Origin of the sequence: Nostoc sp. CCY 9925 (assembly GCF_963920935.1) — a bacterium.
GTDB lineage: Bacteria > Cyanobacteriota > Cyanobacteriia > Cyanobacteriales > Nostocaceae > Nostoc.
In genome coordinates this window covers 1-57,671 of sequence record NZ_CAWUDO010000020.1, presented here as the reverse complement: position 1 = coordinate 57,671, position 57,671 = coordinate 1, and the positions used below count along the sequence as shown (strand labels likewise).

General features: G+C 42.3%; 52 protein-coding genes, 1 tRNA gene and 1 pseudogene (1 of these 54 running past the window's edge). 24 read left to right on the top strand and 30 right to left on the bottom strand.

The genetic code is table 11. The features are described from left to right. Positions 1–286, top strand: partial view of a PEP-CTERM sorting domain-containing protein gene (locus ACM0OY_RS13245; RefSeq protein WP_414569305.1) — the 3' portion only. 284 nt of this gene lie to the left of the window's left edge; 286 of the gene's 570 nt are visible here — the last part of the coding sequence; its start codon lies beyond the left edge, outside the window; its stop codon occupies positions 284–286. Positions 287–657: 371 nt separating this feature from the next. Here ACM0OY_RS13245 and rsgA read toward each other — a convergent pair whose 3' ends face one another. From rsgA to grpE, 5 genes are all read right to left on the bottom strand, one after another. Next, a complete protein-coding gene (gene rsgA / locus ACM0OY_RS13240; RefSeq protein ID WP_414569304.1) occupies positions 658–1,785 on the bottom strand; it encodes a small ribosomal subunit biogenesis GTPase RsgA in 1,128 nt (375 codons plus the stop codon). Further along, positions 1,782–2,039, bottom strand: coding sequence for a sulfurtransferase TusA family protein (locus tag ACM0OY_RS13235; protein ID WP_099068110.1), 258 nt, complete (start codon positions 2,037–2,039; stop codon positions 1,782–1,784). Before ACM0OY_RS13235 ends, rsgA begins: the two co-directional genes overlap by 4 nt. After that, on the bottom strand, positions 2,039–3,172 hold the full coding sequence (gene dnaJ / locus ACM0OY_RS13230; RefSeq protein ID WP_414569303.1) for a molecular chaperone DnaJ: 1,134 nt from the start codon (positions 3,170–3,172) through the stop codon (positions 2,039–2,041). Before dnaJ ends, ACM0OY_RS13235 begins: the two co-directional genes overlap by 1 nt. A 599-nt stretch (positions 3,173–3,771) precedes the next feature. Beyond that, on the bottom strand, positions 3,772–5,730 hold the full coding sequence (dnaK, locus tag ACM0OY_RS13225) for a molecular chaperone DnaK (RefSeq protein ID WP_414569302.1): 1,959 nt from the start codon (positions 5,728–5,730) through the stop codon (positions 3,772–3,774). 326 nt (positions 5,731–6,056) lie between these two features. Beyond that, positions 6,057–6,806, bottom strand: coding sequence for a nucleotide exchange factor GrpE (gene grpE, locus ACM0OY_RS13220; RefSeq protein ID WP_414569301.1), 750 nt, complete (start codon positions 6,804–6,806; stop codon positions 6,057–6,059). Positions 6,807–7,428: 622 nt separating this feature from the next. Between grpE and ACM0OY_RS13215 the strand changes: the two genes are divergently transcribed. The 4 genes from ACM0OY_RS13215 (at position 7,429) to ACM0OY_RS13200 (ending at position 12,771) form a co-directional block, all read left to right on the top strand. Further along, the gene (locus tag ACM0OY_RS13215; RefSeq protein WP_414569300.1) at positions 7,429–9,441 is read left to right on the top strand and encodes a GspE/PulE family protein; all 2,013 of its coding nucleotides are present in this window, start codon (positions 7,429–7,431) and stop codon (positions 9,439–9,441) included. A 143-nt stretch (positions 9,442–9,584) separates the two neighbouring features. Further along, the gene (locus ACM0OY_RS13210) at positions 9,585–10,712 is read left to right on the top strand and encodes a type IV pilus twitching motility protein PilT (protein WP_414569299.1); all 1,128 of its coding nucleotides are present in this window, start codon (positions 9,585–9,587) and stop codon (positions 10,710–10,712) included. A 95-nt stretch (positions 10,713–10,807) separates the two neighbouring features. After that, complete coding sequence (locus ACM0OY_RS13205) at positions 10,808–12,031, top strand: type II secretion system F family protein (protein ID WP_414569298.1); 1,224 nt, start codon at positions 10,808–10,810, stop codon at positions 12,029–12,031. Positions 12,032–12,210: 179 nt separating this feature from the next. Beyond that, a complete protein-coding gene (locus ACM0OY_RS13200) occupies positions 12,211–12,771 on the top strand; it encodes a hypothetical protein (protein WP_414569297.1) in 561 nt (186 codons plus the stop codon). 79 nt (positions 12,772–12,850) lie between these two features. Here the strand turns inward: ACM0OY_RS13200 and ACM0OY_RS13195 are convergent, their stop codons facing one another. From ACM0OY_RS13195 to pilM, 6 genes are all read right to left on the bottom strand, one after another. Then, complete coding sequence (locus ACM0OY_RS13195) at positions 12,851–13,255, bottom strand: type II toxin-antitoxin system VapC family toxin (RefSeq protein WP_414569296.1); 405 nt, start codon at positions 13,253–13,255, stop codon at positions 12,851–12,853. Further along, the gene (locus ACM0OY_RS13190) at positions 13,252–13,494 is read right to left on the bottom strand and encodes a DUF2281 domain-containing protein (protein ID WP_414569295.1); all 243 of its coding nucleotides are present in this window, start codon (positions 13,492–13,494) and stop codon (positions 13,252–13,254) included. Before ACM0OY_RS13190 ends, ACM0OY_RS13195 begins: the two co-directional genes overlap by 4 nt. Before the next feature lie 153 nt (positions 13,495–13,647). After that, positions 13,648–16,050 carry an AMIN domain-containing protein gene (locus tag ACM0OY_RS13185; protein ID WP_414569294.1) on the bottom strand — a complete coding sequence of 801 codons (2,403 nt, stop codon included), beginning with the start codon at positions 16,048–16,050 and terminating at the stop codon, positions 13,648–13,650. A 176-nt stretch (positions 16,051–16,226) separates the two neighbouring features. Next, complete coding sequence (locus ACM0OY_RS13180) at positions 16,227–16,997, bottom strand: pilus assembly protein PilO (RefSeq protein ID WP_414569293.1); 771 nt, start codon at positions 16,995–16,997, stop codon at positions 16,227–16,229. Next, positions 16,994–17,770 (bottom strand): PilN domain-containing protein, encoded by a 777-nt coding sequence (locus ACM0OY_RS13175; protein WP_414569292.1) that lies wholly within the window; start codon positions 17,768–17,770, stop codon positions 16,994–16,996. The genes ACM0OY_RS13180 and ACM0OY_RS13175 overlap by 4 nt, the downstream gene beginning before the upstream one ends. A gap of 155 nt (positions 17,771–17,925) precedes the next feature. Beyond that, entirely contained in the window at positions 17,926–19,032 is a 1,107-nt protein-coding gene (pilM, locus tag ACM0OY_RS13170) for a type IV pilus assembly protein PilM (protein WP_414569291.1), read from the bottom strand. A 230-nt stretch (positions 19,033–19,262) separates the two neighbouring features. Between pilM and ACM0OY_RS13165 the strand changes: the two genes are divergently transcribed. Next, a complete protein-coding gene (locus ACM0OY_RS13165; protein WP_414569290.1) occupies positions 19,263–20,561 on the top strand; it encodes an ABC transporter substrate-binding protein in 1,299 nt (432 codons plus the stop codon). A gap of 101 nt (positions 20,562–20,662) precedes the next feature. On the opposite strand, the gene ACM0OY_RS13160 is transcribed toward ACM0OY_RS13165, so the two are convergent. The 3 genes from ACM0OY_RS13160 to ACM0OY_RS13150 form a co-directional block, all read right to left on the bottom strand. Further along, on the bottom strand, positions 20,663–21,976 hold the full coding sequence (locus ACM0OY_RS13160; RefSeq protein WP_414569289.1) for a bifunctional folylpolyglutamate synthase/dihydrofolate synthase: 1,314 nt from the start codon (positions 21,974–21,976) through the stop codon (positions 20,663–20,665). A 193-nt stretch (positions 21,977–22,169) separates the two neighbouring features. Further along, the gene (locus ACM0OY_RS13155; RefSeq protein ID WP_073638940.1) at positions 22,170–22,295 is read right to left on the bottom strand and encodes a photosystem II protein Y; all 126 of its coding nucleotides are present in this window, start codon (positions 22,293–22,295) and stop codon (positions 22,170–22,172) included. Between the two features lie 237 nt (positions 22,296–22,532). After that, entirely contained in the window at positions 22,533–23,060 is a 528-nt protein-coding gene (locus ACM0OY_RS13150; RefSeq protein ID WP_414569288.1) for a gamma carbonic anhydrase family protein, read from the bottom strand. A 302-nt stretch (positions 23,061–23,362) separates the two neighbouring features. On the opposite strand from ACM0OY_RS13150, the gene ACM0OY_RS13145 reads away from it, so the two are divergent. The 4 genes from ACM0OY_RS13145 to ACM0OY_RS13130 all read left to right on the top strand — a co-directional run bounded on the left by ACM0OY_RS13145 (position 23,363) and on the right by ACM0OY_RS13130 (position 28,332). Further along, a complete protein-coding gene (locus ACM0OY_RS13145) occupies positions 23,363–23,875 on the top strand; it encodes a TIGR02652 family protein (protein WP_414569287.1) in 513 nt (170 codons plus the stop codon). A 121-nt stretch (positions 23,876–23,996) separates the two neighbouring features. Beyond that, positions 23,997–24,425 carry a VOC family protein gene (locus ACM0OY_RS13140; protein WP_414569286.1) on the top strand — a complete coding sequence of 143 codons (429 nt, stop codon included), beginning with the start codon at positions 23,997–23,999 and terminating at the stop codon, positions 24,423–24,425. Positions 24,426–24,738: 313 nt separating this feature from the next. Then, positions 24,739–27,501 (top strand): M16 family metallopeptidase, encoded by a 2,763-nt coding sequence (locus tag ACM0OY_RS13135; protein WP_414569285.1) that lies wholly within the window; start codon positions 24,739–24,741, stop codon positions 27,499–27,501. 306 nt (positions 27,502–27,807) lie between these two features. Next, complete coding sequence (locus ACM0OY_RS13130) at positions 27,808–28,332, top strand: plastocyanin/azurin family copper-binding protein (protein ID WP_414569284.1); 525 nt, start codon at positions 27,808–27,810, stop codon at positions 28,330–28,332. A 66-nt stretch (positions 28,333–28,398) separates the two neighbouring features. Here ACM0OY_RS13130 and ACM0OY_RS13125 read toward each other — a convergent pair whose 3' ends face one another. The 3 genes from ACM0OY_RS13125 to ruvB form a co-directional block, all read right to left on the bottom strand. Further along, positions 28,399–29,691, bottom strand: coding sequence for a glycosyltransferase (locus tag ACM0OY_RS13125; RefSeq protein WP_414569283.1), 1,293 nt, complete (start codon positions 29,689–29,691; stop codon positions 28,399–28,401). Positions 29,692–29,805: 114 nt separating this feature from the next. Further along, positions 29,806–30,612 (bottom strand): tetratricopeptide repeat protein, encoded by an 807-nt coding sequence (locus ACM0OY_RS13120; RefSeq protein ID WP_414569282.1) that lies wholly within the window; start codon positions 30,610–30,612, stop codon positions 29,806–29,808. A gap of 157 nt (positions 30,613–30,769) precedes the next feature. Continuing rightward, positions 30,770–31,870: a Holliday junction branch migration DNA helicase RuvB gene (gene ruvB / locus ACM0OY_RS13115; RefSeq protein WP_414569281.1), complete on the bottom strand. Its 1,101-nt coding sequence runs from the start codon at positions 31,868–31,870 to the stop codon at positions 30,770–30,772. 294 nt (positions 31,871–32,164) lie between these two features. Between ruvB and hisF the strand changes: the two genes are divergently transcribed. The 6 genes from hisF (at position 32,165) to ACM0OY_RS13085 (ending at position 37,204) form a co-directional block, all read left to right on the top strand. Then, complete coding sequence (hisF, locus tag ACM0OY_RS13110; protein WP_414569280.1) at positions 32,165–32,935, top strand: imidazole glycerol phosphate synthase subunit HisF; 771 nt, start codon at positions 32,165–32,167, stop codon at positions 32,933–32,935. Positions 32,936–33,037: 102 nt separating this feature from the next. Then, a complete protein-coding gene (locus tag ACM0OY_RS13105; protein ID WP_096535022.1) occupies positions 33,038–33,229 on the top strand; it encodes a hypothetical protein in 192 nt (63 codons plus the stop codon). Between the two features lie 92 nt (positions 33,230–33,321). Then, positions 33,322–33,394 (top strand) — tRNA-Ala (locus ACM0OY_RS13100). Between the two features lie 587 nt (positions 33,395–33,981). Continuing rightward, positions 33,982–34,587, top strand: coding sequence for a DUF3038 domain-containing protein (locus ACM0OY_RS13095; protein ID WP_414569279.1), 606 nt, complete (start codon positions 33,982–33,984; stop codon positions 34,585–34,587). A gap of 230 nt (positions 34,588–34,817) precedes the next feature. Next, complete coding sequence (locus ACM0OY_RS13090; protein ID WP_414569278.1) at positions 34,818–36,476, top strand: DUF4335 domain-containing protein; 1,659 nt, start codon at positions 34,818–34,820, stop codon at positions 36,474–36,476. Positions 36,477–36,919: 443 nt separating this feature from the next. Further along, complete coding sequence (locus tag ACM0OY_RS13085; protein WP_414569277.1) at positions 36,920–37,204, top strand: YiaA/YiaB family inner membrane protein; 285 nt, start codon at positions 36,920–36,922, stop codon at positions 37,202–37,204. A 254-nt stretch (positions 37,205–37,458) separates the two neighbouring features. On the opposite strand, the gene ACM0OY_RS13080 is transcribed toward ACM0OY_RS13085, so the two are convergent. The 4 genes from ACM0OY_RS13080 to ACM0OY_RS13065 all read right to left on the bottom strand — a co-directional run bounded on the left by ACM0OY_RS13080 (position 37,459) and on the right by ACM0OY_RS13065 (position 39,249). Continuing rightward, positions 37,459–37,920 (bottom strand): ferredoxin, encoded by a 462-nt coding sequence (locus ACM0OY_RS13080; protein WP_414569276.1) that lies wholly within the window; start codon positions 37,918–37,920, stop codon positions 37,459–37,461. Then, complete coding sequence (locus ACM0OY_RS13075) at positions 37,920–38,306, bottom strand: DUF1257 domain-containing protein (protein WP_414569275.1); 387 nt, start codon at positions 38,304–38,306, stop codon at positions 37,920–37,922. The genes ACM0OY_RS13080 and ACM0OY_RS13075 overlap by 1 nt, the downstream gene beginning before the upstream one ends. Before the next feature lie 39 nt (positions 38,307–38,345). Continuing rightward, positions 38,346–38,555, bottom strand: a complete 210-nt coding sequence (locus ACM0OY_RS13070) for a DUF2997 domain-containing protein (protein ID WP_073643060.1) — start codon at positions 38,553–38,555, stop codon at positions 38,346–38,348. A 496-nt stretch (positions 38,556–39,051) separates the two neighbouring features. Next, a complete protein-coding gene (locus ACM0OY_RS13065; protein ID WP_414569349.1) occupies positions 39,052–39,249 on the bottom strand; it encodes a type II toxin-antitoxin system PemK/MazF family toxin in 198 nt (65 codons plus the stop codon). Between the two features lie 12 nt (positions 39,250–39,261). Here ACM0OY_RS13065 and ACM0OY_RS13060 point away from each other — a divergent pair, with 12 nt between their 5' ends. Together ACM0OY_RS13060 and ACM0OY_RS13055 are read left to right on the top strand one after the other, a co-directional pair. Next, on the top strand, positions 39,262–39,507 hold the full coding sequence (locus ACM0OY_RS13060) for a DUF4160 domain-containing protein (RefSeq protein WP_414569274.1): 246 nt from the start codon (positions 39,262–39,264) through the stop codon (positions 39,505–39,507). After that, a complete protein-coding gene (locus ACM0OY_RS13055; RefSeq protein ID WP_414569273.1) occupies positions 39,479–39,742 on the top strand; it encodes a DUF2442 domain-containing protein in 264 nt (87 codons plus the stop codon). The genes ACM0OY_RS13060 and ACM0OY_RS13055 overlap by 29 nt, the downstream gene beginning before the upstream one ends. Before the next feature lie 117 nt (positions 39,743–39,859). On the opposite strand, the gene ACM0OY_RS13050 is transcribed toward ACM0OY_RS13055, so the two are convergent. The 4 genes from ACM0OY_RS13050 to ACM0OY_RS13035 all read right to left on the bottom strand — a co-directional run bounded on the left by ACM0OY_RS13050 (position 39,860) and on the right by ACM0OY_RS13035 (position 42,000). Further along, complete coding sequence (locus ACM0OY_RS13050; RefSeq protein WP_414569272.1) at positions 39,860–40,108, bottom strand: DUF4926 domain-containing protein; 249 nt, start codon at positions 40,106–40,108, stop codon at positions 39,860–39,862. A 90-nt stretch (positions 40,109–40,198) separates the two neighbouring features. Beyond that, positions 40,199–41,266 (bottom strand): PIN domain-containing protein, encoded by a 1,068-nt coding sequence (locus ACM0OY_RS13045; protein ID WP_414569271.1) that lies wholly within the window; start codon positions 41,264–41,266, stop codon positions 40,199–40,201. Between the two features lie 304 nt (positions 41,267–41,570). Continuing rightward, positions 41,571–41,825, bottom strand: a complete 255-nt coding sequence (locus tag ACM0OY_RS13040) for a DUF6887 family protein (protein ID WP_414569270.1) — start codon at positions 41,823–41,825, stop codon at positions 41,571–41,573. Next, the gene (locus tag ACM0OY_RS13035; RefSeq protein ID WP_414569269.1) at positions 41,812–42,000 is read right to left on the bottom strand and encodes a DUF6888 family protein; all 189 of its coding nucleotides are present in this window, start codon (positions 41,998–42,000) and stop codon (positions 41,812–41,814) included. Before ACM0OY_RS13035 ends, ACM0OY_RS13040 begins: the two co-directional genes overlap by 14 nt. A 231-nt stretch (positions 42,001–42,231) precedes the next feature. On the opposite strand from ACM0OY_RS13035, the gene bioU reads away from it, so the two are divergent. The 4 genes from bioU (at position 42,232) to ACM0OY_RS13015 (ending at position 46,877) form a co-directional block, all read left to right on the top strand. Further along, complete coding sequence (bioU, locus tag ACM0OY_RS13030; RefSeq protein WP_414569268.1) at positions 42,232–43,236, top strand: (S)-8-amino-7-oxononanoate synthase BioU; 1,005 nt, start codon at positions 42,232–42,234, stop codon at positions 43,234–43,236. 643 nt (positions 43,237–43,879) lie between these two features. Then, entirely contained in the window at positions 43,880–44,164 is a 285-nt protein-coding gene (locus ACM0OY_RS13025) for an HU family DNA-binding protein (protein WP_015111786.1), read from the top strand. 26 nt (positions 44,165–44,190) lie between these two features. Beyond that, positions 44,191–45,318, top strand: a complete 1,128-nt coding sequence (cobD, locus tag ACM0OY_RS13020; RefSeq protein ID WP_414569267.1) for a threonine-phosphate decarboxylase CobD — start codon at positions 44,191–44,193, stop codon at positions 45,316–45,318. Between the two features lie 104 nt (positions 45,319–45,422). Then, a complete protein-coding gene (locus ACM0OY_RS13015) occupies positions 45,423–46,877 on the top strand; it encodes a dihydrolipoyl dehydrogenase family protein (RefSeq protein WP_414569266.1) in 1,455 nt (484 codons plus the stop codon). A gap of 383 nt (positions 46,878–47,260) precedes the next feature. Here the strand turns inward: ACM0OY_RS13015 and ACM0OY_RS13010 are convergent, their stop codons facing one another. The 3 genes from ACM0OY_RS13010 to ACM0OY_RS13000 all read right to left on the bottom strand — a co-directional run bounded on the left by ACM0OY_RS13010 (position 47,261) and on the right by ACM0OY_RS13000 (position 51,173). After that, positions 47,261–48,427 carry a hypothetical protein gene (locus ACM0OY_RS13010; RefSeq protein WP_414569265.1) on the bottom strand — a complete coding sequence of 389 codons (1,167 nt, stop codon included), beginning with the start codon at positions 48,425–48,427 and terminating at the stop codon, positions 47,261–47,263. A gap of 285 nt (positions 48,428–48,712) precedes the next feature. After that, positions 48,713–49,708, bottom strand: a complete 996-nt coding sequence (locus ACM0OY_RS13005; protein WP_414569264.1) for an alpha-xenorhabdolysin family binary toxin subunit B — start codon at positions 49,706–49,708, stop codon at positions 48,713–48,715. Positions 49,709–49,922: 214 nt separating this feature from the next. Then, the gene (locus tag ACM0OY_RS13000; protein ID WP_414569263.1) at positions 49,923–51,173 is read right to left on the bottom strand and encodes an alpha-xenorhabdolysin family binary toxin subunit A; all 1,251 of its coding nucleotides are present in this window, start codon (positions 51,171–51,173) and stop codon (positions 49,923–49,925) included. Between the two features lie 984 nt (positions 51,174–52,157). Here ACM0OY_RS13000 and ACM0OY_RS12995 point away from each other — a divergent pair. Then, positions 52,158–52,316 (top strand): annotated as a pseudogene (locus ACM0OY_RS12995) (ISKra4 family transposase); the annotation flags it as partial. Positions 52,317–52,365: 49 nt separating this feature from the next. Here the strand turns inward: ACM0OY_RS12995 and ACM0OY_RS12990 are convergent. Further along, complete coding sequence (locus ACM0OY_RS12990; protein WP_414569262.1) at positions 52,366–53,079, bottom strand: diacylglycerol/polyprenol kinase family protein; 714 nt, start codon at positions 53,077–53,079, stop codon at positions 52,366–52,368. A 60-nt stretch (positions 53,080–53,139) separates the two neighbouring features. Further along, on the bottom strand, positions 53,140–54,891 hold the full coding sequence (locus tag ACM0OY_RS12985; protein ID WP_414569261.1) for a DUF3685 domain-containing protein: 1,752 nt from the start codon (positions 54,889–54,891) through the stop codon (positions 53,140–53,142). 142 nt (positions 54,892–55,033) lie between these two features. Here ACM0OY_RS12985 and ACM0OY_RS12980 point away from each other — a divergent pair. Beyond that, a partial coding sequence (locus ACM0OY_RS12980; protein WP_414569260.1) for a pentapeptide repeat-containing protein occupies positions 55,034–57,671 on the top strand: 2,638 nt, incomplete at its 3' end.

Genomic DNA, 57,671 nt, shown 5'->3' with positions numbered 1-57,671 from the left:
TCTTGCAAGAATCCAAACTAATGGTAGCGATCGTTTGATCAACTTCGGTGGTTCAGGTGGCGGCCCCTTCGGAGGGTCTATCGATTTTGTAAATGCTGGTCCTTTAAGTTTCCAACCCGGTTTCGGATCGCTTTATTTTTCAGCAGCTGGTTTGGGAACTTATCAGGGGATAGCACAGGCAGATGTTACCCCTGTTCCTGAACCAGGTAGCATGTTAGGTTTATTAGGTTTATCCTTGGGAGCGTTGGTTGCTAAGAATAAAAAACAAGCTTTAGAGGATGTTTAAAAAGTATTATTGCTAACATCAAAATCTTAGAAACCTAACCCCCCAGCCCCCATTCCCTTGTAGGAAAAGGGGGTTTTTAGTAGAGTTTGCCACTTTCCAAACAACCTCTAATATAGGAATCATATTTGATTTCTGAAAATATTTCAGTAGGGTGTGTTATGCCGTAGGCTAACGCACCATCCGAATATTCTGGTGCGTTACGGAAGCCGTAACACACCCTACATATACTTAGATTTTTTCATAAATCAAATACTAGTCCTATATGATGTCCGGATGATTACCCATAATAAAAACTTATTTATTATTCAAGCTCATACCTAAAGGTAGGGGCTTGAATTACGAATTACGAATTATTTTGACGGCTTCTTTTTCTATTCTTCGCTTTCTTGATACAGCTGTTGCAAGTCCTGTAACTGAGTCTTTCGGGAAACACGGCGATACTTTTTAGTTTCCAGTTTGGGTTCGTATTGACTCTGCCCTTTGCTTTTACTTTTTAACTTGAGATTGGATTCAGGATCGGCTTGTTGGTGAAGTTGTGTTTTACGAGCGATCGCTGCGTCCAAAAATTCTAAATAATGTTCGTATCGTTCCCAGTCTCCGCGTACTGCACACTCAGGTTCATCTCGGTGCAGACAATCACTAAATCGACACTTAGCAACTGCTAACCGTTCTCTTGCTTCTGGAAAATAATGTACTAATTCCTCTGGATTACAATCCATATCAGGCTGATTAAAACCCGGAGTATCTGCTAACAAACCACCGCTAGGCAATTCAAATAATTCTACATGACGTGTGGTATGACGACCACGAGCTAATTTACCAGAAACCTCCCCTACTCGCAGGTTAGCATTGGGAATCAGCCCATTAATCAAGCTAGATTTGCCTACGCCAGAAGGCCCAGCAATTACAGTAATTTTATTGCTGAGATAATTAGCTGCTTGGTCAATATTAATGCCATTTGTAAGACTAATAAATAACGTTTGATAACCCCAACCGAGTAGGCGATCGCTAATTTGCTGTTGTTCCTGTTGTGAAATTAAATCACTTTTATTCAAGCATAAAAGCACATCCAAACCAGTAGACTCAGCCTTAATCAAAAACCGACTTAATTGATAAGGTTCCAAAGGCGGATCGGCGACAGCAAATACTAATAAAATTTGGTTGACATTGGCGATCGCTGGACGATCTAATTCACTTTGGCGAGGTAAAACTTCAGCGATCGCTCCCCGTCCTCCAGCCCAATCTGGCTCCTCTACAACAACGCGATCGCCTACCATCACCTGTTGTCCGATTTTTTTCAGCCGTGTTCTACGAGTACAGAGGAGGAGGGGGGCAGAGGGGCAGAGGGGCAGAGGGGCATTTAAATCTATTTTCTCCTCTGCTCCCCTGCTCCTATGCTCCCCATGCTCTTGATCTAGCTGTACCCGGTAAAAATTAGCCTGCACGGCCAGCACAGTACCCAATAACTGTCCAGTTGCGGCAAAACTTTCCGCCATCATTGGTTATTAACTGGACGACGCACTAACAGGGAAAAATAACTACTACAATCTGTAATTTTTTCCACCTGATAACCTGCCATAGTCAGACTATCGGGAACCTGCTCAATTGGTTCTCCTGGGTCTAGCCAGACTTCTAGCAAACCGCCTAGTGGCATTTTCTCTAAACGTAGTTTTGTCCGCACGAAATTAATTGGGCAAGGGGTGCCGCGTAAATCAAGTTGAGCATCAGGAGTTGAAATAGAAGAGGACTTCATTACTTAAACAGATTTCCCAAGAATCCTTCTAAACCGCCTTTGCCAGTGCGATCTCCTTTAATTTTAGCCAGCTTCTCCAAAAGTTCCCTCTCCTCTGGGGTTACCTTGTTGGGAATATCAATTAATATCGTCAGCATATGATCGCCACGACTGACGGGATTTCCTAATCTAGGTACGCCGCGATTTTCCAACTTCATGACCGTATTCGGCTGAGTTCCCGCAGGAATAATTAGTTCCACTGGCCCGTCTACTGTATCTACCTCTAACCGACAGCCCAAAATTGCTTGCAGGTAGCTAACTTTGATTTCCGAGAGAATATTGATGCCATCCCGTTGGAATTCCTCGTCCTCATTCACGAACAAGTAAACGTACAAATCCCCTGGAGGACCACTGCGTTGACCAGCATCTCCTTCATTAGAAATCCGCAAGCGTGTGCCATTATCCACCCCAGCTGGAATGGTAATTTTGAGTTTCTTTGTTACCTGATTTGCGCCTTTACCATCACACGCATCACACTTATCTTCAATTACCATCCCTGTTCCATTACAAGTGGGACAAGTCGAGACTTGGGTGAAACTGCCAAAGGGTGTTCTAGTAACACGACGGACTTGACCCGATCCGCTACAAGTTGAACATGTACGCGGACGTGTTCCTGGTTTCGCACCAGAACCGCTACAAACTTCACAATTTTCCAAATGCGAAATTCGGATTTCTTTTTCACCGCCAAATACTGCTTCCCGAAAGTCTAACTTCAGGTCTAGCCGCAGGTCATCACCTCGCGCGGGACCACTGCGGCGTCTTTGCTGTTGCGCTGGGCCACCCATACCTCCAGCAAAGCCACTAAAAATACTTTCAAAGATATCGGCAAAGCCACCCATATCGCCAATATCTTGGAAGCCTGCACCAGCTCCACTTGACACGCCCTCTGGACCAAAGCGATCGTAACGAGCGCGGATTTCTGGTTCTGAGAGTACCTCATAAGCACGGTTAATTTCTTTAAAGCGTTCTTCCGCTCCCGGTTCTTTGTTCACGTCTGGGTGATACTTCCGGGCTAAACGGCGATAGGCTTGTTTGATTTCTTCTTTGTCGGCGTCACGAGAGACACCCAGGATTTCATAGTAGTCGCGGGCCATATAGCAAAGGTAAAAGTTAGAAGGAACAAAGCAGGAGGCAGTAGAACGTTACGGTTACTTGCTACCCTACAAAGAGGCGTTTTGCCTACAAAGCGTCTTTGGAAGGGCGGCTTGCCGGAGGACAGGCAAAAGAGAAAATTAATTTTTGTTAATAATTGATTTTACCCTTTACCTTTTACAAAAATCACCGACAAATCTTGAGCAATAGCTTTCGTCGTGGGAGACGACAAAATTTACAGAAGCAGTTACAAACAGAGAAAACCTCTGCTCAAACTTCTCACTGCCGAGTTTGCTGTCTCTTTTACAATTGTGCTACGTAGGAGAGGAAAACCCCGCCCATCAACCAGAGGGGCTAGCCGCACCATCAGGTGTGGAAAACCACCCATACATATGCTTTGGATCGCATCTCAACTAGCACACCGTTTAGCCCACAGTAATTTGCTTCTACAATCTAGCAAACTGCTGAGGTCTTGTGAAACTTCGCTAAATTTAGCATCAATATATTTAGATATATTAAAGTGTTTTAATAAAAATCTCAAAATTTGGGTACTGGGGACTAGATATCCAATCACCAATCCCCAGTACCCAATCCCTAATCCCTAATCTATCGCTTCATAATCAGCTTGTGCAGTACTTTCTTCGTCAAAATCAAAGTTGAATTGGGGTATGAGTGTACCATTCATCGCTGAGTCTATTTCTGGGGTAAACACACCAGTTGAAGGTTCGTCAATTTCGTCGCTTTGGCTGTTAGCTCGGTTGTAGACATCGGCTCCAATAGCAAACAGGGTTTGTTGAAAGTCGTCTAAGCGCTGCTTAAATTCTGCTGTGGAGATGCTGGAGTCAATCATTGCAGCTTGGAGTTGTGCAACTTTTTCACTAGCCAAAGTTTTCATCTGATCGCCGATAAAGTTGCCATTATCCTTGATGGTGGATTCGTAACTGAACAACAGATTATCTGCTTGGTTTCTTAGTTCAACCAGTTCTTTACGTCTTCTGTCTTCTTCGGCAAACAATTCGGCCTCTTGGCGCATCCGTTCGACTTCGTTGGTACTTAAACCACCTGTATTAGTAATCCTGATACTCTGTTCTCTACCTGTCCCTTTGTCTTGCGCTCCAACCTTGAGGATGCCGTTGACATCAATTTCAAAAGATACTTCAATTTGCGGTACACCACGAGGTGATGGTGGAATTCCTGCTAGGAGAAACTTACCAAGACTTTTGTTATCTCGTGCCATTGCCCGTTCACCTTGGAGGACGTGAATTTCCACCGAGGTTTGTCCATCAACTGCTGTGGAAAATATTTGTGACTTACTAGTAGGAATTGTGGTGTTGCGTTCAATGATTTTCGTGAACACTTCACCCAAGGTTTCAATCCCTAAAGACAAGGGAGTGACATCCAATAGTAAGAGATTATCGACTTCGCCACCCAATACCCCTGCTTGGATAGCAGCTCCTAGTGCTACAGCTTCGTCAGGATTGATAGAGCGATCTGGAGCTTTGCCATTGAAAAACTTGATCAGCGCATTTTGGACTGCGGGAATGCGGGTAGAACCACCTACCAAAATAATCCGATCTATGTTTTGTGGTTTGAGATCGGCGTCTTTGAGGGCTTGGATCATCGGTTCGATGGTAGCTTCGATTAATTGCCCTGAAAGTTCTTCAAATTTAGAGCGGCTGAGTTCCATCTCCAGATGCTTAGGACCGGTTTCATCAGCAGTGATAAATGGCAAATTGATGGAGGTGTTGACCATGCTGGAGAGTTCAATTTTTGCCTTTTCTGCTGCTTCCCTTAGGCGTTGGAGTGCCATCTTATCTTGGGAAAGGTCGATTTTTTCTTGTTGCTGGAAGCGTTCTATCATCCAACGCACGATCGCATTATCAAAGTCATCTCCACCCAAGTGGTTATTACCACAAGTTGCCTTAACTTCAAAAACACCATCCCCAAGTTGCAGAATCGACACGTCGAAGGTACCTCCTCCCAAGTCGAAGACTAAAATTAACTGCTCTTGCTCTTGTTTATCTAATCCGAAAGCTAAAGCGGCAGCGGTTGGTTCATTGATGATTCGCAGGACTTCTAGTCCAGCAATGGTACCAGCATCTTTAGTTGCCTGTCTTTGAGCATCTGTAAAATATGCTGGTACGGTGATCACTGCCTGAGTGACGGTTTCACCCAAAAAATTTTCTGCATCCTGCTTGAGCTTTTGCAGGATCATGGCGGATAGTTCTTGTGGTGTGTAGTTTTTTGAGCGAATTTGCACATCAACAGTATCATCTCGACCTTTGACACAGTTGTAGGGTACGCGATCGCGTTCTACTTCAGTATCTTCCCAACGCCGACCGATGAATCTTTTAATACTGTAAATTGTATTTTCGGCATTGGTTACTGCTTGGCGCTTTGCCAGTTGACCGACCAAGCGATCGCCACTCTTGCCAAATCCCACAATACTTGGAGTAGTTCGTCCACCTTCAGAATTGGAGATCACAAGTGGTTGACCGCCCTCCAAAACTGCGACGCAACTGTTAGTAGTGCCTAAGTCGATCCCAATAACTTTTCCCATATTTACCAGTATTTTTACTGAGCTTTTATGCTGTAATTATGATGTCGCGGATTAATTTTTTTTGCTCCGAACCAAGGTTAGCTCAAAACTTCAGCATCTAGAAATAGGGGTAAGGGGAAAAGACGCGGGGACGCGGGGACGCGGGGACGTAAAGAGACGGAGAGTTCATTAAGAGCTACCGCGTCTCCCACTCTCGACATCTTCTTTCCCCGCGTCTCCCACTCTTTGCGTCTTCTTCATCCCCCTCATCTTCCCAATACTCAGTAATGATGCTCGCCTCTGCTAGAACCCAGGCACTTTTGGTCAGCGAGGCGAGCGATTACAGCTTAACTGTTGGCTGGACTCGACTGATCGTCTGGTGCGGCAGGTGTATCTTCCTTGGGAGCAGCTACTTTGACCATTGCATGGCGCAGCACGCGCTCGCCCAAGTAATATCCGCGCACTAACTCTTCTAACACTGTTCCTTCAGGATGTTCATCCGTAGGTTCCCGCATTACTGCTTCGTGCAAGTTGGGATCGAATTCTTGACCTTCCGGACGCATTGGTGAGACACCTAAGCGTTTAAGGGTATCTACTAATTGTTTATAAACACCTTGGTAACTTTTATGGATGGTCATTTCGCCATCAGATTGCGGTTTGAGGTGCGATCGCGCCCGCTCAAAATTATCGACCACTGGCAGCAATTCCATAATTGTGTTGCGCCTCATCTGCACCTCTAGCTCTTCTTTTTCTTTGCTAGTGCGTTTACGGTAATTCTCAAAATCAGCGGCAATCCGCATATATTGAGTACTACGTTCTTCTAGTTGGGCTTTGAGAGACTCGATTTGTTGAGTCAGTTCTGCCAAAGCTGCTGTTTCCAGTTCAGCTTTATCGCTTGCAGCGACGCCATTTTCTTGATTAAGAGTAGCCGTATCCGCCGTTACATTGGTTTGGGCTGCCACTTGCTCAGTAACTTCGCTGCCAGATTCATTGGAATTGATTTGGGCTGGGGAATCGCTTTTCATTGCTTGCTTTACCTCTGTTGGTTCACCCAATTGCTGGCTTGTATTGTTTATCTGTTTATTTTCATCCATCATTGTCTACTGATTCCAGATGCTTTTTATGGCAGTACATCCCCATAGCTTGCAACCGTCGTCATTCACGACTTGCAACTGAGGCTGATTTGATTGCCGACAAGTTCCTGGAGTGATGTCACCGTCATCTTATTGTGACAAATGATGAACGCGCTAGTTAAGACACTCCTAGTGCGGTAACCCGAACGAGTAGCGTAACTCTAGGAGTAAGTATTTTGCAAGAGTGGCGCTGAATCTGATTTGCCCCTCATCTTATTCATCGATAGGGTTTTTAATGAGTTACTACTTAAAATTTAACGATTTATTCAATATTCTGATTCCTTCAAAAGTTCTAAGTGTTGAGTCACTAAACCAGGGAGTGGGGGAAGTGTTTCTTTCATTTGTAGGGGATAGTGCGCTTTGTATGGGTTGCTTTCAAAAAACCAGAAGTTCTTTCTGAATTATCTATTTTGAGTTCTGGGTCATACCCCATGACTGAAATTTATAACAGTTCTCGCTTGGGTTAATTTTCTTGACTATTACTTTTTTTGCACTTGGCACTGAGGACTTTTGTGGTAAATGAGAATTCTGTGTCACATGCTGGGAATACTCTAACCAGAGGTTTTCCCAAATCAATTGCTGATTTATGACTCACTCGTCACCACAACGGCGCAGTACCGCTCTAACTACTAGAACAGAGTTTTCGCCCTTCGGCAACAAGCTAGTGCAATCTGGCTATGTTAATAGCGAACAGATGAGACAGGCACTAATTGAAAGCCGCAAATCCGGTAGACCGCTTACGGAAGTATTAGAGTCAATTACTGGACAACAACTATCACCTGAGCTGCTCAGGCAATACAAAAAACAACAGCTATTTGAATTAAAAATACTCTACGGAGTTGAGTTCCTCGATCCGGAAGTCAACTCCGTTGGCAACACGATGGTGGGGAGCCTGATTGATACCCTGATTCCGGTCGATATCTGCCGTCGTCATCGTTTGGTGCCACTGTCGAAACACGAAGACCAAACCCCGCCTTCAGTTTTAGTGGCGATGGTTGCTCCAGATAATCTAGAGGCTTCCGATGATCTCAATCGCATCTTGCGCCCCCAAGGCTTGGCATTGCAGCGCATGGTGATTACACAGGAGGACTACCAACAGCTAATCAACCAATACTTGGATGACCTGGCTGTTCGGCAAAAGCATCTAGAACGAGAAAGCTCTACAGATATTAGTCAGGACTTAGAAAATCTCGGAAATCTCGACATTGAAGATGCCCCTGAGGAGATGGAGGCTGATCTAGGGGCAGCGATGAAGGGCGCTGAAGATGCCCCAGTTATTAACCTTGTCAACAGAATCCTGGCTAAAGCCTTGCATGAAAAAGTTTCGGATATTCATGTGGAACCACAAGAAGAAAACTTACGCATTCGCTTTCGTAAAGATGGAGTGCTGCGTGAAGCTTTCCCGCTGATGCCGAAAAAAATTATTCCGGCGGTGACAGCCCGGTTTAAAATCATCTCCAATCTAGACATTGCCGAGAGGCGTTTACCCCAAGATGGACGCATCCGGCGGATGTTTGAGGGACGCAAAGTAGACTTCCGTGTAAATACCTTACCCAGTCGCTACGGGGAAAAGGTGGTGCTGCGGATTTTGGATAATTCTTCCACCCAACTGGGATTGAATAAATTAATCACTGATCCAGAGACTTTACACATTGTCCAGGATATGGTTAGCCGTCCCTTTGGTCTAATTTTGGTGACTGGGCCGACTGGTTCCGGTAAAACAACCTCACTGTATTCGGCGCTGGCGGAAAAGAATGATCCCGGAATTAATATCAGTACTGTAGAAGACCCGATCGAATACAGTCTTCCAGGGATTACTCAAGTACAGGTGATTCGAGAAAAAGGGCTGGATTTTGCTACGGCTCTGCGGGCTTTCTTGCGACAAGATCCAGACGTATTACTAGTGGGTGAAACACGGGACAAGGAAACAGCAAAAACAGCGATTGAGGCTGCTTTAACTGGTCACTTAGTATTAACTACCTTACATACCAATGATGCCCCAGGAGCGATCGCTCGTTTGGGAGAAATGGGGATTGAGCCTTTCATGGTTTCTAGTTCCCTGATTGGCGTTTTGGCTCAACGTCTGGTGCGGCGGGTATGTTCTGAATGTCGGATTCCCTACACTCCCACAACTGAGGAATTGGCACGTTATGGTCTGTCAGCGTCCTCTGAAGTAGAAGTCACTTTCTACAAAGCCAACACTTTGACATTAGAAGCGATCGCAGAAGCCAAAACCAAAAATCACCTTTGCCCAGCTTGTAATGGCGTCGGCTACAAAGGGCGTTGTGGTGTTTATGAAGTCATGCGAGTCACCGAAAACCTCCAAACCCTAATCAACGAAGAAGCACCCACAGAACGTATCAAAGAAGTGGCGGTAGAAGAAGGCATGAAAACCTTGCTGGCTTACAGTCTGGACTTAGTACGTCAAGGCTCTACTACCCTCGAAGAAGTAGAACGGGTGACCTTTACAGATACGGGTTTGGAAGCAGAATTAAAAGCCAAACGCAAGACAGGTCTTACCTGTCGGACTTGTGATGCCACCTTGAAACCAGAATGGCTAGATTGTCCCTACTGTCTGACATCTCGTTTTCAAGATTAGTCATTGGTCATTAGTCATTAGTCATTAGTCATTGGTCATTGGTCATTAGTCATTGGTTGATGGTTAGTAACTTAAAACAACTGACAAATGACAAAAGACAAAGGACAAATGGCAAATAACAAACATTAAAAGGAAGCAAAACTATGGAAATGATGATTGAAGACTTGATGGAGCAGATGATTGAAATGGGAGGTTCGGATCTGCATTTATCCGCAGGTTTACCTCCCTACTTTCGCATCAGTGGCAAACTCACTCCCATAGGTGAGCATGTGTTGACAGCAGATCAGTGTCAAAGGCTGATTTTTAGTATGCTCAACAATACCCAGCGTAAAACCTTAGAACAGACCTGGGAATTAGATTGTTCTTATGGTGTTAAAGGTCTCGCTCGCTTCCGGGTGAATGTCTATAAAGAGCGTGGTGCTTATGCTGCTTGTTTACGGGCATTAAGTTCTAAGATTCCTAACTTTGAAAAATTAGGTCTACCTGATGTAGTGCGGGAAATGTCCGATAAGCCCAGAGGACTAATTTTGGTGACAGGCCCTACGGGTTCCGGGAAAACAACAACCCTAGCGGCAATGATTGACTTAATTAACCGCACCAAAGCAGAGCATATATTAACTGTAGAAGACCCCATTGAATTTGTTTACGAACCAATTAAAAGTTTGGTTCACCAACGGCAATTGGGCGAAGATACCAAGAGTTTCGCTAATGCTTTAAAAGCAGCTTTACGGGAAGATCCAGATATTATTCTGGTGGGAGAAATGCGCGATTTGGAAACGATTTCGTTGGCGATTTCCGCAGCAGAAACAGGACACTTAGTATTTGGTACGCTACACACTAGTTCCGCTGCACAAACTGTTGACCGGATTATCGACGTTTTCCCCCATGAAAGACAAACCCAAGTGCGGGTACAATTATCAAACTCTTTAGTAGCTGTATTTAGCCAAACATTAGTTTCTAAGAAAAATCCCAAGCCTGGCGAATATGGTCGGGTAATGGCTCAAGAAATTTTGATTGTTACTCCGGCTATTTCTAACTTAATTAGAGAAGGCAAAACATCGCAAATTTACTCAGCTATTCAAACTGGCGGCAAATTGGGTATGCAAACTCTGGAGAAAGTTTTGGCCGACTATTACAAAGCAGGAACAATCTCATTTGAAGCAGCAATGTCTAAGACTTCTAAGCCAGATGAAATCCAACGTCTCATCGGTTCTTCTACACCACCAGCAGGTGCAAAGCCGGGAGTCAATGGGGCTGTTAAAGCACATTAATCGAGGGATGAGGAGATGGGGAGATAGAGGAAATAACCAATGCCCCATGCCCTCTACCCTATGCCCAATAACTAACAACTATTTTGAATTTGTTTATGCCAACATTTGTTGCTCGTGTTCGGGATTCTCAAGGAAAATCTCGAACAGAAAAAATTAGTGCCGAATCCTTGGCACAAGCTCGTACTAGTCTCAGAGAACAAGGTTTTGTAGTCCAAGAACTTAAAGAATCTAAAGGCTTTCAAGCGGGGCTGGATATAAAGAAAATCCAGAATTCTTTTGTGAAAGTCTCTGTTAAAGACAAAGCAGTTTTTTCCCGTCAATTTGCCGTTTTGATGAATGCTGGAGTGGCGATCGTTAGAAGTCTGGGGGTACTTTCTGAACAGTGTAGTAATACTAAACTGAAACAAGCTCTCGTCGAGATTAGCAACGATGTTCAAACTGGAATGAATCTTTCAGAGGCAATGCGGAAGCATCCTGAATGCTTTGATGGATTATATGTGAGTATGATTCAAGCCGGCGAAGTTGGTGGTGTTCTAGACGAAGTATTGAATCGTTTAGCCAAGTTGTTAGAAGATGTTGCTCGCTTACAAAACCAAATTAAATCAGCATTATCTTATCCAACGGTCGTGGGTTTTATAGCAGTTGCTATCTTTCTCGGTATGACCATTTTTCTGATTCCCGTTTTTGCGAAGATTTTTACAGAAATCGGAACTGAATTACCACCTCTAACCCAATTTTTGATGGATGCTAGTCTATTTTTGAGAAGTCCTAAGGTTTTCGGGCTTATCGGTGGACTTATAGGATTTAAAATTGCCTATTCACGATACGCTAAAACTCCTCTTGGCCGCCAAACAATCGATCGCCTTTCTCTTAAAATGCCATTGTTTGGTGATTTGATTCAAAAATCTTCTGTTGCACGTTTTAGCCGGACTTTTGGTTCTTTGACTCGTTCAGGTGTGCCAATTTTAACTTGCTTGGAAATTGTCCGAGATACATCAGGAAACCAAGTAATTGCTAATGCTATAGATGCAGCCCGCTTAGAGATCCAACAAGGAGGCATGATTAGCATTGCTTTGCAAAGAGATCAAGTTTTTCCGGCTATGGCAATTCAGATGATTAGTATCGGAGAAGAAACCGGAGAATTAGATGGGATGTTGATGAAAGTTGCTGACTTCTATGAAGATGAAGTTGAGCAAGCAGTAAAAGCACTCACCAGTGTTTTAGAACCAATTATGATTTTGGTTCTAGGGGGAATGGTTGGTACAATTTTGCTGGCAATGTATTTACCGATGTTTAAAGTATTTGAAAAACTGGGATAAGGGATTAAGAGTTAGGAGTTATAAAGTTAGGAATTAAGAGTTAAGAGTTAGGAGTTAAAACTCTTGATTTATGATTTTTAATTTTTAAATAATTAATTTTTTCTTAACTCTGCAATTCCAACTGTAAACTAACTAATTTTTTTCTTAGATACTCACTCATAACTCATAACTAATTTACTATGACTGTGCAAAAATCTCAGTACGAAGCGAGCTTAGCAGAGTACAGTAATCATCAGGCTGCGATCGCCTTACTAAAACAACACCGTCCATACTTGGAAATGATCCCCAGTCTGCGCCGTCCAGATGACAGTGTAATCTCTATCCCTTTACCAATTGTTCGTCTTCGCAAGACTGCTACAACAGTTTCACAGGCAATTTCTTTACCTTGTGATGTGGCAATTTTGATGTGCGATCCAGAGTGGAAAATTAAAACTGGAGTAGAGATTTTAATCTTTATTCATCGTCCCCATGAAGACTTTTCTGATTTGTTAGGACGTTGGCGACAATCCCAAATTTTTTTAGACAATGATTATGAATGGTTGATGCCTCTCCGCCACAGCCATATTTTGAGTGAGGGAGCTAATAGCATATATCCTTTATTTGTAGTTTATTCTGAAACCTCAGAACGCATCCAGCGAGGTCTTATAGGAGCAGAACTTCCATTTATTATCCAAACATCAAACTTCTTATTTGAAGAGAATTCCACAGACACTTTTTTTCAAGAAATTCCACCAGCTTAATCATAATGGATTCCGTGGCGATCGCGAACTAACTGCACTTGAGACTAAAGGCGATCGCTCTGTTATAAAACCTCATCAATTAATCAAAAATAGAAACTACATTAATACTAGCTACTCGATGCATGGGCTTTGTTTTTTTCTCAGTTGTGACTAATTCTTCTGCACCAACTGACAACGCAGCAGCTACATGAAGCGCGTCCATAGCTGCTAAACCATACTGAGAAGCAATTTGGTAAGCCTCTTGAACAATATGAGCCAAATCGTTCGCCCAATAGGTAACATCGCTAAAAAACTCTTCATAGAATTGAGCTTCTTGTGTTTGCTTGTTATAAATCGCTTTAGGGCTTACTTCCAATTTGACAAACTTACTAGAGGCGAATTCCCTTTGGGAATCTCCTAATATTTCAAGGGCTTTCTCAGCAATTCGACCAACACCATCTGTTGCGCTGAGTAATACTCCTGAATCAATATAAGTTATTTTCATTCTTCTCTAGCCTGTAGCCCACCTCTACGACTGGCGAGTTCTTTTTCGATTTCATCTTCATCTAATAAATGTTTACCAGAAGCAACAATCCTAGTGCGAATTTGCTGCAAACGTTCTCCCAAGGGAGTTTTATTTGCAGTGTTTTTCAAACTAAGAAATTCAACAAAATCTAAAACTTCCTCTTGTTTGTCTTGTGGAAGAGAACGCCACTTTGTTAATAACTCTTGTTCTGTACTCATCAGTATTCACCACTATTACTACATTGTGATTGGGTATTTTTATTTTAGAATATGACATTTAATCTGACTTGTGAACAAAAAGATCCCCGACTTCTTAAAGAAGTCGGGGATCTGAGCCTATGCCAGAACGACTCACCTTGTGTATTATGCTTCTTACTGGCCACTAGGAAGCTTCAAGCCCCGACGCTCAAGAATTTGTCGCACCTGTGGGCTAGGGGTGTAATTATAACCGTAGGAAGAGTTCTCAGAGTCATCCATAATCTGAGGTGTGAGCAAGACAATTACCTCATTGCGCTGGTTGGATCTGTTTGTACTTCTAAACAGCGAACCAATTAACGGAAGATCGCCTAAGATAGGAATCTTGGAGACACTTGTCCGGTCGGAATCTTGAATAATACCTGAGAGAATTAACGTTTGACCATCTCTCAAGCGAATCGAGCCAGAATTCAGAGAACGCTCAGATACCAAGAATATTTGTTGACTACCACCACCTCCAACATTGATAGTAGCTGGAGCTTGGGGCGCCTTGACAACGGGAGCTACCGATAGAGAGACAAAACCGTTATCGTCAATCCGTTCAACTTTGACAGCTAGTGTTAAACCTACTCGGTCTTTTTCCGCTGAAATCGTTTCTGTAGCAAGATTCGCATCACGAACGATTTCCCTTTTAATATTGCCTACCACTTCCTGAGTCAGGTTAACATTAGCGGTTTGACCTTCTTGGACAATTAAGGTTGGGTCTGTCAAAATCTTGGCGTTGCCATTTTGGACTTGAGCCTGCAAGCTAGCAAGAAGGCGTTTGGGGAACTGGAATAAAGTTGGTAAGGCGTATGTGGTTGTTGAAGGGGTTGTCGTGGTTTGCTGCTGAAACTGAGTCGGTGTACCAGTAACAGGATCAATCGCTGTTGGCACAATTGCAGTTGTACTTGTTCCTGGTGTAAATGCTGTAATACCTGGTTGTAGTGGATTAGAGTTTGTGCCAGCGGTAGCTGTTCCTGTATTTGGGTCTATAAAAACATTTGAGCTTTGAAGTGGATTAGCTGTTGTAGGTGTACTAGTCACACTGCTTGACGCCTCAGCTCTTGTTGCTGGTCTCGAACCGCCAAAATTGAGGGATGCTGCACCACCATCATTTGTAAAGTAGTTGTTGCCAACCCCAAAGGAAAAGCTAGTGTTGTAATCCTGGGTGTTCAAGAGGTTAACATCGATAATCTTAACGTTGACCACCACTTGACGACGCCGGATATCCAGCTGAGTTAGTTGAGCCATTGCCATCTCAACTAATCTAGGAGGCCCAATTAAAGTCAAAGAATTGGTACGCTCGTCTCCTAATGCCTGTAAACCTCTGAGTAATGGGTTCGAGTCTTTGAATTCAGCGCGTTGAGTTTCGAGTCTGGTTTCTGTCGTCGTCTGAGTTTGGGTGATGGGAGCAACTCCAGTGCCCACAGGAACAGCATTAACGCTAGTAACTTGTCGTTCGCGGCTGACAGCGCTTTCTGCCCCCAAGCCGACCAAAAAATTCAAGGCGACTCCCACCGTTACCTGATTGAGTCGCAGGCTACGCATAACCATATCACGGGTCGCATTAGGTAGTTTTGGCCCGACAAAAATAGTGCGACCACTGCGATTAGCTTCTAAACCACTAAGGCGCAAGACGTAGTTAAACACATCTTGCACTGGCTCGTTTTCTATATCTAACGAGATTGTTTGAGAGGTCGCTTGTGCAGCACTACCTTGCTGACCGCCACCACCCTGCTGACCGCCACCACCTTGCTCACTTCCGATGTAAGCCAGATTCAAACCAGCTGCACGGGCAAGTAATGACAAAACTTCACGCACCGGTGCATCTCGCAGTACTAACCGAGGTACGCGTTCTTGTGTTGCTAAGTCGATGGTGCTAGGAGAAGCATCGGTAGCAGAAATAGCAATATCTCCCACTGGTGGGGCGACGGCTCTCGGTAAGAAAGGTGGAGCCTGACTCAGGGGTTGACCCGGCCCAGCGGGTTGTGCTGGTTGTCCGTCGATGGTGATTTGGGGGTTGGGAACGAGAACGTCTGGCTTTTGACCTGTTTGGGCGGGAGTAGAAGCAGGGGGCGCTGTGGCTGTGGATGTGGGGGCTGTTGGTGTTGATGCCGATGCGGTGGTGCCAGCAGATGGGCTAAAGCTGAGTGTAATTCCATTTGGCGATCGCACTACCGGCTCACTGCCAGGTGCATTGTTGCTGCCAATTACCGTCACCCGAACACTATTAGCATCAAGTTGATTAACTTCTACCGAAGCAATTCCTGGTGCTGGAGTATCTTGACGGAAACTATTACCTTGTGGTAATCGTAATTGAGTATTAATAATGTCTGCAATTAAAGCCTTACCTCTTTTAGTAGTGAAAACTTGGGGGCGCGACCCTGAAGAAGTTTTCAAAACAACGCTAACTCCACCATTAGCTTGATTTAACTGTACATTAGTAACTTGAGCGATTTGTGCCCAAACAGGTTGAGCTGCCAAAAAAACAAAAGCAGCAGTACCTAATATAAAACTATTACCGTGAATCTGTTTCACAGTTCATTCCTCACCTAAATAAAACCTTGTTTAGAAAAAATTTTCAGTAGTTCGCTACAAGTACTGAGTTTAAAATTAGTTAGGAGTGAGGAGTTAGGAATGAGAGCTTGTAACGTACAACTCATAATTCATAACTGATAACTGATAACTCCTAACCTCTAACTCATAACTCATAACTACTTTTTTTTAGGGGCAGTTTTAGCTGCTACGGCTGCTATTTCTTCTGGACTAAGTGGCATCAATACCTGTAATTGGAATGATGTATTAATCGCTGGTGGCCCTACCCGCACGGGTGTTTTATCTGTTGCTGACCTTGACTCAACTGGAGCTAAAGTTGATTGATAATCTTTAACTATCAACAAAGGCTGTAAACGCTCAATGTTACGAATTATCGATTGCGTTTGTTCATAAGTTCCGGTAATTTCGGCACTGATACTGCTGCGTTGCAGTTTGCCATCAACCTGTTTTCCTAAACTTCCATCGATAATCGGTTCTGGTTGTTGAGAAATTGGCAGAAACCTCTTGAGTTTTGCTCTCACTCCACTAATGGGAGTTTGAGCATTGCCAGACTCAACTAAACGGTTAAGATCCAACAGCAACGTATCCAAACTTTTCTCATTAGCAAATAAACCTAAAACTTGAATTTTTTGCTGTTTTGCTTGTGCTAGTTCCTCTTTAACTTTATCAATCTGTTTGATATTAAGTTTCTTTTCATTAATTTGCCCTTGGAGTTCCGAGACTTTTGCTTGCTGTTGCTGATAGCTTTCCCAAGCTGGCATCAACAGGTTTAATACTATATAACCTGCGCCCGCTAAACCAATTACCCCTACCAAAATACCAATGATTTTTGGTGTAAAAGCAATGCCAAATACTACCGGGTGCGCTGGGGTTGCTGCATCGAATTCTCCCGCTTGTTCGCCAAAATTTAAATCATCACTCAGCGTCATTTTGAAATGACTCCCGTTTGTTGCATACTACGAATTCGAGCCACTAGTCCCACTGTGCCTTTTTTTTCCAACTCCCGAATTAATTCTGAAGCAGGAACATCATTCATGCCCGATTGAATGGTGTATTTAACGACTTGTGGAGGTTTAATTGTTACACCAGGAACTGATTGAGCCACCCCTGAGGTGACAGGAGCATCTACTAAGTTTGCTGTAATAATTTTGCTTTCTGAGGACTTCAAGAATTGAGACTGTTGCAAACTCAATAAAAAATCATTGACATCGTTAAAAGAACGAGCCAATCCAGTAATTTCTAATCCACCCGCTGGATTATTGGGTGGTTTACCTTCCGCTGCCGCAATAGGTGGAATTTGCCTGATGTTTTCAATTTGCACTGCTGCGGGAATGCGATCGCGTAAATCTTGCAGCATCGCTGACCAAGGCCGAATCTGATCGAATACAGTAATTAAAGCTTGGGTCTCTCCCTTAACTGCACTCGTCTCTGCCTTGATTTTATTCAGATTTCCAATTTCTGTATCTAGCCTCTTGCTTTCCTGATCTAGCTGTGCTATTGTGCCATCTAGCTCAACGATCTTCCCTTGCAACAACCACCAACTAACTCCTAATAGACCTGGCAGACCTACACCGAGTGCAATTCCCACATATATTGGTGTTAAATTTCCTCCAGGAAGGCTAAGCGCTATTTTTCCCTTTTTATCAGGCTTTTTCTGATATGCTGGGCGGTCTTTAAGAAAGTTAACATCCAAACTGTACATTTTCTCACACCAACTAGAGATAAATATTATGGTTTGAGAATTCTCAAACAGCGTGACCGTCAAAATAGACAATCCAAAATTTAAGATCCAAAATTTAAAACAGGGCGATTGTCAAAACAGACAATCCAAAATTTGAAATCCAAAATCCAAAATTATTACACCTCCCGCATTCCTAAACCAAGCACGACTGCTAATCCGGAGCGTTGTACCTGCGGATATTTCTCGCTGTCAACTTCCAAAGACAAAGCCCCGATTGGATCTATTTGGATAGTTGGTAGACTCAATCGTTGAGTAAAGAATTCATCAAGCTGTTGGAGTCCGCCTCCAGGCCCAGCTAATAAAATCTGTGCTACCTCCAAATTTTCACTTTGATTGAGGTAAAAATCGATGGAACGGCGCAGTTCATCTGTTAGTTCTCCTAATACTCTCAATATCGCTGCCATACCAGGATTGAGTTCAGTGACACCAGTTTTGCCACCGTCTATGGGAGTGGGGGTAATGACCATCCCATATAACATTTCCATATCTCGTGATGTAGGTAAGCTCATTGCCCTAGCGAGGGCAGTTTGCATTTGATAAGTTCCTATGGGTACCGTGCGGGAAAATTGCGGTACGCCGTTAACGATAATGGCAATTTCTGTGCTGTCAAACTCTATATCAACTAGTACTGCTGCTTCTTGCGGGCCAAATTGTCGCAATTGGTCGCGAATAGTCCGAATGAGAGCAAAACTGTTAATTTCTAAAACATCGATTTGTAATCCTGCTTGCTCGAATGTGCTGATATAGGTATCCGTTACCTCCTTGCGGGTGGCAACTAAGAGTACCTGTACTTTTTCAATGCCATCTTCATCTACAAAGTACCCAAGTTTCTGATAATCTACATCAGCTTCTTCACGAGGATAGGGTAAATACAGGCCTGCTTCATGGTTTAGTACCATTTCCCGCAGTTCTTTGTCATCTAACTCTGCTGGCACCGGTATCAGACGGACGATAGAATCTCGCCCTGGTACACCGGTTGCAACATGAGAAGTTTTGATTTTGCTTTGGGCTAGCGCTTCTTGAATTAACTGCGCCATTGCTGGAGGGTCGGTAATTTGACCATCGGTAACTATACCTTCGGGAACCGCTACCGATGTCAAGATTTCTAGTTTCAAACCTTGACGCTGCTTGCGTAGCTGAACTACATTTATTCGTTCGGGAGCAAGTTCAATGCCGACACCTTTATTTGATTTGCCAAACAGACTATTGAAGCTTTTAACCACAGTTGTGCCCGCTGGACTGCTAAATTGAATTGGGGATTGGGGATTGGGTACTGGGGATTAAGGATTGGGAATTGGAAAATAGTATTTTTAATCTTATTTCCTAGTTCCCAGTCCGTAGCCCCCAGTCCCCATTCCCTAGTTATCTCTACTACTGGTAATTGATTTAGCCTATAATCTCGTCAATTCTGCATAAGATTTTCACCCCGAACAAGCGTAAAAATACTGGTAAGATGATTCAATTGCGAAAATTTAAACAACTTACTGCTTTAGTGCTACTTGGCTTGTTAACTAGTTGGATTGTAAGTTGTGGTACAGGTAATGTTAGTACAAATACAAAACAAACTACTTCAGGAGTAGCAACTGTTGAGTTTTGGACGATGCAACTGCAACCTCAATTTACCGACTACTTTAAAAGCCTGATTACGAATTTTGAATCGCAAAATCAAGGTATAAAGGTTAACTGGGTTGATGTACCTTGGGCGGCAATGGAGAACAAAATATTAACAGCTGTCTCCGGAAAAACGCCACCTGATGTTGTTAACCTCAATCCCGGTTTTGCTTCCCAACTTGCGGGACGAAATGCTTGGTTAGATTTGGACGCAAAGGTTCCAAATGATGTACGTTCCTCCTATCTACCGAACATCTGGAAAGCAAGCACGCTTAACGGTAAGAGTTTTGGAATTCCCTGGTATCTCACCACGCGGTTAACCATTTATAACACCGATTTATTAAAACAGGCAGGTATAAATAAAGTACCTACAACCTACGCAGAATTGGCACAAGCAGCACAACAAATTAAAGATAAGACTGGAAAATATGCCTTTTTTGTGACATTTGTACCGCAAGATTCCGGGGAAGTGCTGGAATCTTTTGTGCAGATGGGAGCGACTTTAATAGATACTGAAGGTAAAGCCGCGTTTAATTCGCCACAAGGGAAAGCAGCATTTCAATATTGGGTAGACTTGTATAAAAAAGGTTTGCTGCCTAAAGAGGCTTTGACCCAAGGACATCGGCACGCGATCGATTTATACCAATCTGGAGAAACGGCTTTTCTCGCTTCTGGACCAGAGTTTCTCAAAGCGATCGGTAATAATGCCCCGAAAATTGCTCAAGCTTCAGAAATAGCACCACAACTCACCGGTGACACAGGCAAGAAAAATGTCGCAGTGATGAACATAGTTATTCCCCGTGACAGCAAACAACCAGACGCCGCCGTGAAGTTTGCTTTATTTGTCACAAATGACGAAAATCAGTTAGCCTTTGCAAAAGCAGCAAATGTTCTACCTTCTACAGTCAAAGCATTGTCTGACACTTACTTTAAAGATGTTCCAGCTAATGCTTCAACAATAGAAAAAGCACGAGTTATCACTGCCACACAACTGCAACAAGCAGAAATATTAACTCCTACTTTGAAGGATTCTAATAAATTGCAAAAAGCAATTTATGAGAACTTGCAAGCAGCAATGTTAGGCGAAAAAACAGTAGATAAAGCTGTAGAAGATGCCGCACAACAGTGGGATCAAAGGTAAATTTGGGCATGGGGCATTGAAAGGTGTGGGAGGAGGGAGAAGCATAAATTCTCTTTCCCCCCACACTTCTCAATCTCCTCACACTCCCCAGTCCCCAGTCCCTATTTATCCCCCTGTAAAAAATCGCCTACTAAATAAAGCGAACCACAGACAACGATTAAATCGTCTTTTGTAGCGGTTGAGGTTGCGGTTTCTAATGCTGTAAATAAGTCTGGATGTATTTGGCGATCGCTTAATTCTGGACAGAGGTTGTAAGCTAGATTAGCTAGTTCGTCTAAATCAGCAGAATTTCTACCAGGCCAAGGTTCTACTGGTATTGGTACTAAAAAAAGGCGATCGCCTGGTCGCAATAAAGCAGCAAAAATATCAGCATGATCTTTATCAGCAAACATTCCCATTATCCAATTTACGGGTTTGTGTTTTACTGCGTCTAAGCTATCGACATACTGACGAAGAACCTCTGCTGCGGCTGTGTTATGAGCGCCATCAAGTAATAATTTATGATTTTTCCAGCTAGTCCATTGCATCCGCCCCGGCCATCGAGTTTTCGCCATCCCGTTAATGATGGCTGCTTCCGAAATCTGCCAATCCTGTTGTTGGAGAATCTCTAAAGCAGCTAAAGCCAAAGCTGAATTATTTAACTGAATTTGTCCCGCTAACGGCAAAGGATATTTTATAAATTTTGTTAGCGCAGCGTTAGCGAGTCTGCGAGCGTCATTTTGAATTGTTTCATACTCTGCCCATCCTGTAGCGATTTGGCGGGCGGGTTGAGGCGTAAAAATTGGGCATTTTAATTCTAAAGCACGCGATCGTACCACGTCTTTGGCATCTGGTGGCAATTGTCCAACTACAACAGGACACCCCGGTTTGAGAATACCTGCTTTTTCCCTAGCAATATCAGCGATGGTGGGGCCAAGTTGTTGCCAGTGTTCTCGGCTGATGGAAGTGATAATCGTAACTAAAGGTTCCAAACAGACATTGGTAGCATCCAAGCGCCCCCCTAGTCCCACTTCTACCACTGCGACATCGACTTTAGCTTGGGCAAAATATAACCAAGCTGCGGCAGTAATTACTTCAAATTGAGTTGGTGATTGCTCATGAGGAAGAATCGCCGCTTGTACTTGTTGAAATAATTGGTTTAATTCTTCAGAAGAAATTGGTTGTTCATTGAGACAAATACGTTCCGTCCAATCAACTAAATGAGGGGAAGTGTAGCGTCCTGTACGATAACCAGCCTCAGTAAGTACCGAGGAAAGATAAGCGCAAACTGAACCTTTGCCATTAGTGCCAGCAACGTGAATTACTGGAACTTGGTGATGGGGATTACCGAGATTTGCTAAGAGATTGAGAATGCCATCGAGTCCCAGATGGACACCAAAGCGTTGAAGAGGTTGGATTACAGAATCGATATCCACAAGAAGGGGAGTAGGGAGTAAGGGAGATGGGGAGCAGAGGGGCAAAGGGGCAAAGGGGAAGTTGGAGTAAACTTTCCCCTCTACCCCATCCTCTTCCTATGCCCAACGCCCAATGCCCATCTCAATATGAATAAAACCGACTGTACTAGTAAAGAGAAACAGTCGGTTGAAAGGAAATGATATTAAGCCTAATTTAGGCTTCTCTATCCAAAAAGCCTTGAATTTGTCTTAAAGCCGCAGCGCCAATATTAAACACTGCCCAGCCGGCAGCAATAGCAACTGGTGCTAAAACGATCGCTAAACGAAAATCGATATCCATATCTAGAACTCCTCTTTTAAGTAGAAATTAAAGTTTTGTCAACTGCTCTCATTTTTATTTTTAGCTGAAGTGGGCAATTTTTCTCAGCCCATATGTAAAGAATGTTTAAATTTTAGACATTGGGCACTTGTACTGAGCAAATGCGAGTGCGTCTCGTAGAGAAGTATTGGGCATTGGGCATGTTGACGCTCAGAGTTATTCTCCTTGTCTCCCGTGTTTCCGTTGTCTCCCCATGCCCTAACCCTTAAGAAAGCCGATATCAGTACCTTTACCTGCATGGACTGAAGCTAACTTTTCGTAACGCTTGGCGTGTTCGATAAGTTCTGCCGCTTCAGTTTGTGTAACTTGGCGCTGTACTTTCCCAGGAATACCGACAACCAGGGATAAGGGGGGTATATTTTTAGTGACTACTGCGCCGGCTCCGATAATGCTACCAGCACCCACTCGTACACCGTCTAAAATTACTGCGCCAATGCCAATCAAACTTCCACGCTCAATGTAAGCCGAATGCACCACAGCGCGATGCCCTACGGTCACATGATCTTCTATGATTGTGGGAAAACCAGGATCGCAATGTAAAATTGCCCCATCCTGAATATTCGTGCACTCGCCAATATCAATGCGTTCAATATCTCCTCTAACCACTGCTCCATACCAAATGCTGGCTCCTGCTGCGATATTTACCGAACCCATAACAATAGCGTTGCCTGCAATGAAGGCAGCTTGAGAAAAATCGACAGATGTCCAGTAGGAAGCGGTAGACACGATAGAATATTAGTATGGTACCCAGGAACACTGGAGAAACTCCAACCTTTGAGGCTGGTTGCACAACCAGGATATCACAGCACAAGCCTCTAAATTCAGGAGTGCTGAGTGCTTAACGTAGTAAGTAGTGATGAGTGTTAAGTTACAGGAAAGTTTTTCATGAAAAACTTAAAACTCACAATCGAAACTTATTTGTTGAGCTAGCAGTGAGGAAATATCCCAAAGTGGCAGAGCCGAAGTGTATAACCCAACCTACTAGTGCCTAGTGCTGGCAAAGACAAAATTATGTTTGTACGCACTTCATGATGAATCCAGGCTTGCAGTACCCAATATTTGGCCCTGAAATACAGTGTCCCCACTGTCGCCAGACTATTCCGGCGTTGACACTAACAGATACCTATTTATGTCCGCGTCATGGCGCTTTTGAAGCTAACCCAAAAAATGGAGAGTTAATCCATTTACAATCGGGGCGTCACTGGCGGAGGTGGAATAATGAATGGTATAGACAGCATACTCATCCTGATGGTATTCGGTTTGAAATCCATGAAGCATTGGACAAGCTGTATACCCAAGGCTATCGAGCAACACGAGTAATTATTGCCCGACGCTATCAGGAATTGATGAGTGGCTACTTGGAACGCAGTACACCTTGGCGGTCTGGACAGCCGGAAACATCAGCCGCGAGACTGTACGGCTTACCAGTAGAGTTTAGCCCTGACCCTCCAGAAGATCCCTGCTGGGAAGTAATTAATTTTGACTTGGAAAAAGAACCTGGCGTCCCTGTACGCTACCCTTATTTCAGGTTATTTGAGTAAAGTTAGGAGTTAGGAGTACAGACGCGATTAATCGCAATGGCGTCTGTACAAGAGTTAGGAGTTAAATTCAATTCATAACTCAAAACTCCTAACTCACAACTGACAACTCCTAACTTTTGTTATGCACCACGCTTCTATTCGGACGGCGAATATTCATCGAGCGATCGCCTTTTACGAACATTTGGGGTTTACAATTTCAGAACGCTTTACAACCGGCTACACGCTAGCTTGTTGGATGGAAGGATTGGGCAGCAGAATTGAACTGATCCAAATTCCTGAACCAAAACCAGCCCCAGATGCTTTTGCCGATGAACATTATGTGGGATATTATCATCTGTCTTTCGATTTAACTGAGATCGCAGCAGATTTACCTAGTTGGTTGACAAATTTAGAAGAACGTGTATCAAAAACAGAAGAATTACAACCGTTGAAGGTATTATTAGAACCAACACAACAGCAAATAGGCGATCGCATTTATGAAGTTGCTTTTATCGCGGATGCCGATGACTTACCCCTGGAATTTATTCGTGTTTTAGCAAAACTTCCATAATTTAGCTTTTTTTATGAATTTTGTTGGTAATATAGCAGGCAATAGGCAATAGGCAACAGGCTTGAAAGTCTGAGAATGTAGAGGTTTTATGAGTGGTTTATGTCTTAAACTATGCTTCGATTTTTATATATTGTTTTTTTCTAGTGTTGACGAGCAAACATATTGATTTGCCAAATTTAACTAATGTTACCCTGCAAAATAATACAAATTTAAAAAGTAAATGCGACAGATGAATTGACAAAGCTATCTAATATAAATAAATTCTTAATCTAAAATCTAAAAATAAAAGTCTTGGTTGCCAGCAAAAATAATAATGCCCTCAACACTGACACAAAACGTCCGCAAGACAGTACTAGAAAATGGTCTAATTGTTCTCACCAAGGAAGTGCATACTGCGCCAGTGGTAACGGTGCAGGTGTGGTATAAGATAGGTTCGCGCAACGAAGAACGGGGAGTCAATGGTATTGCTCACCAATTGGAACACATGATGTTTAAAGGCACAAAAAATCGTCCGATTCAATTTGGACGTTTGTTTAGTGCTTTGGGTAGTGATTCCAATGCTTTTACCAGCTATGACCAAACTGCATATTACGGTACTGTGGAACGAAGCAAGCTCAAAGCACTCTTGGTGCTGGAAGCGGATAGAATGCAAAATTCCCAGATTGAACTAGAGCAACTAGCAAGTGAAAAGCGGGTGGTAATTTCCGAACTGCAAGGTTACGAAAATAGCCCTGAGTATCGCCTCAACCGCGCCGTAATGCAAGCTATGTTTCCCAATCATGCCTATGGATTGCCCGTAGGTGGTATGAAAGCAGATGTTGAAAAATTTGAACTTGAGCAGGTAGAAAAATATTACCGCAATTTTTACACTCCTGAAAATGCCGTCTTAGTAATTGTTGGAGATTTTCAAACCGCAAATACCCTGGAAATGGTTAAAGAAGTGTTTGGAGAATTAGCAAACAGGGCATTGGAAGAAGCAGGGAGCAGAGGGGAGGAATCTTCTCCCCTGCCCCCTGCCCCCTGCCCCTCTGCCTTTTCTTCATCTTTTCCACTCCCCACTCCCGTAATATTGCGAGAACCAGGAGTAGGGCGTTTATTACAGGCGGTTTATCCCTTACCAGATGTGAACCAGCCGGATGTTCCAGCGCTGGATGTGATGGATTACATTTTGACTGAGGGACGGAATTCTCGCCTTTATCAGGCGTTGGTAGAATCAGGCCTAGCTCGTGAAGTTACAGCATCGGTTACCAGTTTGCGAGAATTTGGCTGGTATGAGGTGTTCGTGACGGCTGCATCTAAACAAGATTTGAAAAAAATTGACTCAGTGCTCAGCAGCACGATCGCCAATGTAGCAAAAAAAGGTGTGACATTAGAAGAAGTGGAACGAGCCAAAACTCAATTAACAGCAGATGTAATTTTAAGTAATCGTGATATCACTTCTCAAGGAATGCAATTGGGTCATGATGAAACCACTGCTGATGACTATCGCTACACAGACCGCTATTTAGCAGCTGTGGGTTTAGTGAAGCCAACGGATGTTATAGCTGTAATTAACAAATATCTGAGACAAGAAGCACGTACAGTCGGCTTTTTTGAACCAACTCAGAAGCAAACAACAGAAGTTGGTCATAAACCAGACTTAACCCAAACTACGGAAAATTTCTCTGCTGTAGCACCTGTGCTTGTTACTGAAGTGGCCAAGTACTTACCAACTGAGGATTTGGTAACAGATGCGTTGCTTGCCGTCGTTGGTATTAGCGAAGCGGTAGCGAGTCCTCGAGCGTCAGCGTTTCGTAGAGAAGACAGCGCCCAAATATTACCACAGCAATTCCAATTTTATAACGGACTGCGGCTTTTGCTGTTAAGCGATCGTAGCACTCCTACTGTTACCCTGAGCGGCTACATTCAAGCCGGAACGGAATTTGATTCAGATGAGCAAGCTGGACTGGCTGCTTTTGTTGCAGAAAATTTGCTTAGTGGCACAAAAACTAAGAATGCCTTAACAATTGCCAAAATCTTGGCAGAACGAGGCGCAAGTCTAAACTTTCAAGCCTACCCCGAAGGTGTGCAGATTGAGGGTGATAGTTTAGCACCAGACTTGCCGATACTCATCGAAATCTTGGCAGATGTTCTGAAAAATAGTACATTTCCAGCCAAAGAATTAGAACTGCATCGCCAACAAACTTTAACGGATCTGCAAATAGAATTAGATGAACCGTCAGAAGTCGCCAGAAAAATATTTGTTCAGTCAATTTATCCGCAAAAACATCCTTTACATACCTTTCCTACAGAGAAGAGTTTACAGCGGATTAAACGTCAGGATGTGACTGATTTCAAAGCCAAACATTATCGTCCTGATACAACGGTGCTAGCACTAGTGGGAGATTTTCAGTTAGAGTCAGTGCGATCGCTCATCGAGTCGAAGTTTTCTGACTGGCAAGTTAGCGATCAACTACCAACATTAAAATATCCTACAGTCTCATTGCCAGAAAAAATAGTCAGTGTCAACCGAGTCTTAGCAGGTAAAACCCAAGCTGTGACTTATATGGGTCATACCACTATTAACCGTTATGATCCTCGGTTTTATGCAGTCTTGGTGTTAAATCAAATTTTGGGAGGCGATACCTTATCCAGTAGACTGGGAACAGAAGTACGCGATCGCCAAGGCTTGAGCTATGGAATTTATAGCTACTTCCTAGTTGGTAAAAATGCGGGGACATTTTTAATAGAAATGCAAACTAGCCCTGAAGATAGCATCAAAGCGATCGCCAGTACCCGCCAAATACTACAACAAATCCATCAACAAGGCGTCACTGCACTAGAAGTAGAAACAGCTAAACGTACCCTCATCGGCAACTATAATGTTTCCCTGGCAAGCCCAGACGAATTAACAGATACAATTCTGATGAATGAAGTGTACGGACTAGATAAAACAGAATTATACTCTTTGACTGACAAAATCCAGCAAGTCACCCTTGAGGAAGTCAATCAGGCGGCTCGTGAGTTAGTCCACCCAGATAAAATCGTAGTTACTACTGCTGGTTCTGTTGTCTTGGCAAAGCAAAGCATTAAGTAATCAGTCCTCTTCATGTAAAACTTTTGGTATTGGCGAAGGTGAGGTATTAGTGACTTACCCCATAGCTTTATTGAGAGTGAGATTTAGATGGAACCGACAACAGAACAGTTGAGAGCGTTTTATAGTAGATGTGTCAGAGCAAGTAATACAAATTGAAAATTTGGTGGGGGTCTTAAACCCGGTTTTTCGTCCGCCAGTCGGACTCCAATTGATTCTGAATTCTAACTCCTGATTCCTGAATTCTGTTTTGATAATCCGATCGTATTGGCGATCGCCACAATTACCTTTACGTTTTAACAACTACCAATGGAACTGTACAAACATTTATACCAATTTTTTATTAAATTTCCGAATTTTACTACTTCTGCTTGCCTACAAGCACTACGGCGGAACTACGTAATATTAACTTTGCTCTTGTGCTTGAATTTCATCAATGTGACTCCAGCAGTCGCGGCAAATTTGTCTAGCGATTTGCTCAAGCAACCAGCCACGGAAATTACAGTTAGTTTGGGTAATGCGGCTAACGAACTCAAATTTGAACCAAATCACCTGGAATTGCTGGCTGGCAAACGCTATAATTTACGCCTAACTAATCCCAGCCAACTGAAACATTACTTTACTGCTAAAGATTTTGCTGATGGAATATGGACACAAAAAGTTGAAGCAGGGAAGGTAGAAATTAAAGGAGCAATTCACGAAATAGAACTCAAGCCTGATGGTGAGGCAGAGTGGGTGTTTGTGCCGCTGAAATCTGGCACTTATGGTTTACGTTGTCCAATAGCTGGACACACACAAGCAGGTATGGTTGGGGAGATTGTTATTAGTAATTGAACAATAATTCAGAATTTACCGAAGTTTGAAAGAATCTGTGTATATTCAGACCGCAGAGTATCAAAATTAATTGGTTTGAGCTAATACAGGCTTCTTTGTAAAGACTACCTTTTCGATAATGTCAGCAGCATGAGTAACTCCACCAGCACTGCGAATTGCCTGTTGTAATCTGAGTGCATTCTTTTTGTAAGAGTCTTCTGTTAGCACCCGGTTAATATTGTCTCGCAGCTTGGATACAGTCAAGCCAGATAGTGGCACAAATTCTCCAGTACCCGTGTAAGCTATACGAGCAGCGATTCCTGGTTGTTCATTAGTAATGGGAATAGCTACCAAGGGAACTCCACTGCTTAAAGCTCCCAACACTGCATTCATTCCAGCATGAGTAATAGTTAGAATCGATCTTGAGATTAATTGCTGTTGGGGTGCATAAGCTACTACTAAAGGCGAACCAGGTAGATTAGGAACTGATTCTTTTCTTTCTGGCTGACCCAGAGAAATTACTAGTTGCACATCTAATCCTATGCAAGCTTCAGCAATAGTCTGAAAAATTTCTTCTTTGCGGTTTTGTAAAGTTCCCAAGGCTGCGAAAATCAATGGTCGATGACTTAATTTTTCAAAGGGGAAAGATATCGATGAAGAAATGGGTTCCAGCCCTGATGGGTCTTGAAGTGGACCAGTATAATGGAAACACTGAGGTAACTGTTCTCGTGGAAAGTCAAACTCAGCAGGTAGCTGACAGATGTGAGCGAGTTTCCCAGCAGCGTCTTCAGCCTTGACATAGGGTGGTAAATTCCATCGACGACGTTGATTTACTACTAAATCCGAGATTTTTAGTGATAAACGGTCAAGCAAGAAGTTACCTGCTCGGTTTCGCAGACGATACCACCAACCTTGGTCATTGCCCCAGTGTGTAAAGTAGGGCGGAACTCCGTCTTCTATATTAATTAGTAGAGCATTACACACGGTAACGAAGGGTATCTTAGCAAAGTCAGCAATGGTTCCACCCCCAGGCGTTACTTGGTCGACTAATAGCGCTTCTATACCGACTTTCGAGAGTGCGTCTGGTACTTCACGGAAAAGCAAGAGTGTTTCTTTTTCCAGCCAAGCGATGGTAAAACGCAACGCCGATAGGCCACTCATCTCACCCAATTTTTGATATATTGCCTCAAAGCTGCCAAGCGGAAATTCAGCCTCTCCAATCGTGTGGAATTCTAAGCCAGCTTTCTGTACCTTAGTTTGCACATCGGGGATATGAAATAACGTGACGCGATGACCGCGCCGTTGCAATTCTCTGCCCAAAGCACACATTGGGTTTAAATGACCGATCGCAGCAGGGCAAAGAATCCCAAAATGAGTCATAGCCAACCCTGAAAAAATTTAAGGGAAGTATAGCTATTATCAGCGATTGGGCGCAAAATTTACGGTGATCATTTTAGTATCAAACAATCCATCTAGTTATGGTGCGTGAAGATGTTACTGGAGTTTTAAGAATTTATCTAAAGCTAATACCATACTTGCAGGCCAACGACGGATATTTTTTACCCAGTTGATGTCCTTATAACGGTTATCTAGTCCATAAGCTGCTACCCAGTTACTTTCAGCTTCGCCTTGTTTTCCATTCACCCAGTAGGCAGCTGTGAGTGCGGCACGCATATCCGCAAATTTGGGATATTTGCGGACTACATTTTGCATTTCCCGAATTGCTTGGTCTGTTTGGCCAGTTTCATAAAGGGCGAGGGCGTAGTTAGCACGGGCGAAGGCAAAATTTGGGGCAATTTCCACGGATTTTTTGTAGTCAGCGATGGCATCTTCCCATTTTCCTAAACCACCTTCGGCATTACCGCGATTGTTATATGCCATCGCATCATTAGGATCGAGTTCTAGAACATGATTATAATCTGCGATCGCTTCTTGCCATTTTCCCAACCCTTCCAAGGCCGCACCCCGATTCAAATAAGGATCTGTTGCATTTGGGGCAAGTTCTATGGCTGTGTTGTAGTCTGTCAGCGCCTCTTGTAGTTTGTTCTGACTTACCCGTGAGTTTCCTCGGTTACTCCACGCCCCGGCATTTGTGGGAAATTGCTCAATAATCTTTGTCCAGTAAGTTTCAGCCGTGGCAAAATCACCCTTATTTGTAGCGACAAAAGCCTGATTTGCCCACTTATCACCTTGTTTTAATTGCTCTGGAGTAACACTTGGCAATTCAGATTGTGCCATCACTGGTGTACCCCAGCCAAAAACAAGTAACAAACTGAGAAAAATAGCAATCAACTTCATCATCTGGATTTACCGTAAGGGAGTGGAGAGTGGCGAGTGGGGAGTGGGGAGTGGAAAAGATGAAGAAAAGGCAGAGGGGCAGGGGGCAGGGGAGAAGATTCCTCCCCTCTGCTCCCTGCTCCCCTGCTTCTTCCAATGCCCCATACCCAATTTATCCTAATTACAATAACGACAATTGTTCGCTAGGCGGCGTAAATCCCAAATGCTTGTATGCTGCTTTTGTCGCCATCCTGCCACGGGGAGTCCTGGTTAAATACCCAATCTGCATCAAGTAAGGTTCGTATACTTCTTCAATTGTTTGGGTATCTTCACCTGTTGCCGCTGCCATTGTTTCTAACCCCACTGGTCCGCCGTTAAATTGTTCAATTATTACACTGAGCATCTGACGGTCTGTCCAATCTAAACCACATGGGTCTACTTGAAATAGTTGCAACGCCTCAGATGCAACGCTTTCATTAATATCTCCAGATAATTTTACTTCTGCATAATCACGTACTCGCTTAAGTAACCTATTAGCAATACGTGGTGTTCCGCGCGATCGCCGAGCAATTTCTGTGGCACCATCTTCTGTAACGGGGGTTTTGAGTAATTCAGCACTTCGGAGTACAATTTTGCTCAGTTCATCAACTTCATAAAATCGTAGCTTTTGAACTAAGCCAAAGCGATCGCGCAGTGGTGAAGTTAAAGCACCTACGCGGGTTGTAGCTCCCACTAGGGTAAATTTTGACAGCGGTATACTTCTGATCCGAGCGCTCGAACCCCTACCAATAGTAATGTCTAACCGATAATCTTCCATCGCCGGATAGAGAATTTCTTCCGTCATTCGGGAGAGGCGATGAATTTCATCCACAAATAAAATGTCCCCTGGCTTCATGTTTACCAGTAGCCCGACAATATCTCGTGGACGTTCCAGGGCTGGCGCACTGGTAATTTTGTAATTTACCCCCATTTCCGATGCTAAAATCATTGCCATTGTGGTTTTACCCAATCCTGGCGGCCCATACAGCAGCAAGTGATCCAGCACCTCACCACGAGACTTGGCTGCTTTGATGGCAATGTCTAATACATCCTTTAAATCTTTTTGCCCAATGTAATCGGCAAATCGCTGCGGTCGAATACTTTCTTCCTGTCTATCTTGTTCATCAATAGCAGCTTCAGGTTGCAAAATATTGTTTGTGGATGCTGCTTTCGCCGATTCCCGACGCTGTTTTGGTTCTCCGTTGGGTTCTGGAGGCTGTTTTTTCGAGGAGATTATCGCCATAATTCAGCTATCTACTTTTTAGGGGACTGGGGAGCGGGGAGACGCGGGGACGCGGGGACGCGGGGACACAAAGAAAAGGAAGATTGGGGAGATGAGGGAGATGAGGAAGATAGGGAAACAACTTCCAACAAGTCTTTCCCCTTTCTCATTCTCTTCTTTCCCCGTGTCCCCGCGTCTCCCTGTCTCCGTGTCCTCTTTTTCATTCCCCATACTTGTGAAAATTTTCGTTTGCGAATACCCGCGCCAATTTAAAATTTAAATTCCGGTCAATTACCTAGAATTACAAAAATTACTATGTTATCTAAAAGAATCTTACCGTGCTTAGATGTGAAGGCGGGACGAGTTGTAAAAGGAGTTAATTTTGTTAACCTGCAAGACGCAGGCGATCCTGTAGAACTGGCAAAGGTTTACAACGAAGCCGGTGCTGATGAGTTAGTATTTCTGGATATTACAGCCACTCATGAAGACCGAGCTACTATTTTAGATGTGGTTTACCGCACTGCCGAACAAGTCTTCATTCCATTGACTGTGGGTGGTGGTATTCAATCCTTAGAAAATGTTAAAGCTTTGTTACGAGTTGGAGCAGACAAGGTTAGTATTAATTCTGCGGCAGTGCGTGAACCAGACTTGATTAATCGGGCAAGCGATCGCTTTGGTAATCAATGCATAGTTGTTGCTATTGATGCTAGACGCAGAGTTAACTCGGAAAATCCAGGTTGGGACGTTTATGTGCGCGGTGGCAGGGAAAATACAGGCTTAGATGCCCTACTGTGGGCACAAGAAGTTGAAAAACGGGGGGCCGGAGAACTGCTAATCACAAGTATGGATGCTGATGGAACCCAAGCCGGATATGACCTAGAGTTAACCCGGACAATTGCAGAAGCTGTAGAAATTCCAGTAGTTGCTTCTGGTGGGGCAGGTAATTGTGAACATATATATGAAGCCCTAACTGAAGGCAAAGCTGAAGCAGCATTACTGGCATCGCTCTTGCATTACGGTCAATTAAGCGTAGTTCAAATTAAAAATTATTTGCGCGATCGCCAAGTACCTGTACGTTTGTTTTAGTAAGTGGTCATTTTTCAATCAATGGCATCTATCTCTGGTTAGACACAGTTCTACAAAAGGATGTTAATATTAGTTTACATCTATTAATAAATATTAAGAAATATGTTGCTTCCTATTTTAATTTTTGATGTAGCCCTGGTTGCATGGTCGCTACACCTCATGGAAAGAGCCTACGAAAATAAAGAATTTTCTTTGATGTTGGCTGGTACATTGGTCGCACTGGCCGCAGCTGCTATGTTAGTAGTTTACTTTTTAATGGGCCACTGTATGGCTTATTTGTTGCAAGTATCTTAAGCACTCCTCAGTATTATGAGAGATAATTAAAATTTAATATCAAAATCTTGACAAAGCAGCGATGAATAGGCTAAGCTAGTTCAGGCACTTAAGGGGTTATAGCTCAGTTGGTAGAGCACCTCAATGGCATTGAGGGGGTCAGCGGTTCGAATCCGCTTAGCTCCATTTAAACTTAAAACATTTACTTACTAGTTTGTCTGATTTGAAAAAATTAGTCATTTAGTCATTGGCGATCGGTACTAATGACTCGAAGTTGCACGGCAATTGAAGAAAACGAGGGCGATCATTGTTTTCGTCGCGGTGGGATGAGTTAACTTTGATTTTGCCGCAAGCACAAGGTAATGGTTGAGAAAAGAGTATGACAAATTTATGAAATATTTGTGTAGTAATTATAAGCACACGAATATCAAATAAAAACTAATAAGAATCGAGAAATTTCAACTCCTATGGAAACATTAGGAGTATTCTACATAATTACCCAGTAGTGAATAGTGATGAGCATTCTTAACATTATTTATACTTTTGTACTGTGCAAGTAGCAAAAATCAGGTAAACCTTAACTGGGATTAATAATTTTCTACTTTGTAGAAAATAAATTTTCATCTAGAGTAGGACAAAGATACCTGCTGTTGACTACATAAACAAAAGCTAGATCGAGCCTCTGGCTTCTAGCTGAAGGAAACCAACTTTGATTATTGAGAGTCTGGTTTCAAAATGGGTAACAGCACCATTCCCCATCAGCTTGATCACCTATGCTAAAAGTTATGCACTCGGCCACCAACTCAGCCACTCCAAATCCCCAGTGGGAGGATTTAATCAAGCTTCCAGCCCCAAACACAGTTCAATGGGACAATATCAAAACCCAATTAGACTTGGTGCTGTTGGCGCTAGAAACCTTAACTGGGATTGGTTCTGAGGCTATGCTTTCGGCGGCAACTGATTTGAATTTAGAGTCAAGAGTGCCAGACCGCGTAGCTTTATGGCGACTACGCCAATCAAATCCGCTACGCAAAGGTCAAGGAGGGCGAAAAAAGCTAGATGTAGAAGAAGCGCGATCGCTTGTTCTCATCACGTGCTACCTAGCTAAACAGCACCAGGAATTGATTCGCCGCGCTGTTGGCTTGTTAGAACAAATGGCAGAAAGTAACCGGGAACCTCACCAGGCTGCTTTACTTGGGGATTATATTGATGCTTTTTGCAACACTTACCAAGAGCGGATGGAAGAGGACGAGCAAATCTCAACAGATTTACTTACCAACCTGGGACTAAAACTGCTTGTAGATTTACTTTTTTACAGTGCTCCTGGTGGGCATCGCCGTCTTTGGCTAGCACTTATAGACCGTTCTACAAAATTTTAAATTTGACTTTTGAGATTCCTCAACCAAAATTCGCCTTGGTTAAGTTTGCTAGGTCAAGAAACCCTTTTGACGAACGCTAGCCCTGGGCAATGCGCTATCAACATTGGTTCTTCCTTGCACATCAGTTTGCACAAAAAAAACAATCGAACATAGTTGTTAAGTCTCAACTTTTGTCTTCGACACGCTACGCGAACGCAAAATCCCAAATAGTCTTCCTTGCAGTTCCTGCCATGCCTCTATCAAATACTGTGATTCGTCGCTACACACCCCCTACTTGCACGCTAGAAGTATTCGCGCAAAGCTCGCCTTTGTCTCGTTGGATGGGGAGAACTGTCCTCAAGCAGCTTAGCTTTGAGCTACGTTTTGACGATCCCCGACTACCAGAAGAACACAGAGTTCCTATTCGGGGCGATCGCAACCAATTGGAAGCTTTGTCTGATGCAGTCACTAGCTATGTGCAACAATTCCTCCAACAGCCTCCAGAAAGCTTTTGGGTCAGTTTCTCAGGTCCCCAAGAATCAGGCACAGCTCTAGATGAGCCAGAATTAGAGCTATCAACAAAAACATTAAATTCTTTTAATACCCAAGTTTCAGGCGCAAATATACATTTAGAACCCAGCACCTATTTAACTCACAATCTATTTCTTGGTTCTCTCGCCAACCAAACATCTGGCCCAGTGATTCAACTGAGTTTGTTGCAACTATTCGATTTAGCAACTGCTTTAGATGAATACTCAACCGATGTTATGGCACTACCAACTCTTAACAGTAGGAGTTCAGATATGAGCTTCCCGGCTTGGGCGCCGATTGCCGCAGTATTAGTATTAGGCGTCGGCTTCCTACCAGTTACTTGGCAATATGCTAACAACATCAGGCAAAAGCAACAGACAGCCAAAACAGCAGATCCCACAGAGGTAAAGACTGCGTTACAACCTTCACCCTCTCTAACCTTTCCCGCACCCCAGCCTGGACTGACCAGCCCAGCAGATAATTTGCTCGGTTCCACCCCTCCACCTCCGGCATCTAGTTTGCCCCAAACACCACTAACAACCACTGGTTCTAGCTTGTCTAAGGCACCACCTGTATTGCCAAATAATGCACTGGTCATACCCCCTATAGCTCAGGGCACGACTCCAACTGTTCCTAATAATTCTGCGATGCCTTCTCTACGAGAGGCTTCGCCAACGGCGAGCTTCGCTAACGCACCATCTAGCAAAACCCCCAGACAGGAAATCGCCATACTACCAAATTTGGGACAGAATCTCACAGGCTCAAATCCCCAAGCAGATGCTCTCCCTAAGAGGCGGAATTTACCCTCCAGCCTATCTTCTAATACAAACACTTTATCACCCAACATCTCACCAGTAGTTCCCCCCTCTGTTGCCACCATACCCAATATCAACCGTGGCAATATCCCCACCCAACCTGCCCCACTAAGCTCACAACAACTGGACGAAACAATCAGTGCCCTACAGGCAGCTTCTCCTGTAAATAAACCCTCCTCAGAACAGCCTTCCTCTGGAACTGCTAGTACTAATCCATTTATCGATCAATTAGGGGACGGAAGCAAAACCCCAACATCTAGACAAGTGGCAACCGGCACATTATTTGATACACCTCAAATAGCACAAGCCAGAGAATATTTAACAAAGCGCTGGCAACCACCTGCGGGATTAGGACAAACATTAGAATACAGTTTAATAGTCAGTGTTGACGGCACAGTTGAACGAATTTTTCCCCTGAATAAAGCAGCAAGAGAATACGTTGATAGCGCTGGGATGCCAGGAGTTGGTCAACCTTTTGTCTCCGCCAATACTCGCGGACAAAATGTCAGAATTCGAGTTGTTCTCAGTCCTGATGGCAAGGTACAGACTTTTCCAGATGATTAAGTAAACTCATCCGTTTGTTGACACTTCGATAACTGGTACAAATCTTGTGCCAGTTTTTGTTTGCTCTAATTGCTCTCAAGCTCAGGTTTTTGAGTCCAGTTAGCAAACTGGTATGACTATTGATATCAGTAAACTTACCAATCAATACAATTATTTTTAACAGCAATTATCTGAAATCAAACTCAAAATACAAGTCTTAAAATTCAGATCGACGCGAGTTCAGCTGAACCTAACTCCAACCCCTTCTCTACAAAGGAAAGGGGAAAATCTACTTCTTTAATTAGTTCTGAATTCATTTTCAAAAATTGGTATTAATTATACCAATTCAATTAATGATGGCAACACATACTTGGATGAAGACGCGATGAATCGCGTCTCTACAGATGGTCTATTTGTCACATTGTTTTTTCAAATTGGTATCACTTAGGTAAAAGGTAGGTAATATGCAAACAGGTAGTACTCAAAAAGACAGTCTAGCTTGGGTTATTCAAACATGGGCAGCTTTTCTACTTTCTATTTCTATGACTACCTTTGGCATTGTGCATTTGCCAGTGGATAGCTGGGTCAAAGGCTTTATGGGTATGGGTTTGGCTTTTTCTATTGGCTCAACTTTTACTTTAGCAAAGACCACTAGAGACTTGCACGAAACTAAAAAATTAACGGCTAGAATCGATGAAGCAAAAGTAGAAAAATTGCTTTCACAACACGACCCTCTCAATTTCAAATAAACAGAATTAGAACAATTTTGGATTAACAGTTTTTATCAAAAAGCTGTTTCAGGAATAGCATATTGCCTGTTCTCTACTATATAGCAGAAGGCAGAAGGCAGGAGGTAAAAGTATTACTATTCTTAGCTTCCATGCTTTCAAAATGTCCTAACCTGTGTGACTACGGCTATAACTTTTCAAAAATTAAGTATATGACATAAAATAAAAGGACTGAATCTAGCAGTCCTTTATCATATTCGTTTAAATTTTTTATCTTAATAACGGGATTTTTTAGTCCTTAACTTTTGCTTTTTGCGTCGCCGTTCGCTAGCAGCCACCGCCTGTTCTACGGGATAGCCTACTACAGGAATTACCTGATATTTGCGCTCTTCTTCTAACTTTTTGAGTTCAGTGTAATCAACCCAGTGGATGCAATCAACCGGACAAGTGTCAATTGCTTCTTGGATAATTTCTTCGGCGTCCCCATCTTGGCGAATTACTCGCGATCGCCCATAATCTGGTTCAATGTAAAAGGTGTTACGCGCAACATGGGCGCAGTGCTTACAACCAATACAGGTGATTTCGTCAACATAAACACCATTTTGGCGAAGCATACCGCCCAATTCCGGTTCTAAACCAGAACGTTCTGGGGCATCCCGCAAAAAACCCCCTAATTCTGGTTCCAAACCGGAACGGTTGTCTTCTTGTTCTTCCAGCGACGGCAGAAAATCAGCCATTACGCACTCCAGCGTTGTACTACCAGGCGAATTGAACCATCTTCATTTTTTTGTTCTTCAGCGACTTGAAAGCCCACACGAGCAGTTTCTTTCATCACTGTTTGGTAAGCATAGCGCTGTGTTACCTGGCGCAAAAATCCATCCACAGAAAGATCTTGCTGCCAATATTGCAAGTCAGCCACCAGTTCGTATTCTTTGCCATTCCATCTAAAGCCGATGTCATAGCCATTTTCCTGCTCAATGCTAACTTCCGCAGGATGAGTTTGACCACGATAACCGCGTACTACGTGTGGGCCTGGTTTCCAGTCTATGCCTAATTCAGTCAGAGCATCTTTCAAAGAATCAAGGTTACGGATTTGAGTCTTAATTTGGCTAAAGTGTGACATGGTGGTTTGAATTAAATGACACTAAACTACTGTGAAAACTTACCAATCGCTGTAAGTGGTGTGCGTATTCGCCACGTTCGATTGCTGCACCTTCGCGGCGAAGTATTCTGAGGTTGGCTCATTTTTAAGTACTTGCCCCAGCTGCGCCTCTATTGCTGCTGTAACCTCAGCGCAAGAAGCACCCACAATGCCAGTGACTTTTTCTTGTACCCGACCATCTGGATAGATTATGAACTCTAATGTCTCCATGCTCTTGGCCAACCACGATAAGTACATTTGAATTGTACTGCCTTAGCAGAAAGCTACAAATATAGCCATCGGAACATTTTTACTTAGATACAAACTTGCCATTTGTTAACCAATGTTCCATCTTTCAATATATATATCTCAGAATCTTTACAAAAATTATTAATTTTGCTATCACACACATCAGTCTTTAGTTAGTCTCTCTTAACCTCTTTGATTAGTCAAGGTAATAATTCAGTTTGCTAGGTAAGTAGCAAAAGTCTTAAAAATAAGCATTTAGAGGTGCTATGGGTAGCTAAATTAGTTACAAAAATACAAATTTATTGAAAAACTTGATCATTATCATTAAACTTGGCGATCGCTGAGGTGGAATTCAGCGTAGTGTAGCGCAACAAAATGGTAGAGTGTGCGATCGCAGTTCTAAACCTTTTGAGATAATAGTCAAAATCAGCACTAAAAAGTGTTTACAGATATCTGCTGTACTGAGGTTTAAAGTAGTTTATTCTGCAAACATTTCAGCTAAGGTATCGATAACTAATTTTTGTTCGTGGTCACTAATTTGACCAAGTGGTTTAACTAATCTAGCTTTATCCACTGTGCGTATTTGATCTAGGACAATCTGCCCATCTTTGCCTTGAAACTCACAGGCTATGCGTGTAGGACATGCCTGACCCTTCGTAGTCATGGGAGCAACGATAACAGTAGAAATATGCCAACAATTTTAAGAATTGGTGCATACCGATTTTACTTTTACAGTCATGAACCTAATGAGCCACCCCACATTCATATTGATCGGGATGACTCAACAGCTAAATTTTGGCTTGAGCAGGTGAGTTTATCAAGTAGCATTGGTTTCAGCCCTAAAGAACTGCGAAAATTAGAAGTGTTAGTACAAGACAATCAAGCAAAACTTTTGGAGGCTTGGGATGGGTATTTCGGCAATTCGGGCGGATGAGAGAGTTAAAGATGTCCGCTTTACCGACGAAACTATCAGTGTTGACTTAATGGATGGGCGAACAATCACAGTACCATTAGTTTGGTATCCTAGACTCCTCAATGCTACGCCTCAACAACGATTAAAATGGAAAACCTGCGGTGGTGGCTATGGGATTCATTGGGAAGATATCGATGAAGACCTCAGCACAGAAGGAATGCTGCGTGGCGCACCTGCACCAAAACCTAAAGGGTAAGTTAAGCGATGCCTACGGCTGGCTACGCCTACGCATTCAATACTAGGATAGGCGATCGTATTATATTCATAGTTCTTATACTTGGCTGCGATGAGCGATCGCTCTGGATATTATCGCTTAAGCTGTCACCATTTCCGAGGCTGAATCAGGGGATGCTGGCTCAAAATTTAACAGCATAATTTGCTCTGGGCGTAAACCGATAGATTCGTATGTGCGACCGTGGCGATCGCTAAATTCAACCTCAAATGCTGCACCGCCAGCTAATAATTCTACTACTGTACCAACTTGACCGCGCCAGAGATTGTATTCAGGTAGGTCAACTACCAATGCTACTACATCCAGCAACTTAATTCTAGTTTTATTCATCTTGTATCTTCTATCATTTGCAGACCCTATTTTCAAGAGTGATTTGAAGCGATCGCTTTAAGCACTAACGTAGACGATCGCTTCCTAAAGTTAGATAGGATAGATTGCTTCAATGTTGGTAAATTCAAGTGAATCACCCGACACTGTAGCCGAGATGTCAGCACTTAGTTCAGCATAACAATTTAAAACACGAGTAGATGGAAAATCATCATCTAGGTCGTCATAATAATCACTATAAAAGGTCGTGCTTCTTGGAGCATTAATTCTTCCACACTCTACACTTGCCTTTACATCGATACTGCACCCTATACTAAGTTCTATAGTTCGATCATCAAAATCCCAAATATATACTGGATCAGTGATTTCAACATTTAAATGCCTAATATTTTCTACAAATCTTGGCTCATAATAGTTTCGATAATCGGAATCAGAAATGCGAAAGTAAGAACTTCTATCTTCCTTTAAACGTTCACGAACACTATTTACAATTTCATCCAAATTAACTCTTGCTTGAACCCACTCAAGATTTATATGTTCAAATCGTTCTGCATGTTCTTTGTTGAAAGCTTCGGGTGAAGGGTAATATAAAGCTGTTAAGCCATTTTGAGCTAGATCGCCTGCAAGTTCCTGACGCAATGAAGTTTTGTCTGGGGCGGCAAAATCTTTTGTATTTTGAGAGATGAAGACATATTGCTCTCCATGTCTACGTTTTTTACAAGTTTCAATAAATAATAACCAAATGATGGTATCTCTGAGTTCTTTCCCAGATTCAGTACATGGTGGTATTCTTTCCGTAGCTCTTTGCATCGCTTCATGTAAAACAGAAGCTTCAAGAGGAATGCGAAACAAACGTCTACTTCGTACAAGTTTTTCTAAATTTTCCTCCCATGCAGTAAATGTGCACTTAAATACTTCTTTAGCATCAAACTCAGGTGTATCTCTTATTCCTATTCGTTCGGCATTCTTAATAGCAGCTTCAATACTGTTGCCTCGCGCAGTCACTTCTCTTTTGAAATGAGCGCGAACTTCCATTTCAACAGGTTCAAGCAGTAACACTTGTGAAAAACGCTTCTCAGCGAAGTCCAGAAGCACTCGCATCCTTTGTGAGCGGAACCAAGGGTCAGCAATTATGACATTTGCATCAATAACTATATCCATCAATACATACCTTTCTCATGTACTTTCTTAAGAAATCTCAGAGGGTGTTTGAAAAGTCTGACAGGCTGTAAAAACTCTCTCAGAGGATGTTTGAAAAGTCCTCTTGTTGGTATCAAAAGTTTTAGATCTCTCTAAATCTTCCTTTCCAAGAGGACTTTGATTCTGGTTCTCCACTTTTTAAGGGGGGTTCGGGGGGATCTAAAAGTGCCTAAAGTCACAGCGAAACACTTTTCAAACAACCTCTAAGCTAGTTAGTGTACAGAAAACTTCTGTACATACACTGCGGGTGATGAGTAGACTGCGATTAATCTTGGTCTTTCGGTTCCAATGCTGTATTAGATGGGTGGTTGCTACCATTTCTTGCAGCTTCTAACTTTTGACGAATAGCTGCCTGAACCTTTTCATCAAAATCAGGGTCGTGGAGAGATGCAATAATTCTGAGTGGACGTTGGTTAATTCTGTTTAAGTACGCTTGAAATGCAGCCTCATCTTTACGATGTTTGAGAAAATACTCTCTTAACTCAGCATTAGACATTGCATCATAGTTAACGCGGCTCATCAGCAAACTCCCCGTTGGGTAGAATTTGAAACTCTAATTCTTCGCTATAGCCAGCTAGTAAATACACATTGCGAGTTCGATTATCAATACAAACAAGATGTATGGGTTGAAGCATAACATACGTAAGTTGATAGGCGATGCGGTACAGACTCTCTAGCTGGGCAGCAGTAGGCATTCCGAACATTTCTTTCTCTATTGATTATCCTAGCAAGTGATTGATAAAAATTAATTTTTGATACTGTGCAAGCAACTTGCATAAAAAAACATCAGTCAGCCAAAGAACCCAGGATAATGAATCATAATTAACCTCTATAGCTTTGAGCTATCAGCCATCAGCTGTCAGTTATAATCCGGAAGCTGAGATGCTGAATGCTAAAGGCTTTTAATTCAACTCAACAAATTGACTATGAATACAGAACAAGCGAACAAAATAATCCGTGTGGGAGTACTGGGGTTTGGCGGACTAGGACAAGCCGCCGCCAAGCTACTTGCTGGCAAACGCGAAATGATTTTAGTCGCAGCAGCAGATCAAAAGGGCTACGCTTATGCCGCTGAAGGTTTAAATACTCAAGAATGCATCGCTACGTATCAGTCTCAAGGTTCGGTGGGTTATCTAGAGCCAGTTGGCACATTAAGCAATAACAGTATTCAAGATTTAATCGCTACCAATCAGCCTGTAGATGGGTATTTTCTGGCTTTACCGAACCTACCAAATGATTTTATTCCCTCAGTTGCCAAGCAGTTTATCGAATCTGGTTGGCGGGGTGTGTTAGTGGATGCGATTAAGCGTACCAGTGCTGTAGAACAATTACTGGCGATGAAAGAAGAATTGGAAGCAGCTGGAATTACCTACATGACAGGATGCGGTGCTACCCCTGGACTGTTAACTGCTGCCGCTGCTTTAGCCGCCCAAAGCTATGCCGAAATTCACAAGGTAGAAATTACTTTTGGTGTGGGAATTGCCAACTGGGAAGCTTACCGCGCCACGGTTCGGGAAGACATCGGACACATACCTGGTTACACAGTGGAAACTGCTAGGGCGATGACTGATGCAGAAGTAGAAGCACTATTAGATAAAACTAATGGCGTGTTGACCTTAGAGAATATGGAACACGCCGATGATGTGATGTTAGAAGTAGCGGGAATAGTGGGACGCGATCGCGTTACTGTTGGTGGTGTAGTCGATACTCGCAATCCTAAAAAACCCCTCAGCACCAACGTTAAGGTAACAGGACGCACCTTTGAAGGTAAAATTTCCACCCATACCTTTACTTTGGGAGATGAAACCAGTATGGCAGCCAATGTCTGCGGCCCCGCTTTCGGCTATCTCAAAGCTGGTAGACAATTGCACCAACGCGGTATTTATGGAATATTTACCGCTGCCGAAATTATGCCCCAATTTGTGAAGTAACAAGTGAGTCAGCACGCCCTTGCAGTTCGCCGACTGAAAGCAACTGGCGAACCCCGAAGCGTTAAAAAGTAAAAAGACAAAAGAAAAACTTTGTCTCTGTCTTTTGCCTTTTTACTTTTACTTTGATTAAGTTTACAAATCGTAATCTCAGGCAGATTATCAGAGCGACATTTCCAGATGCTTGAGAACGCCTACGACAACGTGAAGCGATTATAGAAATTAGCCCAGACTCCTAGTAATACTAAGTTGAGTGCTAAATGCTGAGTGAGGAGTGAGTAGTTATCTACCTATCTCCTTCATTCCTCTCATCTCCCTTATCCCCATCTCTCCCCCTCCTGTTCCTCTCATGACTAGGGTTTTCACTAAGTATTTTTTCCTACTTTTGGGGTAGTTTTTAGTGTAACAAGTACCCTAAAACTACAAAAAATCCTGAAATCTATATAAATTAATGGTTTCATCTATCCACATCAGGCTACAACGCCTTAGAATGATTCATTGAAAAGTCGAGCCGATGGGATGTACAGCCGTTTTGAGTAAAAATACTCCCAAAGGATGATTTTTGTATTTCTAGCAACAGAGATTTCAGTACAGATGTATCAACATACATCCGTAAAAAATCTCAAGTAAACCTTAGGAGTTTGACATGAACAAAGGTGAATTAGTTGATGCTGTAGCTGAAAAGGCTAGTGTTACCAAGAAACAAGCCGATGCAGTTTTAACTGCCGCACTGGAAACGATTATTGAAGCGGTTTCCTCTGGCGATAAAGTAACGCTGGTGGGATTTGGTTCTTTTGAATCACGGGAACGTAAAGCTCGTGAAGGTCGCAACCCGAAAACAAATGAAAAAATGGAAATTCCCGCGACGAAGGTGCCTGCCTTCTCGGCAGGGAAGCTATTTAGAGAAAGGGTAGCACCCCCAAAATCATAGGCTCTGTTTCAGGAAACCTTTTTTTGATGCGGCAACCAGCACACGGGGGAAATTTAGCCTGGGCAGCAGCACTGGCTGGCTGTCCCCCTGATGCTATTCTGGATTTTTCTGCTAGCATCAGCCCTTTGGGACCGCCAAACAGCGCGATCGCTGCTATCGTGTCCCAAATTGGTAATATTAAGCACTATCCAGACCCAAATTATAGTGAACTGAGACTAGCTCTCAGTCACTTCCATCAATTGCCCTCTGAGTGGATTCTGCCGGGTAACGGCTCAGCAGAATTACTTACTTTAATAGGTAGAGAATTAGCACAATTAGCGGCAACAATTTTAATAACTCCAGCCTTTGGCGACTACTACCGAACCTTGGCAGCGTACAAAGCTAAAGTGCTGGAGTCTCCTTTGTCATTAGTCATTGGTCAAGAGTCATTGGTCATAAGTCCTTTGTCATTAGTTCTTGACAAACAGAGAAGTCTGAGCCAAGGCTTCCTTGGCTCAGAACTTCGGGGACAAAAGACTAAGGACAAAGGACTGTTGCTGAATAACCCGCATAACCCGACGGGCAAGCTATTTTCGCGGGACTCGATTTTGCCCTACCTAGAGCAATTTGCCTTGGTAGTGGTGGATGAAGCCTTTATGGATTTTGTACCACCCAATGAGGAACAAAGCTTAATTCCGGTGGTGCAGGAATATGCGAATTTAGTAGTATTGCGATCGCTGACAAAATTTTACACTCTCCCAGGACTGAGATTGGGATATGCGATCGCTCACCCCGACAGCCTGTCTAAGTGGCAGCTATGGCGCGACCCCTGGCCTGTAAACACGCTAGCGGTAGCAGCGGCAATTGCGGCACTCCAGGATAGGGAGTTTCAACAGCAAACCTGGACATGGCTACCACCTGCACGAAAACAACTCTTTCAGGGTTTAGCTAAAATTCCCGGATTGCAACCCCAAGCGAGTGCTGTTAACTTTTTACTGGTTGAGTCTGAAAAATCTACTTCGCAGTTACAGCAAGCATTACTCAAGCACCATCAGATTTTAATCCGCGATTGCCTTAGCTTTAAAGAACTAGGCGATCGCTTTTTCCGGGTTGCTGTACGTGAAGAGTCCGATAACCAACACCTACTCACAGCTGTGAGTGAGTGGGGAAGATAAGGGGGATGGGGGAGTGTGGGGAGAATATAAAAAAGCTTCCCACACCTCCCACACCTCCCACACCTCCAATGCCCCATGCCCAATGCCCAATGCCCAAATAACAAATGACTATTGATTACGATGTCGTAATTATTGGTGGCAGTCTTGCCGGATACCACGCTGCCCTTGCTGCCAGCCAACTACGTGCTACAGTTGCCTTGGTACAACCCGAAGTAGACTATGGGTTTATTAATCATTACGCTCTCAGTGAAATTGCTAAACTGGCCCAAAAATTGCGTAATGCTGCTGGTTTTGGTATTCATGCTACACACGCTGATACCTCAGAAAAATGCCACATATCTCTGGCATGGGAGGAAGCGATGCTTTATGCTCAAGCTGTTGCCTCAAATCTTGAAGAACAACATTCTCCAGCCATCCTAGCCGCGCAGGGAGTCGATGTCATCGTTGGTGCTGGGCAATTTGAGTCCTCAGCACAACTGGCTTTTGTTGTTAACAATCGTTTATTACGCGCACGCACCTATTTGCTAGCTAGTGGTTCGCGTCCGGAAATTCCGGAAATTGAAGGATTAGAAGCTACGGGTTACTTGACACTAGCTAATATTTGGCAGTGCCTAAACAAAACGGCCTTACCCAAAAATTGGGTAATTATTGGCGGGGTTCCCCAAAGTATTGAAATCGCTCAAACTCTAGCGCGGTTCGGTTGCAATGTAACACTGGTAGTCAAGTATTCCTATGTTTTACCTCATATTGACCCTGAAATAGCCATACTGCTCCAAGCACAGTTGGAAGTTGAAGGTGTACGCGTCCTCACCGAAAAACCAGTAACTCAAGTCAGGCGCATTGATGATAAAAAGTGGCTTCAGGCAGGAGATAAAGCCATTGAAACTGATGAAATTTTAGTGGCTACCGGACAACAGCCAAATCTTGAATCTTTAAATTTGGCAACGGTAGGCGTGAAATGGCATGGGCGTCGTTTAGTGGTAAATAATAAACTACAAACCACCAATCACCGCATTTATGCTTGTGGTGATGTCATTGGTGGTTACGACTTTACAAATATCGCTCATTATGAAGCCAAAATTGCTCTGGAAAATGCACTATTTTTCCCCAGATTACGAGTAAATTATCGCTGTATTCCTTGGGGAATATTTTCAGTGCCCGTGATGGCGCAAGTGGGTTTGACTGAGGCACAGGCAAAACACCAATTTCGTCGAGATGAATTTTTAGTTTTACGAAAATATTTTAAACAAGTGGCAGCAGCCCAACTCCGGGATGAAACCACCGGTATATGTAAATTAATTGTGCTACGCAATGGCGAAATTTTAGGAGCTTCAATATTAGGTGCAGAAGCTGGAGAATTAATTAATTTGATTGCTTTGGCTATGTCTGAAAAAATTAAAATCAAAGATTTAGTAAATTTCTCTCCCATCTATCTAAGTTTCTCAGAAATTGTGGAGCAAATTGTCAGAGAGTGGAGGAAACAAAAGTTAAATACTAACATCCCTTTGGAAGAATTTTTGGAAGGCTTCTTCCATTTTCGCCGCAATTGGAATTTGTGAATTATTGGGCATGTAAGAGAGCAGCTTTGGGGAATGAAAAAAATTATAGGACTTGTAGCGATCGCAGTTTTAGCAATAATATTAACAACACATTAAACTCTCAACTTTGAATTGGGTCAAAAGGCGGTGGATGCCGTCCAATTTCTCTATCGGCAGCACGAATATTCATTATCCTGGCTCGGTTGAATGCTAATGCTGCGACTGTGGCGCGGGTGCATCCCAGTTTTTATTTTATCAGCAAGAATAAATAAGAGCGAAGAATTGTGACACTAATTTGAAGTTCATAAGTAGTGGGAGACAACAAAGAGATAATAAATTCATTATTCATGCTTTTTGTGTCTTTTTTAGCAAGCCCTAATTATATCCATCACAGTTTTTTTAGATTAAGTTTCTTTTTTTAAAACCCCATTATCATTTTTTAACTTAATAATAAATTCGTTCGTCAATGGAAATGTACTGTATTGATAATTACCAGCGCTAGTTTTACATTGTGCCGTGAGTAATAATTCTATATTTTTAGAACTTTTCCTATAACTACCTGCTGGGTAATAGCAATAGCCATCATGGGGATTGCTCCAATCGCCCTCGTCCTGCAATTTTAATTCACCATTTTGATTAGAAATGAGATTCATTAGTGGATGGAAATTAAATAGTTCAATTTTTGACGGATTCCAATTGCCATCAGCTTTTTGACATTGGGCGCTAACAATCAATGTGACATCTTTGGAATCTTTAATATAACTCCCTAATGGAGCTATTCTCTGTGGATACTCATTTTCATAGCGACTGTCAGCATTAGCGAAGCAATCTGACATATATTGAGTTTCCTTATAGCTTTCTTCTAACATACCATTAATATCTATCAAAGCCACATATAGCTCAACGAGTTCGCTTTGTTGAGAAACTTTGCTAGCCGTATCTTTTGCAGCTTCCAGTTCTGCTGTCAGAAGGCTCCACTGAGTCCATAATGCCTGAGAACCAGCTTCTGCCTCTATGGAAAAAGCTATGATTAAGCGAAACTCATCTTCGAGGTTAAATAAAAAGTGTTTAATATCAACATTTTTGATATTTTCAGCAAGGTCGATTTTGAGTTGTATATCGCCACTTAGTTCCATCATGTCTTTTCTAAACCGTTCCAGTGTCTGGGTGGCGTATTTGTTGTAGTCTGTTTCATACCACAAATCTACCCAAATACTTCTGATGCCATCAGCAATAGGAGTCATATCTCCTACTTTTTCATTTTTAATCATCTCGTCCAACTCTTGCAGCATTCTATCAACATCACCATCATGGGCGTTGTGAATACGCAGCATGACTTCTAAGCGCTCTTTAAAAGTTTTTTCGACTTCGTTCCAATGCCTGCCATTATTATTGATATTCTCAAACAATTCTAAAAAACTTTCAGGGCTAAGGGCTTCTATGGGTGAATGATTGTACCCTAAACAGCTTATGACATCTTCTTTGTAAACAGGCATAAGCACTGCTACTCTGGAATATTCTTTGATTTTTAATAAGTCTTCAACTGTAAAAACGCTACTAGCTTTTTTCATCGAATTTTTTCCTCATCAATTTATTATTGACTCACAGAAATTATGCAAACCAAACGTGTTTTCGTTATTGCGATGGGTTTGCGTAGTGTTTTGTAGAAAAGCAATCTCAAAGCCTTGATTTTCTTGGCGAGTGCTTAAAGTCCTAACTTATTGTCAAATAAGACCGAAGCCAGGAATAAACGCAAGACTTAATAGATTTAGTATTGCCTTTTTTATCAGCTAATCAAAGCCTTGAGATGCCTTCTTTTGAAACAAAAAATCAAATTGGCTCAAGTTCTATAAAATTTACAAATTGTCGATATGAGCCACCATTTCATTCAGTAGTTCGAGCATATTGTCATAGTTCTCGTACACTCCCATTGCTGCTAACGTTGAGTTAATATCTTGGATAAAATAGTCATAAGTAGTTGCTAAATTTTTTACTTGTTCTGTGAATGTAAACCTTTCGCTTTCAATGATGCTAATATTTTCCAAATCTTTCAGCTTGATTTCGATTTTACCCTTTCTTTGATTCAGGGTTTCTAGTTCTCGTGTATAAGTCTGTATTTGCTCATAGGTATAATCCCTTGCCTTTTTCATTTGTACGTAGCTAAAACCCTCTCCTATCTCATGGGTTAATTTTTTATAGACTTCAAGCCCTGCTATGACAGCAGCTAATTCTGGGCTTTCCATCCCAACTTTTAGTATTTTACTTAGTTCCTCTGGAGTAGGAATAGTCTCAGAAATAAATTCAAAAAGATTACGATCTTCAAACACTTTCATCGCTGCCGAAATATCGGCATAATCTTGTTCTGCTTGAGCTTTTTTTGCTTCATACTTCTCAATATTTGGATTTATAGTTTCTTCCAGTTGTTTATTTAATTTTTTGACTTCATCTACCAGGTTTTCAAAGTTCAAAAACTTAATATTTGATGCTTCTCTTTCCAATTCTTCAGACTTCAAGTTTATTTCATCTCTTGCTGAATTAAGCTTGTTATCCCCGTCCTGTCGCAGTCTTTTAATCTGTTCAGATTCTGGCTGTGCTGCTTTGATCAGCTTGTTGTAATTCTCAAGTGTGTTTGCCGTTTGCGTTAGTTGGATTCTTACTGCTATTTTTGACTGTGTTGCTAGTTCAAAGGTTTTGTTAACGCGATTGTAAATTGCTTCACAAGTTTCCTTGAACCCATCATATTCAGTCTGTTCCAACTTTTGAAAAGCAGATCTGATAGTATTTTTACTTGTTTCCATGACCGCAAAACTTACATCTGGCATGGGACTCATGGCAAAATTTCTTCTATTCATGATCAAATTTTTCCTTTGTTTTGGGGTTTGGATTTGATTTTAAAAACCTTTAATTTGGTTGGGATTTACGCACTCGCCACGAAAATCAAGGCTTTGAGATTGCTTCGGTACGAAAATACGTTAGATTTGCGTAAATCCCATTGGTGCTAAACTTAACCCGTCAATACTAGAGGACAAATGCTCTTTATTTACAGACTTTGGATGATCCTGTTTATCAATTCTCTTGCGCCCATTGATCCAGGGCATCTTGGAATTGTTTGTTGACTATTGCTGCATTTTTTCCCACTTCTTCCCAGGGATTGATCATCGCATCAAAACTGATCCAAAGCGTCAAGACATCAGGAGCAGTCATAACTCCGGCGGCTTCTGAAGATGCAGCTTTCAATAATTCATTTATAGTTGTCCAAATTGTTACTAATTGCATTACCCCTTTTTCGGCTTGAATCATTACGGTGTATAACCCTACCAACTTACTATCTAAGCTAGTAATTACGTTGACTAATCGAGAAAGTTTGTCAATTTCCTTTTCTAACTCTCTAATTTCTGCTTCAACTTCCTTGATTTGTTTTCGGGTATCTGCTGCTTGTTTGCCAAAAATAGTACCTGTAATTGCCAGTCCAATTACACCGCCTGGCGCTCCAGTAAACGCTAAACCTACAAGCTTATTGTATTGAGCATTTAAATCTTTTAGCCTTGCCTTTTTAGCGTCTAGCTCCTCTTTTTTTCGTTCTAATTGTTCATCAATATTCAGTTGTTGCAATAATTCTTCTTTGCCCTTAACTTGATCCGAACAGTTAGTTAGTTCGTCTTTAAAGGTTTTGATGTTTTCTAATAAATTCTGGGTTTCTTTGTAATATTCTTCTGTTTTCTTAGCCAAATTGTCTATAATCCCCTTAGTTAGTGCGAGCTTGGTAGCTTGTTCTTTGGCAACGTCAGCCTCAGCATCAAGGCTCTCCAGAACTTCTCGCATATAATCTTCGTCGCTTAACCTATCGGGATCGATGTCCATCAATTCTGAATATGTTAATAATATTTCCAAGAGAAAATCAGAAGCTTTTCCTCCTTGAGAGTTTACTTGAATAGCAAAAACATCCAGTTGTGCTGCTGTCTGTATAATCCCATATTCCAGTGGCGACCAATTCCCAGCATTGGTTCTAATGTCAAGGAAAGTGGCCAGCAATTCTGCATTAGTCAGTCCTGGAATATCCGATTCGCCCCCTAAATAGGTATGAACTTCCCCTTCTGTTTTAGGTAAAGCTAGCCCTCTTTTCTCATATCGCTTAATCTGAAGAATCGCCTCGGTATCTAGTACCAGTCCAATCTCGTCCCGCCCTCCTTCAAACTCGCTACTTGCTGTTGCTAGTCTTAATAGCTCCTTTGATGCGTCCTCTTTGGGGATAACATGTTCAGCCCCAGCATCGTACAAAGCTTTTATCTCTGCTGGACTAGTAACTGTTAAAGGCATGATTTTAGTCTCCTTTGGTAAAAAAATTTAGTTCTCAAACCCTTTTATTGCGAGGGTTTTTCCAGTTTACATTTAGCTATCAAATGAGGTCTTTTATCAGGATTAATGCTGATTATTACCTCAAATTCTGTCCACTTAATACAGCAATCCGATTCAATTTCTGAACTTACTTGCGTGGTGCACGAAGCGCGATAGGTAGAGAACAGGGAACATGAAAGACGGTTTTTCAGAGTTGTACTGAATTTTTTTCACGCAATTAAATAGGAATCCTATAAATGCAAATTCTGCACTCATATAACCTATAGAGTGTAGTTGCATAATCCAAAAAAGCAACCACACATAACTACTATTGAAAAGAACTCAGAATTCAGAACAATAGCGTGTGGCGAAGCAGCGCACTAATTGAAGACCACTAAATTTTCGATTTAGTGTGGTGTTTAACTATTTATTCATCCGCCAGCTGGACTCCAATTCATACTGAATTCTGACGAATTAGCGCATGTATTCTATTTTGATAAACAAATCTTGGGTCGTTTTTCTGCCTTTACCTAAATGATTATTTAAGTTTGACGTGCTTTTGGATCAATCGATGATATCGCAGTGCTAAAAAGCAAGTGTTTATATGTTAAACAATGCTTTTTAGCTTGACGTTTAGATATTACAACACAGTAGTATGAATAGCAATATGCTGTGTCAATATTCTTAATTTATTTGATAACAAAAAAAAACTATTGCAGATATACATAATTATTCACAACTAAAAATTCATAAAAATACTATAATCAACTCCTGCTTTATTAAAATTTTTTAATTGGAGAAAAAATTCCGAAACTGCGCTCAAATTTATCAGGGAGCATCACAGTTTTTATTCCTCCAAAAAAGGTAAATAAAGCATGAGAAGGTAAAGGAATAATCCATGCGATCGTTTAAATGGGAACTGTCATGACTGAAGAAGAAAACCAACTTTTAATTGAATACGCTCGTGCGATCACAACCTTTGCTGGCTGTAAACTTAAACAAGCTGAGAATTTCTGCGTTTAACTTGAGAAACATCGACACCGCATTATCAATTACCAGTATTATCAAGCCGAGCAAATTTGTTCTATAGGCTCTGGCGCAATTGAATCTATAGTTAAACCTTTAGCTTCCTAAAAATTAACTCCTTGTATATTTGGTGTTATGTATAAAATGCTTAAAATAACAATTGCATTATTGCCCAAACTACTGCTGCTGCTACCAATGGTACGCTGAGGTTATCGGTGCCGTGGGGTGAGACTGCTTCAGCCAGAGTCGCAAAAGTAGCAGTTGCGATCGCTGTCAATAAAGCCCATCCTAAACTCAAAGGCATTGCTAGGGGGCTAAGGGACGAAGCAGGAAGTAGCAATAGCACCAAGAAAATCGCTGCTGTACTGGCTACAAACATCGCTGCTGAACCTTCCCAAGAACGCACAGAATTACCTACTTGGTATTTATGCTGTCCAAAGCGCCTACCGATTAAGGCCGCTAGTGCATCACCCCAAGTCATAGCCATTACAGCAGCTACAGCAATTGGGACGTTATCTACAGGGCCACTTGGCCGCCACAGCAACCCAAACAGTAATGTCACGGAAATAGCGAAATAAACTGTACCAGGTGAACTATCTTCGGTATCCATTGCACCAATGACCCGGTAGCGATAGAACAGATAATTCAGTGCGATAAACGTAGCAAAAGGTATAATTCCGATTTCCCAGCGATTAAACAGCAGCAGGACACCGAAAACCCACATTCCCGCACCAACATGGATTACCTTACGAGTCAAATCCGGCTTGACACCAAACAGCTTACGTAGTCCCTCACCAACAGCAAGTAGACTAGTTGCGTATACGTAAGAAATTACTAACCCGATAATATCGTTGTTTGTCATCAGTCATTAGTCATTAGTCAGTTAGTCATCAGTTAAGCGTCATCCCCTTCACTTTGATCGCTATTTTCGTTTAAAGTTCTTTTCTATTAAGGAAACGCTACCAATACCTTGGAGAATACCACGACCGATTAAACCTAAACCACGACCTATTATTTGGGTCAAAATGAAGACAATACCGCTACCGAAAAAGGCTAATAGTGATTTTAAACGCGGTGCGATCGCATCACTAAATTCTAGAATCAGTGTGACGAATAAAGGAATATTAGAAAGTTTTGCTAATTCCTGGTTTCGGGGGGCATAAATTGAAGTTTTAGCAATGCCGCGAGGCGCAATTACAAATATTTCGTAGCGACTTTCAAAAATTGCTTGAGCTTCATTTATATAATTATTATAACGATATTTCCATGACAATTCGTTTCTAAATCTTTCAATTTCTCTTGTGGAAATTAATCGGCTACCATAAAAATTTTGCTTAATCATTTCTACATCTGCTAAGGAATTGAGTAATGGTTGCACAACTCCATTTGCTACCTGAATCAAAAAGTTCTCTAAAATCATTGATGCTTGGGTTTTTGCTTCAAGGCTGACAGCTGGATAGGAAGCATTATTAATGTACATTTCTGTTTGAAATAGCAGATAACTATACAATTCAAAAACTAAGGGAATTTTATTGAGAATTTCTGTCTGCACAACCTGGGTATTTTGCAGCAGGACATTTACAATTTCTATATTTTGTTTACCTGATTTAATTACAGAAAATTTACCAAAAAAATCTGTTACTGCTGCTTGCCATAAATCTCTTGTTAGGGTGTTTTGTACTCCAGATAATTGATCGATCTCAATTTCAGAAGCCCGCAATTCATCCAATTGTTGAGCCAGCTTTTGCAGAATCAAATAAAGTAATTCCCGCTTTTTTTGTTCGCGCAAAATGTCAATTTCTAAAGGTGTATCTGTTACATTTGTTAAAGCAAATTGAAGTTTAGTAACGCAAGATGTAAACAAAGCAGATTGTAACGCTGCTGTAGTGAGCAGAGGTGGCGGCATTCGGGTTTGTTGAATGGCACTACTCAATGAAGAACTCACATACGGCTCATCATCAACCGGAATATTGTCTTCTTGCCTTTCTTGTGGCGAAACCAGCAACTGATTGAGTAACCAACGAGCTGCCAGCAGTTCTCTTCGCTGCCCAGCCAGAATTGCCTGATCTAATACTGGTATTCCAGGTACTTGTAATTGTGCTGTTACTGCCGCTAAGGTAGCGTTAATGTAATCAATTCCTGACAAACGTAAATTATTTCGCAGCTTGAAGAAAGGGAGTGGGGAGGAGGTAGAGACGCGATTCATCGCGTCTGTGCAGGATGTTCCCGTTATTATTGCCTGGGTTTGGTCAAACCAATAGGAACCACCAGCTGCAACTTGTTGCATGGCGATGACTAGCTCAGAAAGAGGCGTGCCTTTGGGAGAGTAGCCATTTACACCAATGGATTTGGCAGCTAATAGTAATCCTTGCTGTTGAACAGAACTGAGGAGGAAAATTGGCAGGTTGGGGTACAAGGCTCTCAGTTGCCGACAGAATTGCAATCCTAGCTGCTGACTAGTGGTAGAGCGACCATTACCTAATTCCAAAACTACCAAATTCACTTGGTTAGGGTCTTGTTCGGCAATTTCTACTAAAATCTGCAAGGTAGCTGTATAACTTTCTACTGCTGCTGTAACTTGCAGGTCAGGAATTGCTTCTAGAGCTACCCGTAATCCCAGACGAAAAATTGGGTCTTGGTCGATTAACAGTAATTTTAAAGGGCGATCGCTCATAGTCTGCTCAATTATACAAGTACTGTTTTTTACACATTAAAAACACTTTTGATACAAAACTTTGCCTTACTCATTGTGACTTGTTTTCGCAAACTGAATAAATCGATCATAATTGCCATAGCAGCCTTGGGCGTGTAATTAAATGAACCTGAGTATTAGGCACTGGTTGGCAGAACATAATATCGCAATCAATGGAATCAGCGGATTTTCTGCGGGACAATTGGCGGGTATTGCCTACCGTATTGTTCAGGATATGGAAGTCAAAAGTCTAATGCCTTTTGATATCTGTACTTTGGTAGAGATTTTAGAACTACCCTTAACTGTTGTTTGCCAAGAAATCAGGGTTATTTCCGAGTTGACAGCAAACTTGTTGCGTAGTCTCAGCCAAAAAAAACCTTTAAAACGTAACGAAGGCACATGGCTAGCCTTTCAAATTGCTTATCTCGAAGCTTTGCAAGCAATTTTAAAGCAGGAATCAAGCCTACAAAGACCGTGGCTAGACCGAGCAAGAATACCTACTCAACCAAACATCCTTCAAGATCCTCAACTGCAAGGATTACTGAAAACTCTCAGTCCTGGTAAATTGACTGATACTCAAGCTGAACAAGCACTGTCTTTGCTTGCGGACTCATTACTGGTACAACAAATAAATAATGCTGCTATAGCTTGGTTGGTGGCCAATGGTGCAGAGGAAGCTGAAGCTAAACTCATAACACAGCGTTTGCTGAACTCATTTCCTGGTCATTTACTGGTAGTAGTTACCCAAAATGCTGCCCCTTTAGCCCAACTGCAAAAATTTGTCCGATTGGGGATTTCATCAGTTGGCTCTACGGTGAGCGATAAAATTGACTTGCACCGAGAACATTACCGGGCAAGTTTGATTAAAAATTTGAGCATCCCATTGCTTACAGAATCTTTTGCTCTGAAAGATATCTACTTATCACAAAAAGGCTTAATAGTAGGAGAAAGTATTTCTGAGCAGGATAAAAAAACTCTGACGCCAGTTGATTTAAAAACATGGACACAACAACAGCTAGCTGATTTAGAAACCATCGCTGTTGTTGAGTCAGAACCTAGTTATGGAAAAACTAGTTTTTGCCAACTATGGGCGGCAGAAATAGCAGAAAAATTTTACCCTGATTGGATGCCAATACTAATTAGATTGCGAGACGTAACATACGGTAAAACTTTTACTGAAACTCTTAATTCGGCTTTTCCTGTTAATCTTTCAACTTGGTTTGAACAAGAAAATCCTCGCTGTTTGTTGTTGCTGGATGGACTGGATGAACTACCCCCTTCTGCTCAGGGTATAAGAGCAAAAGCAATTTTTATTCAGCAATTGCTAAATTTTCAGTCTCAGCATCGCCACAAAATTGTGTTAACAAGTCGGTCAAAGGCGTTGCAGGAAATTGATCGAGAAGTATTGGTTTTATTTAAGCGAATTGCTATCCAACCGTTTGATGTGGAAGAACTCAAACAATGGTTTCAGCAGTGGACAAAAGTACAATTGTTGCCTATTGCTCAAAATTTCTTTACGTTTTTAAAACAAGCGGGGTTGTTTGGAAAATCAAAGTTTCCAGAATTATCTGTTTTTATCCGCCAACCTTTAATGCTGCATTTATTGGGTATTTTGCACCGTGAGGGCTTGTTAGATGATGAGTTATTGCAATTAGATACCAAGGCTGCTTTGTTATGGGAAATTCATCATCGCTTGAGTCGTTGGTTGTTAGGCTATCCGCTAACTGGTGGCATGAAGACAATGCTGTTGCGATCGGGATTTGCTCATATTCACCGGACTCCAGAAGCGATCGCTAATTTACTCGACGATCGCCATGCCGAAGATTTACTTGAGCAGATGCAAGCGATCGCTCTGAAGATTCTACAATCACAGCGTTATCAAATCTATGAGGAATGGAAGAATTTACCGGGGTTTTATTTTGAAGTTAGGGATTTAGAAAGTTCATGCAAAGCCAAGGCAGCGCGTTGCGGGGGTTCCCCCCGTTATAGCGACTGCCGCGCAAAAACGCAAAGGAATTTGGTTGAGTTTTCGTATATTAAGTTGGGAGAATATCTTTGTGCGGAAGCTATTGCTGGTGAGTTGAAATTGTTGACTCAGTACCAAGATGAGGGTTATGGGACAGTTAGTTTTGTGCTTGATTCTCCCGGTAGTGTAGCCCAACATATTTATAATTTACTGGGTTATGGGATTGTTAGTCAGGAAATTGAAGAACTGGCGATCGAGGGATTACGCAAAGAGCAAAAGGCTCGGTTTTCTTTTGAAGTTTTGTTTCAACGCCTTTTATCTTTCTGGCGTGGTTACTGTCAAGGGCGTTGGTTAGATGAGGGAATCGCACACAAAGCTTTAACTAATTTTTACGCACTACAAAACCCTGTGAATGTTGAGCAGGTAAATGCTGCTGTCGGACTGAATGTGTTTTTATTGCTTTGTGCTTGCCATCGGGAAACAAAAATTCCTTTTTGGCCTTGTGGCAATCCAGTCAATTTGACAGAATTCAATCCAGAGGCGTTAAGTGTGCTGATTGCTAGGACAACTGTTTTGCACAAAAGTGCCTTCATAACCCGAATCAAGTCTCTGGCAGGACTCAACCTATCAGCAGCCTCTTTATTGCAAGTGACGTTAACCCAAATAAATCTTGAGCAAACAAATTTATCCAATGCGGAATTAATCGGGGCGAATTTCGCAGGCGCAAATCTTCAACAAGCGAACCTCACAGGCGCAAATCTTCAACAAGCAAACCTCACAGGCGCAAATCTTCAAC

What these genes read in the sequence shown, in the direction of transcription:
- rsgA (WP_414569304.1), bottom strand. Translation starts at nt 1,785, where the DNA reads ATGATGGCGGAAAGTTTTGCCGCAACTGGACAGTTATTGGGTACTGTG.
- ACM0OY_RS13235 (WP_099068110.1), bottom strand. Translation starts at nt 2,039, where the DNA reads ATGAAGTCCTCTTCTATTTCAACTCCTGATGCTCAACTTGATTTACGC.
- dnaJ (WP_414569303.1), bottom strand. Translation starts at nt 3,172, where the DNA reads ATGGCCCGCGACTACTATGAAATCCTGGGTGTCTCTCGTGACGCCGAC.
- dnaK (WP_414569302.1), bottom strand. Translation starts at nt 5,730, where the DNA reads ATGGGAAAAGTTATTGGGATCGACTTAGGCACTACTAACAGTTGCGTC.
- grpE (WP_414569301.1), bottom strand. Translation starts at nt 6,806, where the DNA reads ATGATGGATGAAAATAAACAGATAAACAATACAAGCCAGCAATTGGGT.
- ACM0OY_RS13215 (WP_414569300.1), top strand. Translation starts at nt 7,429, where the DNA reads ATGACTCACTCGTCACCACAACGGCGCAGTACCGCTCTAACTACTAGA.
- ACM0OY_RS13210 (WP_414569299.1), top strand. Translation starts at nt 9,585, where the DNA reads ATGGAAATGATGATTGAAGACTTGATGGAGCAGATGATTGAAATGGGA.
- ACM0OY_RS13205 (WP_414569298.1), top strand. Translation starts at nt 10,808, where the DNA reads ATGCCAACATTTGTTGCTCGTGTTCGGGATTCTCAAGGAAAATCTCGA.
- ACM0OY_RS13200 (WP_414569297.1), top strand. Translation starts at nt 12,211, where the DNA reads ATGACTGTGCAAAAATCTCAGTACGAAGCGAGCTTAGCAGAGTACAGT.
- ACM0OY_RS13195 (WP_414569296.1), bottom strand. Translation starts at nt 13,255, where the DNA reads ATGAAAATAACTTATATTGATTCAGGAGTATTACTCAGCGCAACAGAT.
- ACM0OY_RS13190 (WP_414569295.1), bottom strand. Translation starts at nt 13,494, where the DNA reads ATGAGTACAGAACAAGAGTTATTAACAAAGTGGCGTTCTCTTCCACAA.
- ACM0OY_RS13180 (WP_414569293.1), bottom strand. Translation starts at nt 16,997, where the DNA reads ATGACGCTGAGTGATGATTTAAATTTTGGCGAACAAGCGGGAGAATTC.
- ACM0OY_RS13175 (WP_414569292.1), bottom strand. Translation starts at nt 17,770, where the DNA reads ATGTACAGTTTGGATGTTAACTTTCTTAAAGACCGCCCAGCATATCAG.
- ACM0OY_RS13165 (WP_414569290.1), top strand. Translation starts at nt 19,263, where the DNA reads ATGATTCAATTGCGAAAATTTAAACAACTTACTGCTTTAGTGCTACTT.
- ACM0OY_RS13155 (WP_073638940.1), bottom strand. Translation starts at nt 22,295, where the DNA reads ATGGATATCGATTTTCGTTTAGCGATCGTTTTAGCACCAGTTGCTATT.
- ACM0OY_RS13145 (WP_414569287.1), top strand. Translation starts at nt 23,363, where the DNA reads ATGATGAATCCAGGCTTGCAGTACCCAATATTTGGCCCTGAAATACAG.
- ACM0OY_RS13140 (WP_414569286.1), top strand. Translation starts at nt 23,997, where the DNA reads ATGCACCACGCTTCTATTCGGACGGCGAATATTCATCGAGCGATCGCC.
- ACM0OY_RS13135 (WP_414569285.1), top strand. Translation starts at nt 24,739, where the DNA reads ATGCCCTCAACACTGACACAAAACGTCCGCAAGACAGTACTAGAAAAT.
- ACM0OY_RS13130 (WP_414569284.1), top strand. Translation starts at nt 27,808, where the DNA reads ATGGAACTGTACAAACATTTATACCAATTTTTTATTAAATTTCCGAAT.
- ACM0OY_RS13125 (WP_414569283.1), bottom strand. Translation starts at nt 29,691, where the DNA reads ATGACTCATTTTGGGATTCTTTGCCCTGCTGCGATCGGTCATTTAAAC.
- ACM0OY_RS13120 (WP_414569282.1), bottom strand. Translation starts at nt 30,612, where the DNA reads ATGATGAAGTTGATTGCTATTTTTCTCAGTTTGTTACTTGTTTTTGGC.
- ruvB (WP_414569281.1), bottom strand. Translation starts at nt 31,870, where the DNA reads ATGGCGATAATCTCCTCGAAAAAACAGCCTCCAGAACCCAACGGAGAA.
- hisF (WP_414569280.1), top strand. Translation starts at nt 32,165, where the DNA reads ATGTTATCTAAAAGAATCTTACCGTGCTTAGATGTGAAGGCGGGACGA.
- ACM0OY_RS13105 (WP_096535022.1), top strand. Translation starts at nt 33,038, where the DNA reads ATGTTGCTTCCTATTTTAATTTTTGATGTAGCCCTGGTTGCATGGTCG.
- ACM0OY_RS13095 (WP_414569279.1), top strand. Translation starts at nt 33,982, where the DNA reads ATGCTAAAAGTTATGCACTCGGCCACCAACTCAGCCACTCCAAATCCC.
- ACM0OY_RS13090 (WP_414569278.1), top strand. Translation starts at nt 34,818, where the DNA reads ATGCCTCTATCAAATACTGTGATTCGTCGCTACACACCCCCTACTTGC.
- ACM0OY_RS13085 (WP_414569277.1), top strand. Translation starts at nt 36,920, where the DNA reads ATGCAAACAGGTAGTACTCAAAAAGACAGTCTAGCTTGGGTTATTCAA.
- ACM0OY_RS13080 (WP_414569276.1), bottom strand. Translation starts at nt 37,920, where the DNA reads ATGGCTGATTTTCTGCCGTCGCTGGAAGAACAAGAAGACAACCGTTCC.
- ACM0OY_RS13075 (WP_414569275.1), bottom strand. Translation starts at nt 38,306, where the DNA reads ATGTCACACTTTAGCCAAATTAAGACTCAAATCCGTAACCTTGATTCT.
- ACM0OY_RS13070 (WP_073643060.1), bottom strand. Translation starts at nt 38,555, where the DNA reads ATGGAGACATTAGAGTTCATAATCTATCCAGATGGTCGGGTACAAGAA.
- ACM0OY_RS13060 (WP_414569274.1), top strand. Translation starts at nt 39,262, where the DNA reads ATGCCAACAATTTTAAGAATTGGTGCATACCGATTTTACTTTTACAGT.
- ACM0OY_RS13055 (WP_414569273.1), top strand. Translation starts at nt 39,479, where the DNA reads ATGGGTATTTCGGCAATTCGGGCGGATGAGAGAGTTAAAGATGTCCGC.
- ACM0OY_RS13050 (WP_414569272.1), bottom strand. Translation starts at nt 40,108, where the DNA reads ATGAATAAAACTAGAATTAAGTTGCTGGATGTAGTAGCATTGGTAGTT.
- ACM0OY_RS13045 (WP_414569271.1), bottom strand. Translation starts at nt 41,266, where the DNA reads ATGGATATAGTTATTGATGCAAATGTCATAATTGCTGACCCTTGGTTC.
- ACM0OY_RS13040 (WP_414569270.1), bottom strand. Translation starts at nt 41,825, where the DNA reads ATGAGCCGCGTTAACTATGATGCAATGTCTAATGCTGAGTTAAGAGAG.
- ACM0OY_RS13035 (WP_414569269.1), bottom strand. Translation starts at nt 42,000, where the DNA reads ATGCCTACTGCTGCCCAGCTAGAGAGTCTGTACCGCATCGCCTATCAA.
- bioU (WP_414569268.1), top strand. Translation starts at nt 42,232, where the DNA reads ATGAATACAGAACAAGCGAACAAAATAATCCGTGTGGGAGTACTGGGG.
- ACM0OY_RS13025 (WP_015111786.1), top strand. Translation starts at nt 43,880, where the DNA reads ATGAACAAAGGTGAATTAGTTGATGCTGTAGCTGAAAAGGCTAGTGTT.
- cobD (WP_414569267.1), top strand. Translation starts at nt 44,191, where the DNA reads ATGCGGCAACCAGCACACGGGGGAAATTTAGCCTGGGCAGCAGCACTG.
- ACM0OY_RS13015 (WP_414569266.1), top strand. Translation starts at nt 45,423, where the DNA reads ATGACTATTGATTACGATGTCGTAATTATTGGTGGCAGTCTTGCCGGA.
- ACM0OY_RS13010 (WP_414569265.1), bottom strand. Translation starts at nt 48,427, where the DNA reads ATGAAAAAAGCTAGTAGCGTTTTTACAGTTGAAGACTTATTAAAAATC.
- ACM0OY_RS13005 (WP_414569264.1), bottom strand. Translation starts at nt 49,708, where the DNA reads ATGAATAGAAGAAATTTTGCCATGAGTCCCATGCCAGATGTAAGTTTT.
- ACM0OY_RS13000 (WP_414569263.1), bottom strand. Translation starts at nt 51,173, where the DNA reads ATGCCTTTAACAGTTACTAGTCCAGCAGAGATAAAAGCTTTGTACGAT.
- ACM0OY_RS12990 (WP_414569262.1), bottom strand. Translation starts at nt 53,079, where the DNA reads ATGACAAACAACGATATTATCGGGTTAGTAATTTCTTACGTATACGCA.
- ACM0OY_RS12985 (WP_414569261.1), bottom strand. Translation starts at nt 54,891, where the DNA reads ATGAGCGATCGCCCTTTAAAATTACTGTTAATCGACCAAGACCCAATT.